Here is a 56,118-nt window from a genome sequence, read left to right as displayed (position 1 = left end):
TGGAACTTCACCAGCGTGGTTTTTCCCTCGGCATTGACGAAGCGGAAAGTGTGGACGCCGAAGCCTTCCATGGTGCGGAAGGAGCGCGGAATGCCGCGGTCGGACATGTTCCACATGGTGTGGGCCTGCGCCTCGGTATGCAGGGAGACGAAGTCCCAGAAGGTGTCGTGGGCGCTCTGGGCCTGCGGGATCTCCCGGTCCGGGTGGGGTTTTCCGGCGTGGATGATGTCCGGGAACTTGATGCCGTCCTGGATGAAGAAGACCGGGATGTTGTTGCCCACGAGGTCGTAGGTGCCTTCATCCGTGTAGAACTTGGTGGAGAACCCGCGGGTATCCCGGACGGTGTCCGCGGATCCGCGCGAACCCAGGACGGTTGAGAACCGAACGAACACCGGCGTTTCCACATCCTTGGCCAGGAAGCCCGCACGGGTGATGTTGGCCGCAGTCCCATAGGACCGGAAGACCCCGTGCGCGCCTGCGCCGCGGGCATGCACCACCCGCTCCGGGATGCGCTCGTGGTCGAAGTGGGTGATCTTTTCGCGGAGGTGGTGGTCCTGCAGCAGGATGGGGCCGCGCGAGCCGGCCTTCTGGGAATGGTCCGTGTCGCCCAGCCGCAGCCCCTGCGCTGTGGTCAGATACTGCCCGGACTGGGCCCGCGCCGTGAGGGGTGCTCCGGTGGGGCTTCCCGTGGGTGAGACCGCTTCCGGGCCCTGCTGGTCAGGCTTGGGCGGCAGCGGCTCACGCGGAGTGGTGGGCTCGTCGAGGCTAGCTGGTTCGCTGGCGGGAACACCGGGGATCTGGATGTTGCTTTCTTCAGGCACGGACTCTTCTCCTCTGGGTGGGCAACCTCAGCAGTCATCGGCAGCCGCCGAGATACTAAGTGTACTTAGCACCTTAGGCAAGGATGCCTGATGCCACAACCCGGGTGCGGGCATCAGACCAAGAATGTTGGCATTCGAACAACAAAAAATGCGGCGCTCCGGTTTCCCGGGGCGCCGCATTTTGGTTGTCGTCAGGCTCAGACAGCTCAGTTCAGGGTAGCGATGACCCTGTTCAGCGTGGCAGAGGGACGCATGACGGCGGAGGCCTTGGCGTCATCCGGGTGGTAGTAGCCGCCGATATCCACCGGGGAGCCCTGGACTGCGGCCAGTTCGCCCACGATGGTCTCCTCGTTCGAGGACAGCTCCTTGGCAATGGCGGAGAACGAAGCGGCGAGGTCTGCGTCCTCTGTCTGCTGGGCCAGTTCCTCTGCCCAGTAGCGGGCCAGGAAGTAGTGGCTGCCGCGGTTGTCCAGTTCCCCGGCCCGGCGGCTCGGCGACTTGTTCTCCAGCAGGAACGTGCCAGTGGCCTTGTCCAGGGTGTCGGCCAGGACCTGGGCACGTGCATTGCCCGTGCTGGTGGCCAGGTGCTCGAAGCTCACGGCCAGCGCGAGGAACTCGCCGAGGCTGTCCCACCGCAGGTGGTTCTCCTTGAGCAGCTGCTGGACGTGCTTCGGAGCCGATCCGCCGGCACCGGTCTCGAAGAGGCCGCCGCCGTTCATGAGCGGAACCACCGAAAGCATTTTGGCGCTGGTGCCCAGTTCGAGGATGGGGAAGAGGTCCGTGAGGTAGTCGCGGAGCACGTTGCCGGAAACCGAGATGGTGTCCTCGCCCTTGCGGATCCGCTCCAGGGTGAAGGCAGTGGCCTTCTCCGGGGACATGATTTCGATCTGCAGGCCCTCGGTGTCGTGCTCCTTGAGGTATTCGCGGACCTTGGCGATGAGGTTGGCGTCGTGCGCGCGGGTCTCGTCAAGCCAGAACACGGCGGGCGTCTTGGAGGCGCGGGCGCGGGTGACGGCCAGCTTGACCCAGTCGCGGATGGGCAGGTCCTTGGTCTGGCAGGCGCGCCAGATGTCGCCCGGGGCAACCTGGTGCTCAACCAGCACGGCACCGGAGCCGTCAACGATCTGGACCGTGCCGGCTTCCTGGATTTCGAAGGTCTTGTCGTGGCTGCCGTATTCCTCGGCGGCCTGGGCCATGAGGCCGACGTTCGGCACTGTGCCCATGGTGGTGGGATCGAAGGCGCCGTGGGCGCGGCAGTCGTCGAGCACTACCTGGTAGATGCCGGCGTAGGAGCTGTCCGGCAGGACTGCCAGGGTGTCTGCTTCCTTGCCGTCCGGGCCCCACATGTGGCCGGAGCTGCGGATCATGGCAGGCATGGAGGCGTCAACGATGACGTCGGACGGGACATTCAGCGTGGTGATGCCCTTGTCCGAGTCCACCATGGCCAGGGCGGGGCCGTCTTCGAGGCCCTTCTTAATCAGCGACTGGACGCCTTCGCGGACGTCCTCCGGCAGGTCCTCAAGGCTGCTCAGGATGGCAGCGAGTCCATTGTTGGGGCTGATCCCGGCGGCGGCGAGCTGCTTGCCGTAGGTTTCGAAGAGTTCGGAGAAGTAAGCCTTGACCACGTGGCCGAAGATGATGGGATCGGAAACCTTCATCATGGTGGCTTTGAGGTGTGCGGAGAAGAGGACGCCTTCTTCCTTGGCGCGGGCAACCTGGGCCTTCAGGAATTCGTCCAGGGCGGCGGCGCGCATGACGGTGCCGTCAATGACTTCACCGGCAAGAACGGGGAAGGCCTTCTTCAGGACCTTGACGGAGCCGTCCTCGCGGACCAGCTGGATGGCGATGGTGCCTTCAGCCTCGATCACCACGGACTTCTCGTTGGAGCGGAAGTCGTCGGAGGTCATGTGGGCCACGTTGGTCTTGGAGTCAGCGGACCAGGCGCCCATGGAGTGCGGGTTCTGGCGGGCGTAGTTCTTCACGGACAGCGGCGCGCGGCGGTCGGAGTTGCCTTCACGCAGGACCGGGTTCACGGCGGAGCCCTTGATCTTGTCGTAGCGGGAGCGGACGGCCGTCTCCTCATCCGAGGAAGGGTTGTCCGGGTAGTCCGGCAGGTTGTAGCCCTGGGCCTGAAGCTCGGCGATGGCGGCCTTCAGCTGCGGGATGGATGCGCTGATGTTGGGCAGCTTGATGATGTTCGCTTCCGGCTTCTTTGCCAGCGCACCGAGCTCAGCAAGGGCGTCGCCGATCTGCTGTTCCGGGGTGAGGTAGTCACCGAACACGGAGATGATGCGGCCTGCGAGCGAAATGTCACGGGTCTCCACCTCCACACCTGCGGTCGAAGCAAACGCTTCGATAATCGGCAAGAACGAATAAGTAGCCAGCATCGGCGCTTCGTCGGTGTGGGTATAGATAATCTTTGACATGCGAGGGCGTCTCCCTGAAGGTCGGCTGATTTTTTGAGAATCCGGCTATTTCACCATGGTTAACTTACCCGAGCAGACGGCTTTGAACCCTACCCGTGCACGGGGAGGGCGCTGCGTTACCGCCCCTGGAAGGCGACGCGGCGCAAGAGCTCCCGGAGCTGGTCGCGTTCAGCGGAGGTGAGGTCCGCCAGTGACTGCTCCTCTGCCTGCGCTGTTGCCACAGCCGCTTCGGCGAGCAGGCTGCGCCCCTTCGCGGTGCCCCGGATGACCTTGGAACGGCGGTCCTGGGGGTCCGTCTCACGCTTTACCAGGCCCCGCTGCTCAAGCCCGTCCAGCAGGGCGACGATCTGGCCCGGATCCAGCAGCAGGAATTCGGCCAGCTCCCGTTGCGAGGGAGCAGCGCCGCTGCAGGCCAGCGACAGGACAGCATAGGAACGGACCCGCAGGTCAAGCGGCTGCAGCAACGCGTTGGCCTTGGCACTGCCCAGCGCACGCGCCCGCGCGGTCAGGAATTCAATCTCGGCGGCAAGCGGCGCTTCCAGGAGTCGATCGGGCGCCGCGGAGGGCGCACTGTCCGTGGTGGGGAGCCGGTTCATTGCCCAATTCTATAGTTGAGGTCCACCGGCGGCCTTACAAACAAAAAGACACTATTGACATTTTCAATAGTAAGGGCTGACATTGATACATCGGTTGTGTGTGATATCTCACAGCAATTCCGGCAGACGACGGCGTTGCGGCACCCGCCGCCGTCGCGGCCTGTCCGCTTTACTGTTGCCTCGCCAGCCCGGGCCGCCACAGCGGCCACCAAGACCGTCACAGAACTCAAGGAAGAGTCACCACATGAAAAGGCACCTCGCTCAGCTGCTCGCCGCCGGCGCCATCGCCGCCCTTGCACTCACGGGCTGCGGTTCCGGGTCCCTCTCGGGCCCCGCCACCAGCGCCTCCCCCGGATCGGCTGCCGCAGGCGGCGACCTGAAGAAGATCTCCGTCGGCGTCCTGTCCATTGCACCCTCTGTTGCAGTCCAGTACGGAGTCGATGAAGGCATCTTCGCGCAGCACGGCCTCAATGTTGAACTCCAGACCGGTCAGGGCGGAGCGGCCATGCTGCCCGCCGTCTCGACGGGCACCATGAACTTCTCGGTCGGAAATCCGCTCTCCGTGATGCTGGCCGTTGACAAGGGCCTGGACATGAAAATCGTCACCGGCTTCAGCAACTCCAAGGCCGAGGGGGCAGACATCAACGGCGTGGTGGCCGCCAAAGCCTCCGGCATCTCCTCCTTCGGAAATTTGGAAGGCAAGACCGTGGCCGTCAACACCCTGAAGACACAGGGCGATCTCACCATCATGGAAAGCGCTGCGAAAGCGGGCGCCGACCCCTCGAAAATCAAGTTCGTGGAAATGCCGTTCCCTGACATGCAGGCCCAACTCGACCGCGGATCGGTGGAGGCCATCTGGCTTCCCGAGCCCTTCCTGACCAAGGCACTCGCCGATCCCAAGAACGTCCTCGTGGGAAGCCCCAACCAGGTAGCCCTGCCCGGACTGCCCACCATGGTCAGCTTTACCAGCGGCAACTTTGCCTCCCAGAACGCGGACACGGTGAAGTCGTTCAAGGAGGCCATGGCCGAAACCCTGGGGAAGGCCGAAAAGAATCCGGACGCACTGCGGGCGCTGCTGCCGAAGTTCATGAACATGGATGCCGGTGTGGCGAAGAACCTGAAGATGGAATCCTTCAACGCAGAGGTTCCCACCAAGGTGCTCTCGGACCTTGGATCCCTGATGGTCAAGTACAAGTACGTTGAGAAGCAGCCCGATGTTGCCGGCATGACAGTGAAGTAGCGTCAGGCAAGAGGGGTCGACGCTATTTACAAAGCTGTCATGCCCGGATAGGTTACTTTGGTTTCAGGGCGGGCCAACTGGGAGCGCGCCCTCCACCTTTGTTGACAGGAAAATAATGACGCGCACCCGGTCTCTCGCTGCAAGCTTCTTGAGTCTCTCCGCGGCCGCCGCGCTGGCCCTGGTCGGGGCCGGCGCCGCCGGCGCCGGCGCCGCCCCTTCTGCCTCTGATGAGAAGGCGAAGCCCTCCGTATTCAGTGCAAGGGTGGACAGCACCGGTGCGGCGGATTACTGGACCCGGGACCGCATGCTGGCCGCGCTTCCTGGCGACCTCCTGGCCGACAAGTCGCTGGAACGCGGCGACAGGTCCAGCGCAGTGTCGGTCGAGACAAGCGGGGCAGGCAAAGACAAGGGGACCAAGGGAAAGCCCACCATCGCGAAGCGGGCCAGTGGCATGGACCACATCGGCAAGGTCTTTTTCACCTTGGACGGCGCGGATTACGTGTGTTCGGGCAACGCCGTGACCTCGAGCAACAACAGCACCGTCGCCACTGCCGGGCACTGTCTTTTTGGCGGCGCAGAGCTGCCCAGCAGGTTCATCTTTGTGCCCGGCTACAACAACGGCACAGCGCCCTACGGTGCGTGGACCGGGGAGTCCTACCACGTCCCGACCGGGTGGAAGGACTCGGGGAACATGCAGTTCGACACCGGCTTCGCCGTCGTGAAGCAGGTCGAGACCGGAAAGCTCCTTTCCGACGTCGTGGACGAGTCGGATGTCCTGTTCAACGCGCCCCGCGGCCTCAGCTACACGGCCTTCGGCTACCCGGCGGACAAGCCCTTTGACGGCGGGTCGCTCATGAGCTGCACGGGAACAGCAACCGATGACTCCAAGAACACACAGTTCATGTCCCAGGGCATCCCCTGCGACATGACGGGCGGGTCCTCGGGCGGCCCGTGGCTGATCGGAACCAGCAACATCCAGAATTCCGTGAACAGCTACGGCTACAACCGCTTCCCGGTGATGTACGGCCCGTTCTGGGGTCCAGAGATCGAGGCAGCCTACATGACTGCCGAGACAGCCTAGAACTGGACAACGCGGGGTCACTAAACGCCCAAAAATAGGGCTCGAAAGGGCCAAAAGTGACCCCGCGTTGCAGGATTAACGCGTTAAACCACGACGGCGCCTGTCCCCTCAGCGGGGACAGGCGCCGTCGTTCGTGGTGGGGGTTAGTGGAAGAAGTGGCGGGCACCGGTGAAGTACATGGTGATGCCGGCAGCATTGGCTGCGGCGATGACTTCGTCGTCGCGGACTGAGCCGCCGGGCTGCACCACGGCGCGGACGCCGGCGCGGATCAGGATCTGCAGGCCGTCAGCGAACGGGAAGAACGCGTCCGATGCCGCAACGGCACCGCGTGCCCGCTCGGGAGCGCCGGACGCATCGGCGTTGGAGGCACCGCCGGCACCTTCGACGTCGGACTCCACCTTCACGCCGAGTGTGTTGGCCCGCTCCACGGCGAGACGGCAGGAGTCCAGGCGGTTGACCTGGCCCATGCCGATGCCCACGGCGGCGCCGTCGGCTGCAATCAGGATGGCGTTCGACTTGGCGGCACGGCACGCGGTCCAGGCGAAGGCCAGGTCCGCGAGGGTCTTCGCGTCTGCAGCTTCGCCGGCGGCAAGGGTCCAGTTGGCGGGGTTGTCGCCGTCGGCGTCCACCTTGTCGGTGACCTGGACCAGCACGCCGCCGGAGACCTGGCGGAACTCGGAGGGGTAGCGGCCGTAGCCTTCCGGAAGGGTCAGGAGGCGGATGTTCTTCTTCTTGGACAGGATCTCCACGGCTTCGGGTTCGAAGCCCGGAGCGATGACCACCTCGGTGAAGATGCCCGCGACGGTGGCAGCCATGGCGGCCGTGACCGGGCGGTTGGCTGCGATGACGCCGCCGAACGCGGAGACGGGATCGCAGGCGTGGGCCTTGGCATGCGCGTCGGCGATCGGGTCTTCAGCATCGGCCGAGCCGACGGCCACACCGCACGGGTTGGCGTGCTTGATGATGGCAACTGCCGGGTCTGCGAAGTCGAAAGCGGCGCGCAGGGCAGCGTCGGCGTCGACGAAGTTGTTGTAGCTCATGGCCTTGCCGTGCAGCTGGTCCGCCTGCGCGATGCCGGCCGGGGCGGCCTTGTCCACGTACAGCGCAGCCTGCTGGTGCGGGTTTTCGCCGTAGCGGAGGACCTCTGAGCGCTCCAGCGAAAGGCCTGCATAGGCAGGCCAGTCGATGATGCCGTCGCCGTCTTCATCCAGGAACTGGCTGGCCGTCCAGGTGGCCACGGCATTGTCGTACGAGGCCGTGTGGGCGAACGCCTTGGCGGCCAGCCGGCGCCGGGTCTTCAGGTCAAAGCCGCCCTCGGCAGCTGCGGCCACCACATCACCGTAGAAGCCGGGGTCAACAACAATGGCGACGGCGGCGTGGTTTTTCGCGGCCGAGCGCACCATGGCGGGGCCGCCGATGTCGATCTGCTCCACGACGTCGTCCTGCGGAGCGCCGGACTTGACCGTCTCGACGAAGGGGTACAGGTTGACCACCACGAGGTCGAATGTTTCGATCTCCATGCCGGCGAGCGTCTCCATGTGCGCCGGGACGCGGCGGTCCGCGAGGATGCCGCCGTGCACGCGGGGGTGGAGCGTCTTAACGCGACCGTCCAGCATTTCCGGGGAACCGGTGACTTCCTCGACCTCCTGGACCGGAATACCGGCTGCGGCGATCTTCTTGGCCGTGGAGCCGGTGGATACGATCTTCACGCCGGCTGCGTGCAGGCCCTTGGCGAGCTCCTCCAGACCGGTCTTGTCGTAAACCGAGATCAGTGCCCGGCGGATGGGAACTCGGTCGATGGATACACGGTCAGGCTGCGGCAAGCTCACAAAAGTCTCCGTCTTATCTCGCGGGCAATGGCCGCGGTTGGTGGGGATACGGCCAGTTTATCGTGTTGGCGCGCCCCGCTGTCGCCCGTCCCGCGTTGCGGGGTGCCTCTAAGATTTAGGCAGGAGGCCGAGATGAATACGTATACGACTGTGCCCAGTGGCGAACAGGTGGTCCAGGAACTGCCCTGGCGGTGGAAAGTCCAGGGCCGGATCTTCCTGATCGGCGGCCTCGGCTTTATGTTCGACGCCTGGGATGTGACCCTCAACGGCATCCTGATTCCGCTGCTTTCCACGCACTGGGCCCTGGCTCCGGGCGAGGTCGCCTGGGTGGGTACGGCCAACCTGATCGGCATGGCCCTGGGCGCCTTTGTCTGGGGCACCATTGCGGACACGATCGGCCGCAAGAAAGCCTTCACGGCAACACTGCTGATCTTCTCGCTCTTCACCGTCCTGGGCGCCTTCTCGCCCGACTTCGTCTGGTTCTGTGTGTTCCGGTTCATGGCAGGGTTCGGCCTGGGCGGCTGCATTCCCGTGGACTACGCGCTGGTGGGTGAGTTCACCCCCCGGAAGCAGCGGGGGAAGGTCCTGACGGCCATGGACGGCTGGTGGCCGGTCGGCGCTGCCCTTGCCGGTTTTGTGTCCGCCGCGCTGGTGGGCATCTTCGGCGACTGGCGCCTGACCATGCTGGTGATGGTCCTGCCCGCGCTCATGGTGTTCTGGATCCGGCGCAGCGTGCCCGAATCGCCCCTGTTCCTGATCCGCAAGGGCAGGCGCGAGGAAGCGGCGAAAGTCATCGACGGCCTGGTGGCAGCCACGGGCGCCGAGCCGCGCGCGTACAGCCTCCCGGACCCGCAGGACGTTCCGCGCCTCTCGGCCGGCAGTGCCTGGCATCAGCTGCGGCTGGTCTGGCAGTTCAACTGGAAGATCACGGCCACGGCCTGGGCACTTTTCTTCAGCATCCTGCTGGTCTACTACCTGTCGCTGACGTGGATGCCGCGGATTCTGATTGGCGCCGGTTTCGCGGAGTACAAGGCGTTCCTCACCACGGCGTCCATGGCTGCAGTGGGCCTGCTCGGCGTGATCGTGGCGGCGCTGCTGGTGGAGCGGGTCGGCCGCAAATGGCTCCTCGCCATCACCGGCCCGCTGTCCGCACTGACCCTGGTGATCGTGGCCTTCGTGGTGGATATCCCCACCGCTGCCGTGTTCTGGCTGCTGGTGTTCGGCTTCCTGGTGCAGGTGGCCATACCGGTCCTCTACACCTACGTGTCCGAGCTGTACCCCACCGAACTCCGCGGCACCGGGTTCGGCTGGGCCTCGACGTTCTCGCGCCTGGGCGCCGGTTTCGGGCCCCTCATCTTCGCCAACTACTTCTGGCCGGAACTTGGGCTGGCCACATCGTTTGCCCTGGCGGGCGGCCTGGTCCTGGTGGCAGTGCTGTGGATGGCGTTCTTCTCACCGGAGACCAGGCAGCGCCGGCTCGAGTAATGGTCAGGGCACTTGACTCCCCGCGTAAATAGCAGTCATCTCGTGATAATTGAAACCTTGCGGAACGGTAAGCATGCTGATTAACTTAGGAAATCGGCATGGGGGTTTGGCACTACTAACTGAGAAGGAAGTGGCAACATGGGATTTCTTGGATTTCTCCTTTTGGGCCTGATAGCGGGGGCTATTGCAAAACTCATCCTGCCAGGCAGGCAAGGCGGCGGCTGGCTGATCACGCTGGTCCTCGGCGTCGTTGGCGCCATCCTGGGCGGCTGGATCGGCTCCCTGATCTTCGGTGGCGGGCTGGGTGACTTCTTTGATCTCCGGACCTGGTTGCTCTCGATCCTGGGCGCCATCATCGTCCTGCTGATCTATGGCGCAGTGGCCGGACGCAGCCGCACCCGCGCCTAACCACTGAACAGTTTCACAGCAAAAGGCGCCGCCCCCACGCAGGGGGCGGCGCCTTTTTGCCATGCAGGATAAGAACTGCAGGATCAGAGATCTGCAGGATCAGTGCGGCAGGATCAGTTCGGCGCCGGACGGGACACATCGGCGGCGAGGGACGCGAGAGTGGAAACCAGGAGGCGCCGCTCCACCACCTTGATGCGTTCGTGCAGGGTTTCCTCGGTGTCGGAGTCCTCGATGGCCACCGCTTCCTGGGCGATGATGGGGCCGGTGTCCACACCGGCATCGGCCCAGTGCACCGTGCAGCCGGTGACCTTCACGCCGTAAGCCAGGGCGTCGCGGACGCCGTGGGCGCCGGGGAAGGCAGGCAACAGGGCCGGGTGGGTGTTCAGGTACTTGCCCTTGAACGCATCGATGAAGTCGGCGCTGACAATGCGCATGAAGCCTGAGGAGACCACCACGTCCGGGGCGTACGAAGCCACCCTCGCCGTCAGCGCAGCGTCCCACTCGGCCCGGGTGGGGAAGGAATTGAAGTTGACGACGAACGTCTCCAGCCCCTCCTCGGAGGAACGTTCGACGCCGTAGGTCCCCTCACGGTCCGCACCCACCGCAGCGATTTCCACGTCCAGCTCCCCTGCCTTGACGGCGTCGATAACTGCCTGGAGATTGGAGCCGGTTCCGGAAACGAGGACTACGATGCGCATGGGTCTAGCTTATGGGCAGGCTCGCGTAGGCTGGAAAACATGAACCCCTCCCCCGAACCGGCTGGACAGCAGCGGACCAAACCGCGGCTCAGCGAGGCCGCCAAGACCTCGCTTGGCAAAACCCACAACCTGTTCCGGATCTTCATTGTCACCGTCCTGGGTGCCTTCTTTATCTACCAGCTCGATGTCAGCTACCTCTGGCTCACCAGTATCCTGACCGTGGCGGGCCTGGTCATCGGAGTCCTTTTACTGATCCGGTCGGCGAAGCTCAAAGAGTCCAAGCTAGTCCTGGTGGGCACCATCTCCGGGCTCGTCGTCATGCTGATCATGGTCCTGGTCATTCTGGTGACGGCCGTATTTTTCGCCCAGATACAGGACTTCCAGGCATGCTCCCGGCAGGCCATTACCGGCCAGGCGCTCGCCAACTGCCGCATCCAGCTTGAAGGCTCCTTGCCGGGCCTCCGCTAGCCGGCGGCAAGGACTAGCGGACCAGCTCCGCTTCCTGTTCCACCTGCTGGCGGCGTTCCAGCCACGGGCCGGCGGCATACCCGATCACAACGCCGATGCCCACCTCCGCGGCAATCCAGATGCCGGTCCACAGCGGGTCAGGCCCGATGGAGGTGAGGCGTCCCAGTCCGGCTGAGCCGCGGGCCAGCCAGGCGAGCAGGGCGGCCAGCAGCCCGGACACAGCACCGATCAGCAGCCCGAGCGCCAGGGTGGACGCAGCGGCGGTGAACCACCGGAAGCGCACCTTGATGGACAGCCACTCGTCGAAATGGTTTTCCCCTTCGCGCAGGAACCACCATCCGGCCAGCACACCTGCCAGGACGGGCACCACCAGCGCCACGAACCCGTAGTCCAGCGTCCCTGACGGGATCGCCGCGAAGACGGGGATGGACGGCAGCGGCCCTGCGGCCGTCCCCAGCGGCCCCACCTGGGAGCCGACACCCATGGCGAAACCCGAGCCCGACACCCAGGCAAGGGCAAAGACCGCCAGGTTGGGGAGGTACCCGAGCTGGGCGACGGTGAGGGCCGCACCCCCGACAGCGCCGGCGTCGAGCGCTTCATAGACCGCAATCACCAGGTTCCAGTGGATGAAGAAGTCCACTGTAAGGAGTGCGCACGCGAGCGCAAGCGCCGCGGTGAGCGCCAGAAAACCCGCCTTCGCGGCGGACCCGAGGTAGGAGCCTGCCCAGCGGGAATGCTGGCTGGTGCGAGAGATCCAGTCGACGGCGTCGACGCCGATCAGCCGGCTCCACGAGCCTGCCTCGCGGCGGGCGCCGATCACCATACCCAGGGCGAACGGGACCAGCGGGATGACGGTGGCGTACCAGAGGTTGATGGCGACGTCGGGCGTGCGGCAGACGAAGCCGGTGGCCGCCCCGAACGCCGAGTAGACCAGCCACGAACCGAGCAGCGCCTGCCAAAGCTGGTCAGTGTAGGAAGCGCGGGCCAGGCGCCGTCCGGCGCGCCAGGCAAGCAGGAACGGAATAAGGGTCAGGCCCAGCGGCACCAGGGTCAGCATGCCGGAGCCCGGGCCGCCTGCGGTTCCAGAGCCGGCGTCCGCCAGCTGCAGGGGCACCCCGTGGATCAGCAGCCAGGCCTGGCCGGCCAGGGCCGCCAGGGTATCGAAACCCGTGTGCTGGAATCCGGCCGTCGCCCAGACCGCCACGATGGGTGCCACCACCAGCAGGACCGAGATGATGGCGGCCTGCGCCGTTTCGATTGCTCCCTGCAGCCACAAGGGCATGGGAAGGCCACGGTCTCCGGTCTGATCAGCGCGCAGTTTCATCGTTTTCCATGGTGTCACGGCCGGGCCGTCCCGCCCGTTTGCGACAGGCTCCTTCCGGCGAGGAGACGTAGCTCATCATGCGGCATTACGGCGCTTTTTCCACAGGTCCGCCGTAAAATTGGTATGTCCGCAATCAGTGGTTGGAGGCAGAAAATGACTACCGCATCCCCACACGCACATGGCGTACATTTTGGGCGCGCAGACGTCCAGAACGCCGGCATGGGTGTGGGTATTGTTATGTTGTTGGTCGGTATCCTGGGCTTTGTCCCCGGTATCACCACGCAGTACAGCGAATTGAGGTTCCTTGGGCCTGATTCCCACGCTATGTTCCTTAACCTGTTCCAGGTGTCCATGCTGCTGAATATCGTTCAGCTGGTCATCGGTGGAACCGGCTGGGCCATGTCCCGCAACGAACACGGCGCCCGGAACTTCCTCATCGGCGCCGGCGCACTGTACATCGTCCTGGCTATTTTCGGTCTCAGTGTCGGAGTGAACTCGGCGGCCAATTTCCTGGCGCTGAACATGACGGACAACTGGACCCACCTCGCCTTGGGCGTTCTGATGATTGGTGCCGGCTGGCTGTTCTCAAGGAATATGGCCAGCGAGAGGCGGTAAACCCGGAAATAACCAGCCGGGAAATAGGAGCCGCGAATGAAGAAGATCTGTAAGTTCTGAATATTCGTCCTACTGGCCGGTGCAGTTGACGCGATCCCGCGGACAGCTGTACCGGCTTTCTCCTGCGCGGCCCACCTGTTCACCAAACCTTTCCCTCGGCGTAACACCCCCTCCCCCGCCCCGTCAGCCTGCAGGCCCACCGTGGAGGGGTGAGGATCGCAATTATTGCCGAGTCATTCCTGCCGCTGATGAACGGGGTGACCCACTCGATCCTGCGGGTGCTGGAGCACCTGGAGGGTCAGGGTCACGACGTCCTGGTAATTGCGCCCTCAACCCATGCCGTCGCTGAGTTCGCGGGAACCGACGAGGTGGTCCACGGCGCGAAGGTGCACCGGCTCCCCGCGGTTCCGCTGGCCGGCTACACCAATGTGAGAGTGGCGATGGGCGGTGTGTACCGGGTCAAGCGAATCCTTGCCGACTACGCACCCGACATCGTCCACCTCGCCTCGCCGTTTGTCCTGGGCTGGCGGGCCGTCCAGGCCGCGCACCAGCTGGGCATCCCCTCGGTCGCGATCTACCAGACCGAGGTCCCCAGCTACGCCGCACGGTACGGAGTGCCGTTCCTGGAGAACTGGGCATGGAACCGGGTGGAGAACATCCATCTGCTGGCCACACGGACCCTGGTGCCGTCCACCTTTGCGCTGAACCAGTTGCGCGGCCGCGGGATTCCGCGGGTAGGCATGTGGCGCCGCGGCGTGGACACCGCGCGGTTTTCCCCGGACAAGCGCGACGCCGGGTGGCGGGCAGCCGTGGCCCCCGGCGGGGAGCGGATCATCGGATACGTCGGCCGCCTTGCGATCGAAAAGCAGGTGGAGGATCTGGCCGCGCTGGCCGACGTCCCGAATTCCAGGCTCGTGATCGTGGGTGACGGCCCGCAGCGGGCGGCCCTGGAGGAAGCCCTGCCACGCGCCGTCTTTACCGGTTTCCTCGGCGGGGAGGAACTGGCCAGGGCTGTGGCTTCCTTCGACCTGTTCGTCCACCCCGGGGAGTTCGAGACGTTCTGCCAGACCATCCAGGAGGCCATGGCATCGGGTGTACCCGTGGTGGCCACCGGACGCGGCGGGCCGCTGGACCTGGTGGAAAACTCACGCACCGGCTGGCTGTACCAGCCCGGGGACCTCGGCGGCTTCCGGGCGCACGTGATGGACCTGATGGGCGACGACGCCAAGCGCCGTGCGTTCGCCGCGGCAGCCCACGCCTCGGTCCAGGACAGGACGTGGCCTGCGCTGTGCGGCCTGCTTGAGGAGCATTACCGCTCGGTGATCGCCGGGGAACCGGTGGCCGGGCCAGTCCGCGGCCTTCCTGTGGTTGAGCCGGTCCAAACCAAGAGTGGAGTCTCCCTGTGAAAATTTCCGTGATCGGCTGCGGCTACCTCGGCGCTGTCCACGCCGCCACCCTCGCCTCGATGGGCCACACCGTGGTGGGCATCGACGTGGACGCCGCGAAGGTGGGGCAGCTCGGCCGCGGCCAGGCGCCCTTCTTCGAACCGGGCCTTGACGAGCTCCTCAAGGACGGGCACGGCACCGGCCGGCTGACCTTCTCCACCGACTTCGCCGATGCCGCGAACGCCCAGGTCCACTTCCTGTGTGTCGGGACGCCGCAGTCAAAGACGTCCGACGGCGCCGACCTCAGCTATCTCGTCTCCGCCACCCAGGCGCTGCTCCCGCACCTGGCGAGGGGCGCCGTCGTCGTCGGTAAATCAACAGTGCCGGTTGGCACAGTGGACATGCTCCAGGGAGTCCTGGCGGACCGCCCGGATGTGCAGCTCGGCTGGAACCCCGAGTTCCTGCGACAGGGCACCGCGGTCAAGGACTCGCTGGTCCCGGACCGGCTGGTGTACGGGGTGGCCGGCGGGCGTGCCTCGGCGTTCAACCCGCGTACCGGAGCGCCCCGTGCGGTGGCGGCAGCGTTGGATGCCGTCTATGAGCCGCTGCTGAACGCCGGCATTCCGCGGCTGGTCTGCAATTTCGCCACAGCGGAGCTGATCAAGTCCGCCGCCAATGCTTACCTGGCCACCAAGGTCAGTTTCATCAACGCGATCTCCGAACTGTGCGATGCCTCGGGCGCGGACGTTGCGGAACTCAGCGAGGCCATGGGGATGGACCCCAGGATCGGCAGCCGCTACATGCATGCCGGCCTGGGCTTCGGCGGCGGTTGCCTGCCCAAGGACATCAGAAGCCTGCGGACGCAGGCGGCGGCCCTGGGAGTGGATCCGGTGAATGACTGGATGGGCGTGGTGGATTCGATCAACCTGCGCCAGCGGACCCGGACCGTGGCCAGGGCCGCAGAACTGTGCGGCAACAAGCTTTCCGGACGGGCTGTCACCATCCTTGGCGCCTCCTTCAAGCCGGAGACCGATGACATCCGTGACTCCCCCGCCCTGGATGTCGCCGTCCAACTGGCGGCCGCCGGCGCGCACGTGACGGTGACCGATCCGAAGGCCATCAACCACGCATGGCTGCGCTTTCCGCAGCTGCGGTTTGAGGCCTCGACGGTGCGGGCGCTGGAGGGTGCGGAGCTGGTGTTGCTCCTGACGGAATGGGACGAATACCGCAGGCTTTCCCCTGCCGTTGTGGGCGGACTGGTGCGGCGCCGGGCGATTCTGGATGCGCGGAACGTGCTGGACGCGGCGGCCTGGCAGTCCGACGGCTGGGTGGTCAGCGGACTGGGCACCAACGCCGCCGCGGACCTCGTAACCGCTGATCAGGCGGATCTGGCTGCCGGCCTGACCGAAAAAGTTCGAAACTGACCCTTGTGCGTTCCGTCACCCCCCGCCGCACTTTATGATGTGCGTGGGGGTGGTTGCGCATGGGGGGATCCAGGCGGCAAAAAAACAAGCACGTAGCGGCACCGGCTTTCGGCGCGCTTCTGGATGCGAGCCCGGATGCGCTCCTGGCCGTCAGCTCCGAGGGCACCATCAAGCTCGCGAACGCGGCCGCGGCCAGGCTCTTCGGTTACACGCGCGATGAACTGATCGGAAGCAACCACTGGCTGCTCCTGTCTGAGGGCTTCCGGAACGAGACCGTCCATCTCCGGGAACACCTGCGCGCACAGCCTGGTGAACCGTTGCCGCCGCGCGAAGTCTATGGACTCCACCGTGACGGCACTGAGTTCCCGGCCGAAATGGCCGGCTCACTGCTCGACGACGGCGCCTTGCAGCTGCTGCTCGTTTCAGTCCGCAGTACCGGGCACCGCCGTGAAGCGGACGCAGACTTGCGCGAGGCCATGTCCCTGCTGACGGCCACTCTCGAATCGACGGCCGACGGAATCCTGGTCATCAGCTCAACAGGCAAGGTGGCCGGGCTCAATGACCAGTTCCTGAAGATGTGGGGCATACCGCCCGAACACATGGACGCAGCGTCGGAGGACCCCGCGATGAGTGTGGTGCTGTCCCAGGTCAATGATCCGGAGGCCTTCCTTGCCCGCATCGCCGAGGTGACGGACAACCCGGCAGCCGAGAGCCACGATGTGGTGGATCTGGCGGACGGCCGGACCTTTGAAAGGTACTCGCGTCCGCAGAAAGTGGGGAACCGGATCGTGGGCCGGGTGTGGAGTTTCCGTGACGTGACGCCGCGCCGCGAAGCCCAGGAGCAGGCCCAGCAGGCCATGCGCGATCTTGCGGCGCAGGCAGAACAGCTGAGGACACTGGCTTTCCAGGACCCGCTGACAGGACTGGCCAACCGGGCCGTCTTCAACGAAGCACTCGCAGGTGCCTTGCTCGAGCCCCGCCTCAAGTCCGTCGACGTCCTGCTGATCGACCTTGACGACTTCAAGGAAGTCAACGACGTCCTCGGACACCAGGCCGGCGACGACATGCTCGTGGAGGTGGCACGCCGGCTCCGCGGCTGCACCCCTACCGCCGACGTCGTGGCCCGGCTCGGCGGGGACGAGTTCGTGGTCCTGCTGACGGCCTGCCCGGACGTGGAAGCGACGGCGGCGTGCATTGTCCGCTGCCTGAATGTGCCCGTGTGGATTGAGGGAACCATGCTCCGTCCGAGCCTGAGCCTGGGGCTGGCCTCCATCGGCAAGGAAGCGCTTGTCCCCTCGGAACTGCTGCGTGAGGCTGACATCGCCATGTATGCGGCCAAGGCTGCCGGCAAGAACCGGTTCCTCAGGTTCCATCCGGACATGATGACGGCGCTGGTCCAGCGCACGGAACTGGAGGCGGCCCTGCAGCTGGCGGTTGCCCGGGGTGAGATTTCGGTGGACCTCCAGCCCATCGTGTCCCCGCGCATGGGCCGCGTGGTCAAGTTTGAAGCGCTGGCACGGTGGGACCGCGACGGCAGCCGGATCCCGCCCAGCGTTTTCATTCCGATGGCGGAACGCAGCGGCCTGATCAACGAGATCGGCACCGAGGTGATGGCTCAGGGCCTAACGAGGGTCGCCGCGTGGCTGAGCGAAGATCCGTCCCGGTCGCTGTCCGTGAACGTCTCCGGCGTGCAGCTGCAGGCACCGGACTTTGATGAACGGGTTCTGCAGCTGGCCGAGGCCAGCGGTGTGGCCGCCTATCAGCTGGTCCTGGAGGTCACTGAGAGTGTGTTCTTCGACGCCGACTGCCACGTGATCGGCCAGCTCGGCAGCCTGCGCAAAGCGGGTGCCAAGGTTGCCCTGGATGACTTCGGCACAGGCTATTCATCGCTGGGCCGGCTGCAGGACCTGCCCGTGGACATCGTGAAGATCGACAAGACGTTCGTGTCCATGGTGCGGACCGGAAGTGAACGGCTGCCCATCCTCAGCTCCATGATCAACATGGCGCACAGCCTCGGCCTGACTGTCACGGCCGAAGGAATCGAGACCCGGGAGCAGGCAAATTACCTCATCAGGCTCGAATGCGATTCGCTGCAGGGATACCTGTTCTCACACCCGGAGCCGGGCCACCGGTTCGAGCACGCCCTGACGAACGCCCGGCAAGCACTGGACACGCTGGCAGGCCCCTAAGCAGCTTTCTTCCGCTGCTTTGCCTGGGCCGGCTTCTTCAGGGCCTGGCTCTTTGGCTGGACTGGTGCCTGCGGTTTCGCTGCCTGCCGGTCTGTTCCCTGCCGGACTGCCGGGGGCTGCACCTCAGCGGCCGGCTCCTGCTCGGGCTGCAGCACCTCGGCGGCCGGCTCCGGCCCGGACGTAACCCAGGCTTCGTCGTCGTACGCGGCCGCGGCCTCCCGGTTACGGAGCCAGCGGCGGACCAGGTCCATGCCTGCCAGGACTCCGGCCAGCGGCGTCAGGACGGCTGCGGCGTAGACGAACAACATCCACGTGAGCGTCGCCATGGGGGGCTGGTTGTTGTTGAGGAGGGAAAGTCCGCCGAATGCGGCGATGACCCAGAAAAGAATCACTGCCACGAGCACCGCGGCAGCAGGAAAATACTGGTTCTTGACGATCTTTTTGAGGGGTTCCATGCACTTCCTCCTGCCTGGCCGGGGGCTGCGGCTGGTGGCCGCATCAAGACCAGTATGCGACCGACGGGGCACGGATTCGCGCAACACGCAGGAGGTGGTGACGAACCTAACTTTTGCGGTGCGGCCTTCCGCCCCGGCAGGCAGGGATCTACCGTGGAGTAACCGGCGCCACTGCCGGCCTGCACGTACCGTTGACACCTTTTGGAGGTCCCTATGCGCAAACTGACCGCTGGCCTGTTCCACTCCGTCGACGGGGTGGTGTCAGAGCCGAATCTCTGGCAGTTCGACAGTTTTGACGAGGATCTGGGCAAGGGCATGACCAGCATGATGGAGCGCGTGGACACGGTGCTGCTGGGCAGGGTCAGCTACCAGGAGTGGGCGGGCTACTGGCCCACCGCAACGGTGGATGATGACTTCGCCCGGTTCATCAACCCGATGGAGAAGTTCGTGGCCTCGCGGACGCTCAAGGAACCGCTGGAATGGCAGAACTCGCAGGTGATCGAGGGCCCACTGGAGGACTTCGTCAAAGAACTGAAAGCCCGCGACGGCGGCGAAATCGCCGTGATGGGCAGCATTTCAGTAACACGGCAGCTGCTGTTCGCAGGGCTGCTCGACGAGCTGACCCTGATGACCCATCCCGTGGTGGCGGGGAGCGGCCGGCACCTCTTCCTGCCGGACGACCCCACCACCCGTCTCAGCCTGAAGGACCTCTACAGGACCAGCAAAGGCAACGTCATCAGCACCTACGGGCTGTTGGGCGAATAAGGGCCCGCCAAGCTAAGGCGTGGGGGTTGCCGTTACGGTGACGGTGGGAGCGGGTGACATCCCGCTTCCGGTCTGGGTGGGTGTCGGTGACGGCGTGGCAGTTGAAGTGGGGCCGGCGGTCCTGGCGGACGTGCCGCTGGGTGACGCACTGGCTGTCGCGGAGCCGCCGTCGGCCTTGGCAAGTACCTCGTTCACCAGGTCTTCGAGCTCCTTCTGGTCGTCATCGGCCAGGTCCGATCCGCCCTTGGTGGCCACCACCAGGAGCCTGCCCTCGGCAGCGGAGACCTGCATCAGCATCTCTCCGGTGCTGCGCTTGCTCACCGTGGCGAAGGTTTCCTTTGCGTTGGTGTCAGCCTGCAGTTGCTTGCTTGAGACTTCATAGCGCTGGCCGATGGCCTCCACGCTGAAGTTGGCGCACTTATCCATCTTGCCGCTGATTTCCTTGAGCAGTCCGACGGCGTCCGGACCTTTGCTGCCGGACTGGGCGGACAGGGTGCGCGGCTGGGCGCTTTCGGACAGGGCAACGGCCACATCGCCGTCGTCGACCTTGTCCAGAAGCCCGGCAGTGGCGATCGACTTGCACTCCGCGGGCTCCACTTTCGCCGTCCTCATCAGGAGGTTGGCGATGCTGCTCCCCTGCGCCACCTGTTCCTGGGAGTAGAGCTTCAGTTCGTTGCCTTCCCCATCCTGCATGCCGGCGATGAGCTCGCGCAGCTCGTCCTGGGTGTAGACCTTGTCCGCTGCGGCGCTGGTGGTGGCGGTGGTCGACGGGCTCTGTCCCGTGCCGCCGCCCGTGCATGCGGCCAAGGCCAGGACACTCGCTGCGGCCAGCCCCAGTGCTGAAGTCTTGTGCATCGAAATCACTCCTCAAAGCGGATAGGAAGCATACTGATCATTTCCAAGGTTATGGTGATTTCGCTGTTTGTCCAGCCTTCCCGGGATAATCGTGTCGTCGGCGTGGAGGGGTATGCCCCACCACTGGAAGTTCTAAAGAATTGCGGTAGCTGTGGACGTACTGAGCGGGGTAAGCCTCGACTGGCTCAAATCCTTTACGTGGATTGCTGCCATCGCAGCCGGACTGCTGACGGTTTTCCTGAACCCGCGGCGATTCGATCTGGCTGCACTGCGTGCCGCGCTCGTCTTTATGGCTGCAAGCGCCGGGGCAGGGGTCTACATCCTGAATCATGTTGGCGACCCCCGCTGGAGCTCCAAAGCCGAGGACCGCCTTAATGCTCCTGCGCTGAAAGAGACCCCCATGGTCGGTCAGTTCATGGAGCCCCTGGACTCTTTCCTTGGCGGAGTTGTTGGCACCGTAAACCAGGTGGTGGACTTCCAGGCCGCCCTTCCCGTGGCCATGGAGTTCTTCGTGGCAGCCGGCTGGGCGTTGGCCATTTCCCTGCCGTTGGGGCTGGCCGCGCTGGTGGGGGGATATCTGGAAGCAAAACGGCGTAGGCGCGAATTCCGGAGATACAAGCTCCGGGTGGACGATCTCACGGAGGAACTCGAGGACATCAAGCGCCGCCTCGGGTACCCGGCGCGGGCAGAACCTGCCGGATTAGGCTAGTCCGCGGTCACCACGGCGCAGGATTCGGGACACTTTCGTGGGCTGGCGGTGCTGAGATCTGCAGCTGGTGGTCGGTGATGGAGCCAGAGCGGGTACGCCTGCCACGCTGCACTTCCTGGACTGCCTGCGCCAGTGTCAGGGCATTGCCGGCAGCCCAGGCGAGGCCAAAACGGATTGGGCCGGCTTCGGCACGCGCCTTGTCAATGATTGCGTCGATCCGCCGGCGTTCCGCCGCGGAGAGCGGAAAGCCCCGGTCCGTGCGGTAGGCGGCCGCTGCGGCCAACACACGGATGGCCCGTTCGACGCGGTGCTGGGCTGTGTAGACCCCGGCGAGGGACTCGAGGAAAGCCACGACGTTGCCCTGCCCGCCGAGCTCCAGCACCGCGCCGAGTGCCTCATACAGAAGCTGTTCTGCTTCGTCGTAATCGCCGTCGCGCTCTGTTGCGTCGGCCAGGTTGAGCAAGGTGTTCCCGAGGAGCGCCCGGTCGCCGAGCGGCCGGGCCCGCTCGACGCATTCGCGGTTCAGGTCCAGTGCCAGTGCGATGTCACCGCTGTAAAACGCCAACAAGCCCAGGATGATCAAAGCGGCCACGCGCGTGAGCGGACGTGCATGGGGCATCGACAAGGCTTCCACAGCCAGTTTCCGGGCTGTCACCGTGTCGTCTTGCTGGGCTGCCTGCGTCGCCAGGCACATGGTGCTCCAGGCTACGCCAGGACCGTTCCCGGCTGACTGGAACGCCTGGAGTGCCCGCCGGTGGAAGTGGGCGGCCTGGTCGTACCGGCCCACTGTCCAGCACAGAGTGGCTGTTCCGCTCAACGCCGGAGCCAACGTCGCAAGGGCAGCGTTCGGCATCTCCTCCATAAGGTCCACGGCGATCCGGTGCTGCTCGGCCAAGTCCCCGGTAAGTTCCCAGTAGTGCCACAGGCTCCCGACAAGGCGAAGCGCCACGTCCGTGGAGCCGTCCGGTCCGGTTGCCCACAGCAGTGCACCGCGCAGGTCCGGCGCTTCGGCGTGCAGTATCCGAAAGGCCTCCACCTGATCCTGCCCCCACAGCCGCGGGCCGATCCTCTCGGCCATGCCGAGGTAGTGAAGGGCGTGCCGGCGCCGGACAGCGGCCGGGTTCTCCAGTAGGCAGAGCCTCTCCCGGGCAAACTCGCGGATCGAATGCAGCATCGATACCCGGCGTTCCCCTGCGGCATCGGTGTAGCGCCGCAGCAGGCTGTGGCGCGCCAGCGCGGACAGTAGCTCGTCGGACACCAGCTCCCCGTGAGCCGGTCGTGTACCTGCCTTCCCTTCGCAGACCGCACCAACGGCGGTCTCGGTTGGATCGGCTGCGAAGACCCCGAGCTGGTCGAACAGCAGGCGCTCGGCCGGTTCCAGCAGGTCGTAGCTCCACGCAATCGTCGCCGTCAGCGTCCGCTGGCGGTCCGGCAGGTCCCGGAAGGCGGCGGGCAGTGCAGCCAGGCTGACCTCCAGATCGTCCAGGAGTGCAGCCTCACCACGGTCCCGCAACTGGGCGGCTGCCAGTTCGATGGCCAGCGGGAGGCCGTCCAGGAGGTGGCACAGCCGCGTGAGCACGCGGGCGTTGCCCTGGTCGACGTCGAAATGCGGACGGGCTGCCCGGCCGCGGGTGACGAGCAGCTTGACGGCGGGCACTTCCCGCAGTTGCTTCGGCGGCAGGGGCGGGTCAAGGGGCGGCAGGGCCAGCGGTGCGAGTTCATATTCGTACTCGGCACGGAGGCCGAGGCGTCTGCGGCTGGTGGTCAGGATCCGGAGTTCGGGGGCGGCGGTGAGCATGTCCAGCACTGTGGGCCAGGCGTCCTCCAGGTGCTCGAAGTTGTCCAGGACCAACAGGAGCCGGCGGGCACGCAGGAAGCGGGAGGCGGTCTTCAGCGGATCGTCACCGGCCCGGTCCTCCAGGCCGAGGGTGGCCGCTATGGCGCCTGGAACTTGCTGCGCCTGGGTGAGCGGGGCCAGATTAACCCAGCCCACGCCGTCGGCCATCCGCTCACCGAGCTGCGAGGCCGCCGCCATTGCCAGGCGGGTCTTGCCGGTCCCGCCCGGGCCCGTCACCGTGACCAGCCTGCAGCCCTCCGAGCGGTAGAGGGAGCACACCTCCCCCAGTTCGGTGTCCCGGCCGACCAGCGGAGTGAGCCCGGCCGGCAGGTTGTTCAGGCGCTGCCTGATCCGCCGGTGCCCGTCCGCCGCCGGGGCCGCGAGTGATGCATCCTGGCGCAGCACCAGCGTCTCAAGTTCGCGCAGACGGGCACCGGGATCAATCCCCAGTTCCGCCGCGAAGATGCTCCTTGCCTCGCGGCACGCGGCCAGGGCGTCGGCCTGCCTGTCAGAGCGGTAGAGGGCGAGCACGAGCGAAGCCCACAGCCGCTCGCGGTACGGGTGCTGCTGCACCAGCCGCTGCAGTTCGCCCACCACAGCGCCGTGCCGCCCCAGGGCAAGCTCGACGTCGATGAGGTCCTGGTGGGCGTCCAGCCGGGCTTCTTCCAGTGCGTCCAGGTCAGGGCCCAGGAGTTCGACGTCGGCAAGGTCCGGGAAGGCCGGCCCGGTGAAGAGCTCAACGGCCTGGCGCAAACGCTCCGCGCCTCCGGACAGGTCCCCCGCCTGCACCGCCGACTCTCCGGCAGCTACGTGCTCCCGGAATTGCAGCAGGTCAAGTTCATCTTCGGCAACTGTGAGGAGGTAACCGCCCGGCCGGCTCTCCAGCCGCCGGGAAGCAACGCCTTTGCGGCGGTCCGGTTCAAGCAGGCGTCTCAGGTTTGCCACGTAGACCTGCAGCTGGGGACCAGGCTGGGCCGGCGTGCGGCCGTCCCAGACTGCCTCTGCCAGGAAGTCAGCGGAAACCATCGAGTTCGCCCGCAGCGCAAGGGTCTCGAGGACGATGCGCAGCTTCCCGCTGCCCACCGGGACAGGCGCGCCGTCGGCTACCACCTCCAACGGACCCAGGGCCCTGATCCACAGTGCGCTCATAGCCGAGCAACCCCTCACCGACCGGCCGCAGATCCGGGCCTGCTTGCCCGAACCTGTGGAACTCATCGACCGGCGGCCCCACAGCGCCCGCCCTGACACCTGATGCAGCCCCGAGATCCGGCCACATCAACCCCATCATGCTCCCGGGGCAGGCGGAGGGTCCAGTGTTCCGCTGGAGATTAAGGACCGGTTAAGTCCACCGGGCCACTCTGAAGAAACCAACCCGCGTTACGTTCGAAAGGAAAGTCCCATGAAAACAAGCAGCATTACCCGTGTACTGGCGGCGTCGGCTCTTGCCGCCGCAGCTCTGGCTCCGGCTCAGCCAGTTCTGGCCGCCGACGCGAATCGCATTTTTCTGCCGGTCGGTTGGGCGTGCCCCGACTTCAACCTCGAATTCTCGTGGACGGGCACTATCACGCACACCAAGGAGTTCTACGACAAGAACGGCAACCTGGTCCGCCTCCTTTCTGCCGGCAAAGGCACCGTGAATACCTTCACGAACTACGGAACCAAGCCCAAGAAGCCGGTAGCAGGCGAGTCCATCACCATCAGGACCGACGGATCAGTCACAGAAACTGTTTACAACCCCGATGGCACACAGACCGTGACAGCCACCGGACACAACGGCCTGATCATGTTCCCCAACGACGTGCCCGCCGGACCTTCCACCATCCAGTACACGGGCAAGATCGTTTACACCATTGGCACCGACGGCGTTTTCACGCTGGTAAGCACCTCCGGTCCGTTCATTGACGTCTGCGCGGCGCTGGCTCCCTGAGCGCCGACCTCCTAAGCCCGGTTCCGTTCCGGCGACACAACTAAATTGGCACTGAATGGGCGGGCCACCACCCGCCCTTCACTGTGCCAAGGACGCCTCAAAAAGATCAGATAGTAGGCCGTTGACAAGAAAGTGATCGATAACCATAATTGTGTTACCGATCACTTTCTGGTCGGAAGCCGTCGCAGCGTCGGTCAGGAAGCACATGCACCCGCGTCCTTCGCAACATCGCCGTTGAAACCGGAAGAACGCCCACGTCGCCGTGGATCGTCCTGCCGAGTGAGGAACCAACATGCATTCAACTTCTACTCCAGGGGAGAACTGCGCCGTTTTCCGGCCCAGCATCCCACCGGCGGAGGCAGCGCCATGAGCGCCCTCTCCGAGCTGGGCAAGCTCAAGGGCAAGGGCATGGGCTCCGAGGCCCAGGACACCAAGGCTGCCCTGGTTTTCCTCGCCCCGTGGCTGGTGGGGCTTGTTGCCATCACCCTGGGTCCGATGCTGATCTCCCTGTATCTGTCCTTCACGGACTACAACCTCCTGCAGGAACCCAACCTCGTAGGCTTCGAGAACTTCACCCGGATGATGGAGGACTCGCGCCTCCAGAACTCGCTGAAAGTCACCTTCATCTATGTCCTCGTGGGAGTCCCGCTCCAGCTCGCCGTGGCCCTGTTCATCGCCATCATCCTGGACAAGGGCATCCGCGGCCTGCCGTTCTACCGGTCCGTGTTCTACCTGCCGTCCCTGCTGGGCGGCTCGGTGGCCGTCGCGATCCTGTGGAAGCAGATCTTCGGCACCACAGGCCTGGTGAACCAGTTCCTGGCGCTGGTGGGGATCGAGGGCCCGGGCTGGATTTCAGATCCCAGCACTGCTCTGAGCACCATCATCCTGCTGCACATCTGGACCTTCGGCAGCCCCATGATCATCTTCCTCGCCGGGCTCCGGCAGATCCCGGTCATGTACTACGAGGCCGCGCAGGTGGATGGCGCTTCCAAGGCAGCCCAGTTCTTCCGTATCACCCTGCCGCTGCTGAGCCCCATCATCTTCTTCAACCTGGTGCTGCAGATCGTGGGCGCATTCCAGTCCTTCACGCAGGCGTTCATCGTCTCAGGCGGCACCGGCGGGCCCTCGGATTCGACGATGTTCTTCACGCTGTACCTCTACCAGAAGGGCTTTGGCCAGTTCGACATGGGCTACGCCTCGGCCATGGCCTGGGTCCTGCTGCTGATCATCGGCGCCTTTACCGCCATCAACTTCTACGCCTCAAAGTTCTGGGTGTTCTATGACGACTGAAATCCAGCCACTGTCCCCCGCACCCACCAACCGCCGCCGGCCGGGCGCGGACGTGGACCCGCCCAAGGCCTCCCGGCGCCGGTCGAAGTCGCCGGCCGCGAAACGCCTCCGCGCTGTCGGTAAGCACCTGCTGCTGATCGTCGCGGCACTGGCCATGATCTACCCGCTGCTCTGGATGATCGCCTCCTCGCTCCGGCCCAACGATCTGATCTTCCGGGAACCCGGGCTGCTGCTCTCCACGTTCGAGGTGGGGAACTACAGCGAGGGCTGGAACGCCCTGGCCAGCCCGTTCTCCACGTACCTGCTGAACTCTGCGGTGGTGGTGCTGGGCTGCATCATCGGCAACCTGGTGTCCTGTTCCATGGCGGCCTATGCGTTCGCCCGCCTGAACTTCAAAGGCAAGAAGTGGCTTTTCGGGGCGATGCTGCTCACCATCATGCTGCCGTTCCATGTGGTGATCGTGCCGCAGTACATCCTGTTCTCCCAGATCGGCTGGGTGAACACGTTCTGGCCGATCATCGTCCCCAAGCTCCTCGCCACTGACGCGTTCTTCGTGTTCCTGATGGTCCAGTTCATCCGCGGCATCCCCAAGGACCTGGACGAGGCTGCCAGGATCGACGGCGCCGGCCACCCCCGCATCTTCCTCCAGGTCATCCTGCCGCTCATGGTCCCGGCCCTGGCCACCACCACCATCTTTACCTTCATCTGGACCTGGAACGACTTCTTCAGCCAGCTGATCTACCTGACCGACCCCAAGATGTTCACCGTCCCGGTGGCACTGCGGGCTTTCGTCGATGCCACCGCCTCCACCTCCTGGGGTTCATTGTTCGCCATGTCCATCGTGTCCCTGCTCCCCGTCTTCATCGCTTTCCTCCTCGGCCAGAAATTCTTGGTCAAGGGCATCGCCACCACTGGTATCAAGTAGCTCCCCACCACATCAGGCGCCGACGTCGACGCCGCTCCTGAAAGGAACCCCATGAACCACATTCCCACCCGCCGGACCTACCTGAAGCTTTCCGCCGCCGTTGCAGCCTCGGTCCTGGCACTGTCCGGCTGCGCCGCCGGCGGAACCACCCCCGCCGCGGAAGAAACCGGGCCGGTCACCATCCGGTTCACCTGGTGGGGCGGCGATGCCCGCCAGAAGGCCACCCAGAAAGTCATCGATGCTTTCCAGGCCGAAAACCCCAACATCAAGGTGGTGGGCGAATACAGCGACTGGAACGGATATTGGGACAAGCTCGCTACTCAGGTGGCGGCCAACGACGCGCCGGACGTCATCCAGATGGACGAGAAATACGTCCGTGAATACGGCGACCGCGGCGCACTCCTGGATATGAAGAAGCTCACCGGCCTGGACACCACCGGCATCGCACCGGACACCCTCAAGAGCGGTGAGGTGGACGGCAAACTCGTGGGCCTCGTGACCGGCGTTGCCACCTTCTGCATCGCGGCCAACCCCAGCGTCCTCGCCAAGGCGGGCGTAGCCATGCCCGATGACACCAAGTGGACCTGGGAGGACTACCGGAAGATCGGCCAGCAGGTCAGCGCCAGCGGCGCAGGCACCGGCGTCGGCGTCCAGTACGGTGACCAGGACATCTACATCTGGGCGCGCCAGAACGGGGACCGCCTCTACGACGACGCCGGCAAGGTGGTCATCAAGCCTGAAACTTTGGTCTCGTTCTGGAAGCACACCGTGGAGCTCTCTAAGTCCGGCGCCGGCCCCAAGCCCTCAGCCATCATCGAAAACGCCTCGGCGTCCCTGAACCAGACCGCCCTCGCCAAGAACCAGATGGGGTTTGCGGGTGTCTTCAGCACCCAGCTCACCGCCTACTCGGGCGCCGCCGGCCAGGAGCTGAAGCTGCTGCGCCTGCCCGGCGAATCAACGTCCAAGGAAGCCGGCGCCTACTACAAGCCCTCCATGTTCTGGTCCGTGTCCTCCCGCAGCAAGCACCAGAAAGCCGCGGAGAAGTTCCTGAACTACCTGACCAACAGCCAGACCGCAGCGGACATCATGCTCACCGAACGCGGCATTCCGGCCAACACCAAAATCCGTGAAGCCATCGCGCCCAAGCTCAGTGCCACTGACAAGGCAGCCATCGCATTCACCGATGCCATCGCCGACGAAGTCCGGCCCGCTCCGCCCATCACCCCGGCCGGCGGAAGCGCCATCACGGACATCCTTAGCCGCTACACCTCGGACATCCTGTTCGACCGCACCACCCCCGAAAAGGCCGCCCAGCCATTCATTGACGAACTCTCCTCCTCACTCCGGAAGTAAGCATGACTGACACCCAAGACACGAACACCCTAGGCACCAAACCAATCCGCGTCGCCTTCGTCGGCACCGGCGGCATCGCCAACGCCCACGCCGAAGCCCTGCGGCAGCAGCCGGGCGTGGAGCTGGCCGTGGCCATCGATATCGACGCCTCACGCTCGGAGGCTTTCGCGGCCAAATGGGGCATCACCCGCACCGCGGCCAGCCTGAAAGAAGCGGCCGACGGCGGCGGGCTGGATCTGGTGGCCATCTGCACCCCGCCGTCGAGCCACTTCCCCCTGGCGCTGGAGGCACTCTCCTACGGCTTGAATGCCGTCATCGAAAAGCCGCCGGCACTGTCCCTGAGCGAGATGCGGCAGCTCGAAGCGGCCGAAGCAGCCTCCACCGGAAACCTGAGCTGCATCTTCCAGCACCGGTTCGGCTCCGGCGCCCAACGGCTCCTGACGCTCCAGCGCTCCGGTGCACTGGGCAGGCAGCTGGTAGGAACGTGCAACACGCTCTGGTTCCGGGACCAGCCGTACTTCGATGTGCCCTGGCGCGGGCTGTGGGATGTGGAGGGCGGCGGTCCCACCATGGGCCACGGCATCCACCAGTTCGATCTGCTCCTGCACCTGTGGGGTCCCTGGGCCGAGGTCACTGCGTTTGCCGGCAAGCTCGCCCGCAAGACCGATACCGAGGATGCCTCAGCCGCTGTGGTCCGGTTCGAATCCGGAGCCATCGCCACCATCATCAACTCCGTGATTTCGCCGCGGGAGACCTCCTACCTGAGGCTGGACTACGAAAACGCGACAGTGGAACTTGACCATCTCTACGGCTACACCGACCACAACTGGACGGTGACCCCGGCACCCGGCCAGGACGCCGTCGTCGGACTCTGGGCCCAGGGTGAGGACCGGGAAAGCGGGCACGCGGCGCAGTATGCCGCCGTCGTCCGGAACCTGCAGGCCGGCGAGCCGGCTCCGGTCTCCATCAGTGACGCGTACGCCACCATGGAGCTTGCGGCCGCCATCTATGCGTCCAGCGTCAGCGGTACCACCGTTGCCCGCGGCCAGATCGACGAAGCCAGCCCGTTCTTCACCCGCATGGACGGCCACCTGGAACCCTGGAAACAAGAGGAAGCACTCAACGCATGAACACCTCAAACGCCCTGACCTGGCGCGATGACAACCAGTCCCTGACCGTTTCGCTCGGGGACCTGGAGATCGCCACCTACACCTACAGCGCCACCGACGAACAGCGCGAATCACCGCGGCCGTTCTTCCATCCGCTCCGCACCACCGCCGGGGAAACCGTCAGCGTCTACCGCCCCTGGGACCACGTCTGGCACAAGGGCATCGCCTGGTCACTGCCGCACTTCGGCGAGGACAACTTCTGGGGCGGCCCCAGCTTCCGCCGCGGCGAGGACTACCAGTGGCTGCCCAACAACGGCGCCATGCGGCATGAGCGGGTGATCGGTTCCGGGCTCGACGGCGGCGCGTTCAGTTTCACCCATGCGCTGAGCTGGTGGACCCAGGCCGGGAACCACGTGGTGGACGAAACCCGCACCATCCGGATCAGCCCGAACGCTGACGGCGACTCCTGGGTGCTGGTCTTCGAAACGGAGATGACCAACGTCTCCGGGGCCGACATCCAGATCGGCTCCCCCACCACCGAGGGCCGCGAGAACGCCGGCTACGGCGGACTGTTCTGGCGCGGCCCCCGCGAATTCGCCGGCGGCAGGATCGCCGGCCCGGGCGGAGCCACCGGCGAGGCACTGCGCGGCACCCGCGGACCATGGCTTGCCTTCGTGGGCCAGCACGATGACAGCTGCCGCTTCTCCACCGTGCTGATCGCCGATGACACCAACAACGCCCAGCACCCGCCGGAGTGGTTCGCCCGGTCCGAGCCTTTCGCCTGCTTCGGGCCCGCCCCGTTCTTCAGCGCCGAAGTCACCTTCGCCGCCGGCACCACCATGAAGAACCGGTACGCCGTGGTGATTGCCGACGGCGACTCCGACGCCGGGCGGCTGGAGAACCTCGCCGCCGCCGCGGGAGACGCCCTGCACCAGCACCCAGTGGAGGCAACCGCATGACCGTCACCCGGCAGGTTGCAGCGTTTCCCGGCGCGGTAGCGCTGACCCGGCTCGGCGTCTACGACTGGGAAGCGGCCGACGGCGCCTGCGGCGGCTCCCCGCACCTGCACACCGCCTCCACCGAGGCGTACCTGGTGCTGGGCGGAACCGGGCGGGTGGAATCCATCACCGCCTCCGGCTACGAATCCTACGGGCTGGCCCCCAACGACCTGCTCTGGTTCAGCCCGGGCACCATCCACCGGATCATCAACACCGGCGGCCTGGACATCCTGGCCATCATGCAGAACGGCGGCCTCCCTGAGGCCGGCGACGCCGTCCTGACCTTCGAGGCGGACATCGTGGCCGACCCGGAACGGTACGCCAGGGCAGCAAAGCTCGACGCCGGCCCTAACCCCGCCCCGGACGCGCTCGCCTCCGCCGCACTCACCCGGCGCGACGCCGCGCTGGCCGGCTACCACCGGCTGAAGGAGGCTGCGCAGGCGGGCGACTTCGCCGCCGTCGAACGTTTCCACCGCGACGCCGTCCGGCTCATCCAGCACCGGGTCCCGGGCTGGCAGGAACTCTGGAACGGGCGGATTGCGCCGGAAGCGGCACGGACTGGGCAGTGGCTGGCGGACCTGGCCGAGGGCAAGTACGGCCACTTCAAGGATGCGGGCGTGTGCCGGACAGCCCCGGCAGCTCAGGAACGGATCTTCGGCATGTGCGGCATGCTACAGAAATGGTACTCAGCGGGACCCGCCTGAGCCACGGACGCCCGCGCGGGCTGCGGTGATGCGGGAGGGATTAGGCTGGAGCCGGATCCCTCCCGCGACGGCCGCTGGAAGAACATCTGAAGGGACGCCATGGTGCAGTCAGCAGTAGGACCGGGCCGGTCGAAGGCACCCACCATTTACGATGTGGCGGAGCTGGCCGGCGTGTCCCACCAGACGGTGTCCCGTTATCTGAAGGACAAAGCCACGCTCAAACCCGCAACGCTGGAGCGGGTGGAAAAGGCGCTGGCGGAGCTCAACTACACACCGAATCTCGCCGCGCGGTCCCTCCGTTCCCGCGAGCTGTACCGTCTCGTGGTGATTGTGCCGGAAGCGTCCCTGTACTTCCCCCTCCGCATGCTCAACGGGGCCGCTGAGGTGGCGCACGCCGCGGGCTTCCGCATTGATGTGATGGCGATGGAGGGCACTGCCCAGGCCCGCGCGAGCCGGCTCCAGGGGCTGCTCTCGGGTGACGACATCGCCGGCATCCTGTCCTTCGTTCCGCGGCCGGCCAAGCTCGGTTCAACCCCGGACGAAGCTCCCAATGTTCCGATGGTGGTGGCCGGAGAGTATGACAACCGGATGCGTGCCCGCGGCAGCCTGGCGGACGGCACCGCAGCGGCCAAAATCGTGGAGCACCTGGCCTCCCTCGGCCACCGCAATTTCTTCCACGTGGCCGGTCCTTCAGCCTGGCCGTCCGCCCGGAACCGCCTGGCGGTCTATGAGGAAACCGTCGCCCAGCTGGGCCTGACCTCGCTGGGGGTCGCCGCCGGGGACTGGTCCTCGGCGTCCGGTTACGCCGCAGGCCAGGACATCGCCGCCCTGAAGGATGTCACCGCCGTGGTGGCCGCGAACGACACCATGGCCATGGGGGTGATCCGCGCACTGCACGAGCACGGCATCGCCGTTCCGGATCAGGTCAGCGTGTTCGGCTGGGATGACATGGCTGAATCCAAGTACTTCATCCCGTCAATTTCAACCGTCAACATGGACGTGGAGGCGTTGGGCGCCCGGAGCATGGGCGAACTGATCACCAGAATCCGCGGCGGGGAGCCCACCGACGACGGGCCGACGCTGGCCCCGATGAAACTCGTCTTCCGGGAGTCCACGGGCCGGGTCAGGGCCTCTTCCTAGTTTTCGGCTCAACGGCTCGTACCGCTTTCCGCCTAGGGGCTCCGGCGGCAACGCCCGACGGCGGCGGCGCTGGCTTCCAGCCCGCCGGCCAGCAGTCCCGCTGCCACCCCGGCGGCGTCGGCGTCGGAGCGGTTCTGGCTGTTTTTGTCCTTGGCTTCGATCCGCGTGATGACCAGTTCGATACCCACGATGGCGCGCAGCTGGCCGGCGATGAAGCGTTCCGGCGCGTCGTCCACAGTCCAGGGCTGCTCCCGGCCCGCCTCGTGCAGATCGGTCAACTGCCGGACGTGGCGTGCCAGCCAGCGGGCGTCATCATGGATGACCAGCCTGCCGTAGACGTGCGCCGTGGAGTAGTTCCAGGTGGGCACCGCGCGGCCGTGTTCGGCCTTGGACTGATACCAGGAAGGCGAGATGTAGGCATCCGGTCCCTGCACGATGACCATCGCCTCGCCGACCGGCGCACTGGACCACTGCGGGTTGTTCCGGGCCACGTGGGCGTGCAGCGCACCGTGCTCCCCCGCGGACGGATCGTAAACGAACGGCAGCAGCGTGGCCAGCAGGCCGTCAGCGGTCATGGTCACGAGGTTGGCCGCGGCGGGACGGGCCAGGAGCTCCTGGACGGCGGCGGGCGAGGCAGCGAAGTGGGATGGAATGTACATGGCAGAGTCCTGTCAGGGGGTGGGGATTGGTTCGCGGGGAACGTCAGCAGTTGGCGTGCGCGGGCGGAAAACCCGGACGCGGACGGCTGCGCCGGCACAGGCTATGACCGCCAGGCCGCCGATGACGGTGCTCCAGGTCAGGGCCTCCCCCAGCAGGACTGCCGCCCAGCAGATGCTCAGGACCGGCTGGATGAGCTGGATCTGGCTGACCTGGGCCATGGGGCCGATGGCGAGGCCGCGGTACCAGGCGAAGAAGCCCAGGAACATGCTCACCACGCCGAGGTAGGCGAAGGCCCCCCATTGAAGGGGTGAGGCGGTTGGCGGCTGGTCGGCGATGGCCAGCGCTGCCAGGAACACCATCAGCGGCGAGGCCAGGACCAGCGCCCAGGAGACGGTCTGCCACGCCCCCAGTTCCCGCGCCAGCAGCCCGCCTTCGGCGTATCCGATGGCCGCGGCAACCACTGCGGCCAGGAGCAGCAGGTCCGCCCACTGCAGCCGCCCGATTCCGCCTGCTTGTACAAAGGCGAAGGTGATGGCGGCCAGCGAACCGAGGGTCAGGACCGCCCAGAAGGCTGCGGGCGGACGTTCACGGGTGCGGAGCACCACTGCCGTGGCGGTGGCCGCGGGCAGCAGGGCTATGACAACGGCGCCGTGGCCGGCTTCCACTGAGGTGAGGGCGAAGGAGGTCAGCAGCGGAAAGCCGACGACGCCCGCGGCAACCAGCGCCAGCCGCGCCCGGATCCGGGGTGTAGGGAGCCGTTGCCGGGTCAGTGCCAGCGCCGTGGCGGCGAGCACCGCGGCCACCACTGCCCGGCCGGACCCGATGAACAGCGGCGACAGACCGGAAACCGCCAGCCGGGTGAACGGCACAGTGAACGAGAATGCGGCCACTCCCAGGAGTCCCCACCAGATCCCGGTGACGGTCCGGGGCAGTATCACTGGGCTAACCGGGAGAGTAGCGCTACTATTGGGTTTCATGAACAACGATAGCAGTTCACGGATTGTTCTGGCACTGGAGCAGTGGATGAATGCGGCAGCCCCCGGGTCCCGGTTGCCGTCCACCCGGTCGCTGGTGGCCGAGTACCAGGCCAGCCCGGTGACCGTGCAGAAAGCCCTCCAGACCCTGACAGCCCGGGGGCTGATCGAGAGCAGGCCCGGCGTCGGGACGTTCATGCGCGCCGTACGGACGGCGCGCCCTTCGGATTACGGCTGGCAGACTGCCGCGCTGCGTTCCCCGCAGTCGGTGCTGCCCTCGGCCTCGAATACAATGCGCGATGTTCCGAACAACGCCATCTCGTTCCATTCGGGGTATCCGGACCGTGAGCTCTTGCCGGAGCGGCTGGTACGGGCTGCCCTGACGCGTGCCGCCCGTGGCGATGCCGCCCTCTCCCGCCCTCCTGCGGCCGGGCTTCCAGAGCTGCAGTCCTGGTTCGCCCACGAGCTCGGTACTTCCACGCCGGTAGGGATAACGCCGCCGACGCCGAGCGACGTCATTGTGCTGCCGGGCAGCCAGAGCGGGCTCAGCTCCATCTTCCGGGCGCTGGTGGGCGCCGGCCAGCCGCTGCTGATGGAATCACCCACGTACTGGGGTGCCATCCTGGCGGCAGCCCAGACGGGGGTGCGGGTGGTTCCCGTGCCCAGCGGCCCGGAGGGTCCCGATCCGGCCGAGCTGGCCCGCGCGTTCGAGGAGACGGGGGCGCGAGTGTTCTATGCCCAGCCCAATTACGCCAACCCCACCGGCGCGCAGTGGGCTCCGGGGCGGGGCGAGGAGGTCCTGGAGCTGCTGCGCCTGCACGGAGCTTTTATGGTGGAGGACGACTGGGCGCATGATTTCGGCATCTCCACCAGTCCTGTGCCTGTTGCCTCGCGTGACGACTCCGGCCATGTGGTCTACATCCGGTCGCTGACCAAAAGCGTTTCCCCGGCGATCCGCATCGCCGCCGTCATCGCCCGGGGCCCGGCCCGGGAGCGGATCCTTGCCCAGCGCGCCGCCGAGTCCATGTACGTCAGCGGGCTCCTGCAGGCAGCGGCCCTGGATGTGGTGACGCAGCCCGGCTGGCAGACGCACCTGCGCAGCCTCCGCCAGCAGCTCCTCTCGCGCCGGGACCTTCTTGCCGCCAGCCTGCGCCAGCATGTCCCGCAGGCCCACCTTGAAGGCCTGCCCCACGGCGGGCTGAACCTGTGGCTGCGCCTGCCGGACGGGACCGACGCCGCGAGGTTGGCACGCCGCTGCGGGGATGCAGGGGTCATTATCGCCGCCGGAACGGAGTGGTTCCCGGCCGAACCCGCCGGACCGTACATCAGGCTGAACTATTCCGGCCCGAATCCGGGCGCGTTTCCCGAAGGCGCCCGGATCATCGGCGAGGCCATGGGCGACCTCGAGCGGGCCCGCTGACCGAACCGCCGGGGTCAGACGGCTACTCTGACCAGCTCTTCGCTGGCGTCCCAGAGCCCGCGCGCCAGCTCGGCGTCGTAGGCCTGGGCGTTCGCCTTGGCCAGGGCCCGCTTGTAGTAGTAGGCACCGGAGATCCAGTCGGTCCCGGCGGTGCCGTTGATCAGCCAGAGCAGGGTGTCGGCTCCCTGGTCCGGGCTGAGCATGAAACGGTTGAGCAGCGTCTTGTAGGCGTGCCGCCAGGGGCTGGTGGACTCTGCCGCGAAGTTGGTGCGGACCACACCGGGGTGGAACGCCGCCGTCGTGATTCCCTGGTCGCCGAAGCGGCGGTGCAGCTCGGAGGTGAAGAGGATGTTGGCGAGTTTGGCAGTGCCGTAGGCGCGGTGGGTGGAGTAGGTGTGCTCGGCGTTGAGGTCGAACAGGTCCAGTTTGCCGAAGCTGTTGGCGCCGCTGGCGGTGTTGATGACCTTGGCCTTGCTGGCCGTCAGGGTGTCCATCAGCAGCGTGGTGAGCAGGAACGGCGCCAGGTGGTTGATTTGGAACGTGGATTCGTTGCCGTCCATGGTGCGCAGGTGCTTGCCCATGATGCCGCCGGCGTTGTTGGCCAGCACGTCGATCAGCGGGTAGTTTTCCTTCAGCTGGGCGGCAAGGGTGCGGACCTGGGCCAGGTCGGCGAAGTCGCAGACGAAGTAGTCGGCGTCGAGTTCCTTGGCGAGGGCCTGCGTCTTCTCCGCGGAACGGCCGACGACGACCACCCGCTCCCCTGCCTTCGCCAGGGTCCGTGCGGCTGCCGCGCCGATGCCGTCGCTGGCGCCGGTGATCACAATGGTGCGAGGGGTCAAGGGGTGTCCTTTGATTGGTTCGTTCCCGAAAAAGGGTGCCGCTGGCACAACGACGGCGGGGCGGCCGGTGTTCCCACCGGCCGCCCCGCGCAGCACATCAGTCAGCCGCTGGCTGGGGTCAGGGCGTCAGCCCGCCACCCCGGCGAGCATGAACAGCACCGCCGCGATCGCAAAGCCCATGACGCCGATCAGGGTTTCCATCACGGTCCAGGTCTTCAGGGTGGTCTTGACGTCCATGCCGAAGAAGCGGCCCACCAGCCAGAAGCCGGAGTCGTTGACGTGGGAGACCACCACGGACCCGGCGGCCACGGCGATGACCAGTGCGGCGACCTGCATGCCGGTCAGCCCGGCCAGGGCAACCGCGGGGGCGATCAGGCCGGCGGTGGTGGTCAGCGCCACCGTGGCCGAGCCCTGGGCGATGCGCAGGATGGCGGAGATCAGGAAGCCGGCCAGGATCAGCGGGATGCCCAGGTTGCCCAGGACATCGGCCAGTGCGGCGCCGATGCCGGAGGAGCGGAGAACGCCGCCGAACATGCCGCCGGCGCCGGTGATCAGGATGACGGAGCAGACCGGGCCCAGTGAGGATTCGAGCAGCTTCTCGATGGCGCCCCCGTCCTTGCCGCGTCGGTTGCCCAGGACGTACACAGCCACCAGGACGGCGATCAGCAGTGCCACCGGGGTCTCACCGATGGTGCGCAGGATCTGGAACCACTGTTCCTTCTTGACCCCTTCGGACAGGACGCCGGAGGAGGCCAGGGTGTTCAGGCCGGTGTTGATGAAGATCAGGACGAGCGGCAGGAGCAGCAGGCCGATGATGGTGCGGAAGCGCGGCGGGTGGGACTCGGCCTCGGCGCTGGCGTGGCCCAGGATTTCCGGCACCGGCAGGACCAGCTTCTTGCCGGTCCACAGGCCGAACAGGTAGGCGGTGACGTACCAGGTGGGGATGGCGGTGATCAGGCCCGCGATCAGGACCAGGCCGATGTTCGCGTCGAAGAACGCGGCCGCGGAGACCGGACCCGGGTGCGGCGGCAGGAAGATGTGCATGACGGAGAACGCGCCGGCAGCCGGGAGGCCGTAGCGCAGCACTCCCCCGCCGAGGCGGTGTGCCACGGCGAAGACGACGGGAAGCATGACCACCAGGCCGGCGTCGAAGAAGATGGGGAAGCCGAAGATCAGGGACGCCAGGCCAAGGGCGAAGGGGGCACGCTTCTCGCCGAAGACGCCGATCAGGTAGTCGGCCAGGACTTTGGCGCCGCCGCTGGTTTCAACGATGCGGCCCAGCATCGCTCCCAGGCCCACGAGGAGTGCCACGGTGCCCAGGGTTGTGCCGAAGCCGTTGATCAGGACCGGCACCACCTGGTTGGCGGGGATGCCGGTGGCGAAGGCGGTAGCGAGGCTGATCAGGATCAGGGCAACCAGCGCGTGCATTTTCAACCGGATGATCAGGAACAGCAGCACAACAATCGATGCCGCGGCAATGAGGAGCAGGGGGCCTGCTCCCAGCGTTTGGGTCCATCCTTCGATGACCATGGTTCTCCTTTGAAACTGAACTGATTGGGGGGTGTAAAAAAAGTCAGGACGCGTGCGGGGCGGGGAGCTTCAGCGCGGCGATAACCGCCCTCACGAGCTCCTCCGGGGACTGCGAGATGTCCAGGCGCAGGCTGCCGGCGGCGAGTTCGCCCTCGGTGAGCGGCTCCAGGGTTGCGAGCTGGCTGGGCAGGAGCGCGGGCGGCATGAAGTGTCCTTCGCGGCCCTGCATCCGCTCGCCGATCAGCTCGGGTCCGCCGTCGAGGTGGATGAAGAGCACACGCCCGTCTGCCTGCGAAAGCAGCCGACGGTACCCCTGCTTGAGGGCGGAGCACGTGAGCACGGTACTCTCGCCGGCCTCGGCCCGCGCAGTCATCCACTCCTGGATCAGCTGCAGCCAGGGCCACCGGTCCTCGTCCTGCAGGGGAATGCCCTGGGACATCTTGTCGATGTTGGACTGCGGGTGGAACTCGTCCGCTTCGGCACATGCCCAGCCAAGCTGCCGGGACAGGGCTGCCGCGATGGTGGACTTGCCCGATCCGGCAACGCCCATCACCACCAGGTGGGTGGCTTGATTCTGCATGTTTTACCTCCGAAGAAGACGCCGTTGGCTTTGGGAAGAAGCTCGTAGCCCACCTCTTGGAAAGTGCGCCGGGAGATAAGGTATCACCATTTTCAACCACAGATACTATCTTTACGTGTCACAAGTCATACCTTTGGATTTTTTCGGTACGCTGGGAGGGCGCGCAGCGCAGAGGAAGGCAGGAAAGATGTCGACGGCGACACTCCAGGACGCGGACAACACGCACGACGGCGGGGCCTCCCCCGCCATGCACGAACGGGTCCTTGAGGCGGTTGGCTCAGCCATCGCCGGCGGCACCCTCGCTCCAGGCAGCCGGCTCACCCTGGATTTCCTTCAGCACGAGTACGGCATCTCCCGCACAGTGGCGCGGGACACCATGAAGGTGCTGGAGTCCATGAACCTGGTCTACTCCCGGAGGCGGGTGGGCATTGTTGTGCAGGAGCGCCGGCTCTGGAATGTGTTCGACCCCAAGCTGGTGCGGTGGCGGCTGGCCTCGGACCGGCGCGAGATCCAGTACAGCAGCCTCACCGAGTTGCGTATCGCCGTCGAACCCATCGCCGCTGCCGGAGCCGCACGCCGGGCCAGCGCCGCGGAACGCGCCAGGCTGGTTTCCCTTGCTGCCGACCTGCGCCGCCTGGGCGAAGCGGGCGAACTTGGAGCCTTCCTCGAGGCCGACATCGAGTTCCACCGCCTGCTGCTGGCGAGCTGCGGGAATGAGATGTTCATGGCGCTGGACGGCATGGTGGCCGAGGTGCTGACCAGCCGGACCCGGCAGGGACTCATGCCGTTCAAGCCACGGAGCGAGGCAATTCAGGCCCACGAGGACGTCGCCGCGGCGGTGGCAAGCGGGGACGCGATCACTGCCGAAAGCGCCATGCAGCACATCCTGAACGAGGTCCGGAACGCGATGGGGCTGCACTGACGGCGGCTGAGCTTGCCGAACCCCTTTCCGGGCGCCCCACATCCGAGTAGCCTGCAAAGTAAGGGCTCAGGAAAGCGGCCCCGCTTGCTCTGCAGAGGGATCTGTGAGGTAAAAAATGGCCATCACCGGACATACATCTGAAGGTCTCGCCGCCACCGCCGCGCCGGCCGTGGTTCCCCGGCGCAAAGGCAGCATCGTGGTCAAGTGGATCACCACCACGGACCACAAGACCATCGGGTACATGTACCTGATCACATCGTTCGTGTTCTTCCTGCTCGCCGGCGTGATGGCACTGCTGATCCGCGCGGAGCTTTTCCAGCCCGGGATGCAGATCCTGCAGACCAAGGAACAGTACAACCAGCTGTTCACCATGCACGGCATCGCGATGCTGCTGATGTTCGCCACGCCCCTTTTCGCAGGGTTCGCGAATTTCGTCATGCCGCTGCAGATCGGCGCCCCCGACGTAGCCTTCCCCCGGCTCAACGCGCTGGCGTTCTGGTTCTTCCTCTTTGGTTCCACCATCGCGATGTCCGGCTTCATCACGCCCCAGGGGGCCGCATCCTTCGGCTGGTTTGCCTACAATCCGCTCTCCAACACGCTCTTCAGCCCTGGCGTCGGCGGTGACCTGTGGGTCTTCGGCCTGGTCCTGTCCGGTTTCGGCACCATCCTGGGTGCGGTCAACTTCATCACCACCATCATCTGCATGCGCGCCCCGGGCATGACCATGTGGCGGATGCCGATCTTCACCTGGAACACCCTGGTCACGTCCATCCTGGTGATCATGGCCTTCCCGCCGCTGGCCGCAGCGCTGTTCGCGCTCGGTGCGGACCGCCGTTTCGGCGCCCATATCTACGATCCGGAAAACGGCGGCCCGATTCTTTACCAGCACTTGTTCTGGTTCTTCGGCCACCCCGAGGTGTACATCATCGCCCTGCCGTTCTTCGGCATCGTCTCGGAGATCTTCCCGGTCTTCAGCCGGAAACCGATCTTCGGCTACAAGGGCCTGATCTACGCCACCATTGCCATCGCCGCCCTGTCCATGACGGTGTGGGCCCACCACATGTACGTGACCGGCTCGGTCCTGCTGCCGTTCTTCGCCTTCATGACCATGCTCATCGCGGTGCCCACCGGCGTAAAGTTCTTCAACTGGATCGGCACCATGTGGGGCGGTTCGCTGACGTTCGAGACTCCCATGCTGTGGAGCCTGGGCTTTATCGTCACGTTCCTCTTCGGCGGGCTGACCGGCATCATCCTGGCATCACCTCCGCTGGACTTCCATGTCTCCGACACCTACTTCGTGGTGGCACACTTCCACTACGTGGTGTTCGGCACCGTGGTGTTCGCCATGTTCGCAGGCTTCTACTTCTGGTGGCCCAAGTTCACCGGCACCATGCTGAACGAACGCCTGGGCAAGATCCACTTCTGGATGCTGTTCCTGGGTTTCCACGGCACATTCCTCATCCAGCACTGGCTCGGCGTCATGGGCATGCCCCGCCGCTACGCCGACTACCTGGTCGAGGACAACTTCATCTGGATGAACCAGTTCTCCACCGTCTCGTCCTTCCTTCTGGGCGCTTCCATGATCCCGTTCCTGTTCAACGTGTACCTCACGTGGCGCCGCGGCCACGAGGTGGAAGTGGACGATCCCTGGGGCTTCGGCGCCTCGCTGGAATGGGCTACGTCATGCCCGCCGCCGCGCCACAACTTCACGTCCATTCCCCGGATCCGCTCCGAGCGTCCGGCCCTTGACCTGCACCATCCCGAGATCCGGGTCCGTGAACACGAGGCCGTCCACACAGCCGCGGCTGCCGCCCTGGGCGCTGCCGATATTGGCGACGAAGACGTGCGCAGTCCAAATCCGGACGAATAAGCGACGGATAAAGCACAGTTGGGTTAAGCGGACACAAAAAAGCAGGGCCGGTCACTGACCGGCCCTGCTTTTGAAAATGAAACCCTAAGGCCCCAGAATCTCTAATGAATTAGAGTGCCTGGATGTTGACGGCCTGGGGACCCTTGGGGCCCTGCTCGGTTTCGAAGGAAACCTTCTGGTTCTCTTCGAGTGAGCGGAAGCCGGAAGAGGCGATCGCGGAGTAGTGAGCGAAAACGTCCTGTGAGGAGTCATCGGGGGAAATGAAGCCGAAGCCCTTTTCAGCGTTAAACCATTTGACGGTACCAGTAGCCATTATTTTTGTCCTTCGTGAAGGTGGAGGAAAAGTCCCGACTTTCGGGTCCTCCGGTGTGGGGTGTTCAAAACCGCTACTTCAGAAGAACGCGGACTTTCGACCGCGCGTACTGCCTGAACTACCAACTGCATAAACACAACAACAAAATCAACTGTACAGGAGTTTCCGGGAAGTATTTACCACCGGCCTTTCGGGGGTCCTGTACCCCCCCTGTGTTGCGGGCATATCCTGCCAACAGGTCCACGCTGCACGAACCCCGGGAGGAACCATGGAAATGGCCAAAGCGTCTGATGCTGACAAGGAACGCTTCCGTTCGGTCGTTCCGGAACATCCGGAGGTGGTGGTGAAGCCGATGTTCGGCAACCTCGGGGCGTTTGTGAACGGCAATATGTTCGCCGGCCTGTTCGGGCCCACCATCGGCGTAAAGCTTGCCGAGGCAGACCGCGAAGTACTTGAAAGCACCGAGCGGACCGTCCCGTTCGGACCCGCCGAGCGGCCCATGGGCGGCTACACAGGCCTGCCGGAGGTCTGGAATGAAGAGGGCGACGGCGACGACGCCCGCGTGCGCGCCTGGATCAACAAGGCGTTCGAACACGTTGCCGGCCTGCCGCCGAAGGCGCCCAAGACTCCCAGAGCTCCCAAAGCCAAGACGCCATAGCAACGCGGGGTCAGATAAGGCCCCAAAACCGCGGTTTATTGGGCCGTATCTGACCCCGCGTTGCTTCAGTTCACACCGACAGGATGATCAGGCTACCCAGGGAACCCGAAGCAGGGGAAGAATCCCTCCACACCCGGGCGGGCAACCTCGATGCAGCGTGACTTCACCTGTTCCAGGAGCGCGTTGCTGTCTGTTCCCGCAGCTGTCAGCCCGTTGACCGTGACCGAAACAGTTGCAGTGGCGGCGCGCCTCAGGTTGTTGTCCGTTGAGTTGACGTTGCCCACCCCGGGGAAGTTCTCATGCGTGCTGACGGTGTCATGCTCGAGCGGGCCGGTCCCGGTCCACGACGCCGAGAGGCTGATAGTGACTGGGTTGCCGTTACCGTCGGTGCCCGGCATTTGTGTGGTGATGGATGCGGTGGTCAGTCTCGGATCCACAACCAAGGGTGCCATGTTCTGGCCGTCTGCTTGGAAGAGCACCAGCCCCGGGACAGCAGCCGCAGCCACCGCGCCGGGCGCCTGAGCGCAGATATCGGTAATGCGAACGAACACAGCGGTGAGGCCCTGTTTGTTGACGGGGCCGGGCTGGGCAGCGTACTGGGCCACACTCGAGGAAACGAAAATTTCGGTCTGCTCGCAGCCGACGGTTTCGACCACCGCTGCAGAGCCGTGGGTTGAGGAAATCGTGTGGTAAATGTTGGGAGCGGCTCCGGCCGGTGCTGCACTCAGGGCCATCATGGCCGCCGTCGACAGTCCTATGAGCAAGCGTTTCACGACGACTCCTTTGTCCTCTTTTCACAGAGTAAGCCCGCGGGATCTGTGCGTCCAGAGCCCGCGTGTGCAGCCCGTTTTTGGCTTCAGGATGGAGGGGGCGTGCAACCTGCCGCGTCCACCGCACGGCAGGCGTTCACCCGGCCATACTTCCAATAGGTTTCAGTGCCAGGCTTCCTATCTGTGGTGGACTCCACCTTGTAGCGGACGGACTTGTTGTCGGCAGCACCCTTGCTCCACACAAGCGCGGCGACAGCGGCGACAATCGGGGAAGCCATTGAGGTGCCGCTGCCCATGTCGTAGGTCAGGGAGCGGTTGTACTGAGTCATCAGGGTGAACTTGTAGTACGGGAACGTCGAATAAACGTTGACCCCCGGCGCCGCCACGTCCACCCATTTGCCGTAGCTCGAGAAGGATGCCTTGTTGTCAAAGTTGTCGGTTGCCGCCACGGCAATGACATTCGGATACGCGCCGGGATAGATCTGGGCCTGTGTACCGGCGTTACCGGCCGCGGCCACCAACACCACACCCTGGTTCCAGGCGTTATTGACGGCAGCTTCGAGGGTGCGCGATGAAACGCGCTGCCCGAGGCTCATGTTGATGACCTTGGCACCGTGCGCCACAGCCCAGTCGATGCCCTGGGCGATGGCCGAGCTGGAACCGGATCCGGAGTCGTTGAGCACCTTGACATCCAGAATGGTGCATTCCGGACACACACCCGCGACACCCTCCTTGTTATCGTGTTTGGCCGCAACGATGCCGGCCACGTGGGTACCGTGGCCGTACCTGTCGTAGTCCTCCTCTACGGCAATGGCCTTGCCGCTGAAGTTGATCCGGTCAACCACCCTCTCGGAAATGTCCGGGTGGTTGAACGCCACACCTGAATCGATGATCGCGACCTTCGTGCTGCCTCCCTTGGCCGAGGTCCACGCTTCCACGGCATCCACATCAGCGTCCGTTATCCCGCCAGGGACGAATATGTCGCCCTTGGTATTCCAGAACGACTGGCCCACGTTCTCCAGCGCATACTGGCGGCCAAAGAAAGGGTCATCGGTTGTGGCCGTCACAAGCTCATCCGGCTCGGCGTATTCCACGGCCCGGTTCCGGCTCAACGCGGCGATGAGTTGAGCTTCTTTTCCGGCCGGCACTTTGATGAGGAAAGCACCGGTGCTGCCGATACTGGAACCCTGGCTCAGGCCATACTGGCGAAGTATGGCGGGTGCCGCGACATTGTCGCGGAACTTGACCATGATTTGCCCCGCAATGGGGGACGACTCAGCCGCTGCGTTGCCGGGGGCTGCCAACGTAATTCCGCCAAGCGACATCATTGCCGCCGCGAGAGTAGCCACAACAAGTTTTTTCATTTGGTCATTTTGCGCTTAACTTCGTCAGCTGGATAGAGGCCCGGTACCGCGGAGTCGCTCCGCATTACTCCTGGCCGAACCTGTCCACCGCCGGCGAGTACGCAGTGAACCCGGGCCGAAGCCGCACGGACTCCGCCCCGATCCTGGCGATGTCCTCCCACAGCACCAGGAATGAGCCCCGGTGCCTCCACCGAAGCATCGCCGGCAGCGGCCACGGCTGGGTCAGCCCGGTCCGCTCATAGCCCAGGAACGAGGACGCGCTGTGCGGGCTGACCACCAGGCCAAGCAGGCGGGCGTCGGCCATCAACTGCCGCGGGGTACCGTCCAACACAAACCGGGCGTCGGCCACACGGCCCAGGCGCGCGCCGTCGTAGTCGTAAACGTGGACGCCCAGCAGGTCACCGAGGATCATGGCGGCCTCCCGGGATGCGGGCGATTATCTTGTCCCGGATCCAGCGTTCCACCCAGCCGGCGTCGAGGTTTTCGCCGCTGACGCCAAGGCGGATCACCACACCGACGTCGGCAACGTCCTTCCACGGGATTCGGATCAGCCGGGACGACGGCGGCCTGCCGCCAAAGATCCGGGTGCCCAGCACCGGGCCGGTCAGCAGCGCCGTGAGGACCGGCGCCGAAGTCCCAGGCTCCAGTTCCTCGCCCAAGGAAGGACCGCTTAGCTCGAGGTCGTCCACAGTGGTGACCGGGACGCCGTCGTTATCCAGAACCTGGCGGTCCATCAGGTGCAGCTGCGCATCCAGGGTACGTCCCGCCGTCGGGGGCACCGGCGCCAGCTTCCGCGCGGACTTCATGCTCCGGCTCCCGTCACGATCATCAGGGGGATGGCGGCCAGCGAGGCCACCAGGATGATAACCAGGTAGATCATGGCGAGGACGTTCACGGGCCGGCCGTTGACGTGCTCGCCCATGTATTGGGGATCGTTGGCCACGATCAGGATGGGCAGATAGGTCAGGGGAAGCGCGATGGCGGAAAATACCACGGAGTACTCGGTGACCAGCACCGGATCAACACCCGTGGCCAGGACCGCCAGTCCGACCACCAGGCAGATGATCATGGCCAGGTGGAAGCGGGCGGCCTGGGCGGGGCGGCGGAACTTGCCCCAGGACCAGCCGAAGAACTGGGCCAGGGTGTAGCCGCTGGACAGCGTGGTCTCCAGCGCCGCGCCGAATGTCGCCGCGACCAGCCCCACCAGCACAAACGCCAGTCCCACTTTCCCGGCGCCCTCGGCCACCGGGAGGATCACCTGGCTCAGGGATGTCACGGCGATCCCTGCGGGCAGGAGCACGACGGCGGCGCACCCCGCGATCGCCACAGACAGCAAGCCGCCCAGCGGGAAGCCCACCAAAACGTTGATCCGCGACTGGACCAGGTCCTTCACGGACCAGCCCTCCTCCACAGCCCCGGAGGAGAAGAAGAAGACCTCGTAAGGGGTCATGGCAGCGCCGAACAGCGCGATGGCGTAGTACCAGTAGGTGGGCGCGGTTTCCTCGGCCGGGACCGCGGGCGCCAGGGCCTGCCCGGCCAGGTTTCCCCAGTCCGGTTTGAGCAGGAAGAGTGCCACGGCGAACACGATCAGTGTCAGGCCCAGGAGGCCGGTAACGTTTTCCATGATGGAGAATTTCACCCGCCAGATGACCAGCCACACGGCGAGCGCTGCCACCGGAATCCAGAGCAGATAATGCACACTGCTGGCCAGCTGCAGGGCCAGGGCGACGCCGCCGATCTCGGCCGTCACGGTCATCAGATTGATCAGGAAAGACGCGGACAAGTTGGCCAGTCCGGCGCGCGGTCCCAGCCGCTCGCGGATTACCTCGAACGTTGCCCGGCCGGAGGCTGCGGCAACCCGCCCGGACATGTTGGCGAAGAGGCAGATGCCCAGCACCCCGACGCCCACCACCCACACGAGCGAGAGTCCAAAACGGGAGCCGACGACGGCGTTGGTCACCAGGTCGCCGATGTCCACGAACCCGCCGATCGCGGTCAGGACACCGAGGGCCACTCCCAGCAGGCGTTTCACTTGCCACCCTCTGTGGCTGTCAGTCCGGAGAGGCGGTCCGCAGCTGATGCGAGCTCCCGGCTGCCGTCTTCCCGGGAGGGGGCGCCGTCGTCGCTGGCCACGGAGTCCCGTGCGGTGGTGAGGCCGGCAGCGCAGGCGTCCAGGACGGTCAGCGTTTCCTGCACCGTGGCGCGGGCCTCGTCAGTGCCGGGCGAGAGCTTCAGCACGGTGTCCCTGCTGGCCAGGAGCTCCTTCAGGGCGTCGTCGAGTGCCGTGGAGGCCGCGGCGCGGGTAAGTTTCCCGTCCGTGTCCTGGCGGAGAGCCAGCCTGGCGGTGGCGATGGCGGATGAGCTGTCCTCCACAGCAGTGGACACCGCGCCCGTGACGCCGCCGCTGCAGGAGGTGAGGAAGGCGAGCGCGCCAAGGCACCCGGCGATCAGCCGTTTTCGAGGGGCGGCGTACTCGCTGACTGGACTGTCCCGCACCTCGCCTCCAGCCTCCGGGCAGGCCCGGGTCCGACCGAATCACTGTTATGCAGGCAGCCCATTTAGTTGCCTAAGGCTATATATAGCACTTTCCGGCGTATAAGGAACTGTTCCGGCGTCAGGTTTTCAGGACGCCCAGCCCGGCGTAGCATCCTGCCATGGGACCAATTCGCGCCATCCTTCTTCCCGGGAGCGTGCTCCCCGCCGAACCTGCCTATGGTGCGCTGATCAAGGCGCTCGGACCGGATGTCCAGGCCGTCGCCAAGGACCTGGAGCTGTACGCCGGCGATGCTCCCCCGCCGGACTGGAGCCTGGACACCGAGGTCGACGGCGTGCTGCGCGAGGCCGACGCCCGGGGGTGGGAGACATTCCATCTGGTGGGGTATTCAGGCGGCGGAGCGGCGGCGCTGGCGTTCACGGCCAAGCACCCGGACCGGCTGCTGAGCCTGGCGCTGCTGGAACCGGCGTGGGCCGGGGCCTGGGATTGGAGTCCCGCCCACACTGAGCTCTGGAAGCAGTACGAGCAGCTTGAGACCCTCCCGCCGGAGCAGTTCATGCGCGCCTTCATGAGGCTGGGAGTCAAGCCCGACGTCGTCCTGCCGCCGCCGCCGGATCCCCCGCCGCCGTGGATGGCCAAGCGTCCCGCGGGCATCAGGGCGTTCCTGAGGACCTTCAAGACCTATGAGCTGGACAGGGAGCGCCTGGCCGCCTTTCGGCAGCCGGTCTTCTTCGCCCTCGGCGGCCTAAGCAATCCCGATGACTACGGCGAAATTGCCAACCGGCTCTCACGGGTCTTCTTCCCGGATTTCCATCTGGAACTGTTCCCGAAGCGGCACCACTTCGACCCGCCACACCGGATCGAACCTGAGCGGCTGGCGGAGCTCCTCCGGCGGCACTGGGAGCAGGCGGAAGCAGGGTAGCCGCGGGGTACGGACCCGGAAGTAACCGTCAGCCTAAGCTTGGTGCCATGAAGACGGCCGCTGACGCCCCGCGTACCTTCGGCTCCCGCGCCTTCGACGCGGTGAGGACCCTCACCCCGGGGTATTTCGCGCTCACCATGGCCAGCGGGATCATTTCCGTAGGGCTTGAGCTGGAAGGCTTCCAGGCGTTTTCGGCGGTTCTCCTCGTGGTCTGTGTGGCCTCCTACGCCGTGATTCTGGTACTCAGTCTGGTGCGCCTTGCCAGGTTCCCCGCCGAGATGCGCCGGGACTTCCTGGACCCGGCCCGGGCGTTCGGCTTCTTCACCTTCATTGCGGGAACGAACGTCCTCGGCGTGCGGCTCGGGATGGCGGGGTGGCAGGGTACGACGGCGGCGCTGCTGGCCGTTGCGGTGCTCGCCTGGGTGCTGCTCGGCTACGTTGTGCCGTGGACTGCGGTACTTGGCCGGGAGGAGCGGCCCGTGGTCAAGGACGCCAACGGCACCTGGTTCATCTGGTGTGTGGCAAGCCAGTCCGTGGCAGTCGCGGCAGCCTCCATCGAGCCCCTCGCGGCTGCGGAGTGGCGCGCGGCCCTGGCGCTCGTCGCCGTCGTGTCCTGGTCGGTGGGGCTTATCCTGTACGCCGCGGTGGGGATCTTCGTCTCGCTCAGGCTCATGACCTACCCCATCCGGCCCGAGGACCTCCGCCCGCAGTACTTCGTGGCCATGGGCGCCCTGGCCATCAGCGTCCTGGCCGGTGCGCGGATCGTCGAGATGGCCGGTGCTCCCATGGTGGATGCAACGCGGGGACTCGTGGCGGGCTCCTCCGTGGTGTTCTGGTCCTTCGCCTCGTGGCTCTTCCCGGTGCTGCTCGCGGCCGGGTGGTGGCGGCACATCATCCACCGCGTGCCGCTTTCCTACGAGCCCGGCCTCTGGAGCGTCATCTTCCCCTTGGGGATGTACGCCGTGGCCGGCATCTACCTGGGGCGGGCCGACCATCTCCCCCTGGTCGCCGCGATCGGCCGCGCCGAGCTGTGGGTGGCCGTCGCAGCGTTCCTCGCCACCTTCGCCGGGATGCTCTGGCATCTATGGACCACGCTGGTGCGCCCGCCGCGCTGAGCGGGCACTGGTACCCGCTGGGACCTTCTCCTCTGGTTCCAAAACGCCCCCGGGAATGCACTTGTACCAGCAGGTGCCGAGAGGACGCGCCTGCCCGAGAGGAGACAGCCACATGACCAGGAACGTTGTTCAGAGCACAAAGATCGATGCCCCGGTGGAGAAGGTATTCGCCTTCCTGAGCGACCCGACAAACTGGATGACCGCTTTCCCCGGTGACAGCGAAGTCACACACCTCGAGGTCAAGCCCGACGGCGTGGGAACGTCCGCACGCTGGGCCGCCAAGATGTGGGGCGTCCCCATGCACGTGACCCACGAGTACCAGGAGGTGGATCCCAATAAGCGCATAGTGTCCAAGGCCTCCGTGGGACCTGTGATCACGTTCTCCCTGGAACCGGTCGACGGCGGCACGGAACTGACCGTTGAGTCGGTCTTGGATATCCACGCGCCCCTGGTCCGGGTGCCGGTTCAAGCGCTCTTTGTCCGCTGGACCGAAGACGACATCCACGGCATGGTTGCCAATGTCAAGAGCCTCATGGAGACCGGGAAGAAGGCCGTCCCTGAACCAGACGGGAAAGGCGAAAAAACGTTCACCCAGACGCTGACGTGGGCGGACGGGATCACCATCGCCGCACCGGTGCAGCAGGTCTTCGATCTCGTCAAGGATCCCGGAGTCTGGCTGGGACCGGACGTCCGGATCTCCGACCTGAAAACCACGGCAGAGGGCGCCGGGACTACGTTCCAGGCCGAGTGGAAGGTCCTGGGGATCCCGCTCAAGACGACGCATGAGTACACGGAATTCGTCCCGAACGAGCACTTCACGTCAAAAGCGGCATTGGGTCCCGTCTTCAGGGTCGAGGTGGCTCCCGAGGACGGCGGCACCCGGCTCAGCATGCGGTCCGATGTGGTCCCGCGGAACATGGCGGAGGCAGCTGTTGACTCGCTGGCCATCAAGATGTCCGAGCGCAGCCAGGCCGAACTCCTGGCAAACATCAAGGCAACCGCGGAAGCCGGCACGGGGGCGCGGTGAGCGGCCCGGCGCGACGCGCGGCGGCTGGCCGCACCAAATTGCTGTTGCTTGAAGCGTCACTGGCCGTCCAGATGGCGGCATATCTGCTTTGGCGTCCGGCCATGCTGCGGTGGGGAACCCAGGATGCGGAAGCTGTTGAAACGCTGCCCGGTGATAATAACCTGGCGAATCCGACGTTCCAGAGCACCCGGGCCATCACCATTGACGCGCCGCCGGAGCGCGTGTGGCCCTGGATAGTGCAGATGGGGATCCATCGTGCCGGGTTCTATACCCACGACCGCCTGGAACGGGCAATGTTCCACGCCCGGTACGTGGAGGGAAAGCACTCGGCGACGCGCATCCACCCGGAGCTGCAGGATCTCAAGGTCGGCGACCAGGTGCCCTACGGCGGCGGTGTCTACGCGACGGTGACCGCGATCGAGCCCAACCGGCACCTCGTGGCTGGAGAGGCGTTCGTGCTGCGGCCGATCCCGGGAAACCGGACCCGGTTGATCATCAGATACCGGGGGATGGGCTATATCAGTGAGGCTGTCCAAGGCACCGCCGCGGACGCCCCGGCGTTGACCAAGGCCATCGCCAACACCGTCAGAAAAGTGCCCGGCGCACTGCTGCTGGCCCGGGGCATCGACATCCTTATCGGCGATCCATTGCACCATTACATGGAAGTCGGCATGCTCCGCGGCATCAAGGAACGCGCGGAAGGGAACACGGGGAAAGGCACCCCGGCTGAGGTGAACTCCTAGCGCAGCACCCGGGGCCGGCGCCTGTGCCGCGGCGCAACCACCGGAACCGGGGCGCTGAAGCGGAAGGCACGGCGGGCAATGTGATGGTTCTCGGGCCGGCGGCGGACCAGGATGGGCCCGGCGGGCAGCTGCTGGGCGTCGCGGGCGAAGAACCAGGCCTTGGCCAGTTCCACCAGGACCAGGTAAACCACGATCATGCCCAGCAGTGCCAAGAAGAAGGGAACAGGCAGGGGGTCGAAGCCCAGCACTGCGGCCACGGGTGAGAGCGGCAGGAAGATTCCCAGCGCCACCACACCCAGTGAAGCCTCGATCAGTCCGGCGGACGGCCGGCTGCGCAGGAAGGGCACGCGCCGGGTCCGGATGGCGAAGATGATCAGTGTTTGGGTGGCGATGGATTCGATGAACCAGCCGGCGCGGAACTCCCCCGGCACGGCGTCGAAAACAAACAGCATCAGCGCAAACGTGGCGAAGTCGAAGACCGAACTGATGGGCCCGAACAGGAACATGAACCGGCGGATGAAGGCGATGTTCCAATGTGACGGGGCCCGGAGCTGTTCCTTGTCCACGCGGTCGCCCGGGATAGCCAGCTGGCCGGAGTCGTAGAGCACGTTGTTGAGCAGGATCTGGCCCGGCAGCATGGGCAGGAAGCTCAGCACCACGGACGCGGTGGCCGCGCTGAACATGTTGCCGAAGTTGCTGGAAGTGCCCATCAGCACGTACTTGATGGTGTTGGCGAAGATCCGCCGGCCTTCCCGCACGCCCTCGGCCAGGACGGCAAGGTCCTTGTCCAGCAGGACGACGTCGGCGGCGTCCTTGGCCACGTCCGTTGCGCTGTCCACGGAGATGCCGATGTCGGCCTTGTGCAGGGCTAGGGCGTCGTTGACGCCGTCGCCCATGAAGCCCACGGATCCGCCGCTGCGGCGCAGCAGGGCGATGATCCGGGCCTTCTGCTCGGGCGAGACCCGGGCGAAAATGGTGGCGGTCCGGGCCGAGAGGGCGAGTTCGTCGTCGGACAGGGCGTCGATGTCCGCCCCGGTCAGCGTCCCGCCGGAGATCACGCCGACCTCCGCGCAGACCCGTTCGGCGACCTTGGCGTTGTCCCCGGTGGCTATTTTGACCGAGATCCCCAGCGCCTCGAGTTCGTCCAGGGAGACCCTCGCGTTCGCCTTTGGCCGGTCCAGGAAGATCAGGAAACCCGCCAGGACCAGATCGCGCTCGTCGTCGGGGGTCAGCTTGTCCAGCCCCGCCGCAGGACGGGTGGCCACGGCAACCACCCGCGAGCCGGCGTCGAACTGTTCATCCAGCATCGCCTGCACCGCGGGCGGGGTGGGCCCGCACAGGGCCAGGACGTCCTCCGGGGCGCCCTTGGTAACCAGGCGCGCCGGGCCGCCGGCCTCGCGGACCAGCACGGTGGTGCGGCGCCGCTGGTGGTCGAAGTCGATCAGGTCCAGCCGCTCGAAGCGGGCCGGGTCGAAGCCGGCCGCGCCGGGACTCTCCCAGAGCGCGGCGTCCAGCGGGTTCTGTCCGGCGGAGGAGAGCCTGGCCTCCGTGTAATCGGCTTCGGTGGCCAGCAGCCCCAAGGTGAGCAGGCCGCCGTCGGACGTTTCCGGGGTTGCCGGAAGCGCGGCGGTGAAGCTGATCCGCCCCTCCGTGAGGGTGCCTGTTTTGTCGGTGACCAGGATGTCCATGTCGCCCAGGTCCTCGATGCAGACGAGCCGTTTGACCAGCACCTTCCGCCTGGCCAGCTGGCGGGTACCGGTGGCCAGGGAGGTGCTGACGACGGCGGGGAGCAGCTGCGGCGTGATGCCCACGGCGATGGCCAGGGAGAACATGAGGGATTCCAGGAGCGGGCGCTGCAGCACCAGGTTGGCGATGAAGATCAGCGTGGTGAGCACCACGGCCACCTGCAGCAGCAGGAAGCTGAACCGCTTGAGGCCGAGCTGGAATTCGGTCTGCGGCTGCCGCTCACCCAGGCCCAGGGCGATCCGGCCGAATTCGGCCCGGCCGCCGGTGGCCACCACCACGCCGGTGCAGCCGCCGGACTGGATGACGGTGCCCATGAACACGCAGGAGCCGAGGTCGCCCAGCGAGGCTCCGGCCGGGACCGGCGCGGGATCCTTAGCTGCCGGCAGCGACTCCCCCGTGAGGATGCTTTCGTCGCAGAGAAGGTTCTTGGTGCTCAGTAGCCGCATGTCGGCGGGGATGATGGCGCCGAGGGAGAGATGGACGACGTCGCCGGGTACCAGGGCGGTGACGTCCACTTCCCTGGTGGTTCCGTCGGTGGTTCCGCCGCGGAGCACCACGGCACGGTGGGTGACGCGGGAGTGCAGGGCCTCGGAGGCGCGCTCGGCGCGGAACTCGTTGGTGAAGCCCAGGCCAACGCTGGCCAGCAGGATCACGCCGATCACGATCGAGTTGGTGGCATCGCCCAGGAACAGGGACAGCCCGGCCGTGATGAGCAGCAGGATGAGGATGGGGCTGGCGAACTGCCGGCCCAGGACCGCCCAGCCGTTGGCCCGGTGGGTCCGGACGGCGTTCGGGCCGAAGTCCGCGAGGCGGCGTGCGGCTTCCTCCTCGGACAGGCCTTCGGGGCCCGAGCCCAGCCGGGCCAGCACCTGTTCCGCAGACAGGCTCGCGGCCTCGGCGATGGGCAGCTGGAGGGAGGTCCGCTCCTGGAGGTTCAGCTCTGGCATGGGGATCCGTTCGGACACGTCGGTCTTCAAAATGCCGGTTTACGGCTAAGGGTACGGCTTGAAGCTGGGAGGCGGGGCTGGTTTTTGGTGGGCCAACGCACCCGGTCCGGAAGCCGGCTGCTGGCGTGGCCAATGGCCCGCCCGTAGGCTGGCCGGATGGCGCGAACAGCAAGAGAACGCATCGAAGGCGACCCGGCATCAGCGGTGATCTACAAGGCACTCATGGACCACCTTTCCCCGCTCGAAGGGTGGGAGGTCCAGGAGAACGCCTCGTCCTTCCACGTGGCGCGCGGGCGTGCGTTCCTGGGCATCCATCCGCGCCGCGGCGGCATTCTGGTCAACATCGTCCTGAACCGGCAGCTCGAGTCCGAACGATTGCACCGTTCCGATCGCGTCTCTGCAAACCGGTGGCACAACGAGTTCATCCTGCTGGGCCCGGAAGCGATCGATGCTGAGCTTCTCGCCTGGATCCACGAGGGCTATGACCTGACGGCCTAGGCCTGGGGCCCAGGTTCCCGCCCGCGTGGGGACTTCCGCTCCTGTCCCCCGGTCCGCGCCTTCCTCCGAAGCACGTACCGCCCGGCGAGGGCGGCAAGGAGACCCGCCAGCATCATCATCAGCAGCACTTCATCGAAGGACAGCCCGTCAATGTTCGGTTGCAGCTCTTCTTCGGTGGCCCATCCGAACCAGACTTCACTGACCAGGATCCCGGCGACGAAATAGACCACCGCGGAGAAAAGCCACAGCCACCGCGTCAGCCCCTTCCCCACAATCAGGTGGGTGATCAGCCCGAATCCCAGCGCCATGGCTGTCAGAAGAGCCAAGCCGCCGATTCCCAGATCCCACCGCATCGCAACCCGTTCCCTCCTTGCTTACCCGTGCTTCATTCACTATTTGAGGCTCAGCACCTCGTCGATCGGGCGGCCGTCGATAAACACCTGCGCGCTCGTGGCCCCGGACGCTGCCATGGCGGTGTACTCCAGCTGTGCCTTCGCCCGCGGGATGTCGCACACGCCGCCGAGCATGAACTGCCCGGAAAGGTAGATGTTGATGGTGCTGCCCTCCAGTTCTCCGCTGACGTACATCAGGTTCGACTGGTACAGGACGTTCACCAGCCCGGACAGGCCGACGTCGCGGCTCCTGTTCACGAGCAGGGTCCCGATGCTGGGGCCCACCTGGTCCGTGAAGCGGACCGGCGCCGTGGTGGTGGCCACGATGCTGTCGCCGCAGCCGATCATCGGCCCGGATACGCCGTTGTCGCCGATGGCGACGTAGTAGATCGTCAGCGGGGCGGTCTGCTCCGGGAACCCCGTAAAGGTGGGTTCCGCCGTCGGGCCCGCGGGGGCGGACGACGGCGGCGCGGACGACGGCGGGACAGTCGCCGTCGGGCTCGGGGTCACCGCCGGGCTGGTCGGCGCTGTGGCTGTCGGGGAAGGGCTGACGGTCGCCGCCGCGGAGGCGGAGCTGGTGGTGGGCGCGGGGGCCGGAGGCCCAAAACAACCTGCGAGAGTCAACAGGGCGCCTGCCCCGAGAACGCCGACTGCCGAAAACCTGGGCCTGGTCATGATGCCCCCCTTGAGTGCGGGCCCGGAATATTCGGGACCCGCCTTCAACCTACGCCGGAGCCGTCCTTCCGGAACAGGGACTTAAGTCCGCCGACGGGGCGCTGCCTAGCGGCAGGAGTAGTTGTAATCGAGTCCCGCCGACACATACTGCGTCACTGACACCGGGCTGCCCGGCGTCAGGCCAGGCAATGAGCAGTTCGACTTCGCTCCCCGCAGGGTCTTGGCACCTGCAAGCCAGCTTGGCAGCCCCGTGAGGGAGCTGCCGGAGGGCACGGTCCCGGCGATGGTGCCCCACTGGGAGCCCGTCGAGTAGATCCCGACTCCGGCGCCCGCAACGCTGGCGGTGATGCTCTTGAAGTAGGCCACCATCCCTTCAAGGTCCGCCCGGTTCAGGGCCGTGCCGCCTGTGCCGGTCTGCCAGCTGTTGCCGGTCTCCACGTCCAGCCACCAGAAATACGTGCCGGGGTTCGCCACGCCTCGTTTATTGGCATCGTCATATGCCTTTGCGTAGCCATACATGTATGAGCAGGCGAGGTCGACTGCGCCTGCGCATGTCCCATAGGGGTTGGTAACCTTCACGTCGGGGTAGACGTTGGAGGAGGGCCACCAGGAGCCGGTATGTCCTGGATTGGCAGTGTTCACGTACAAGGCAACCTTGGGCTGCGCTGTTCCCCCGGTGGAGCGGGCGGCCCAAGTGAGTTGCTCAGAGAGGCAAGGGTTGGTGTTGTTGGCCAGTCCGCCGGTCACGCCCACGATCGCGAACGCCTGCCCGCTGGGAAGGGTCTTGCCGCACTGGGGCCAAGAAACATCGTTGCCCACCAGGTCCGTAGTCCCGGGCGGTGTGGCCGCTGTCACCGGGGCCATTCCCGTGACCGCCAGTCCACAAAGGGCCAGGAACGTGCATGCAATCTTCATCCCAAATCGAGCCATGCCCAACATGGTACGTCTGCTTCCGGAATGAAACGCCGATGAAACCCCGGCGTTTTAAGCGCGTGCCGGCTCAGGTGCGTTTGTGAATGTTCCGCTTTGGAGTCTTGCCATCCGGCGGGCAACGCCGGCCACCCTGGTCAGGCGGGAGGACGGCCGTGCATGCTCAACCCGCAGACCATGAAGAGTAACGACGTGGTGCCACATTCCAACCGGTTCGCTGACATCTCCGCCGCCGGTGAGCCCGTTCTGGCGAGGTACGGCTTCCCTGCCTTCGGGCGGAACGGATCCAGTTCCAGGGGGCCGGGTGGTTGCCCGGAGCACTTTCTAAGGTTCCAAGCTCCGCGGTGCACTATCAAACAGTGGTGCGAAAAGCTCTAAGTCGGTTCGAGGTATCCGGCAGGCATCCGCGGCCTCCCGCCAAGCGCCCAACGCCTTGCGCACTGAGTCGAGGATCGCATCCCGTTGAGCGGGTGTCACGAAGTAATCCGCCGAAGCCAAGAGGGCAGCCATGGCGTCATCCCTGGTGGTCGCTCCGTCAACGGCGGTGCTTCGCTCCGCAGCCATGTCGGGATTCGGGTTTACGTCGAACGCCGGCGAAAAACGCCAGCCACTGCGTCCACGGAGAAAGCCATGGTTCCGGAGATGGTCATCTGTATTGTTCACTGCAATGTTG

Annotated in this window: 54 protein-coding genes (2 of these 54 only partly in view); 28 read left to right on the top strand and 26 right to left on the bottom strand. The window is 65.7% G+C overall.

What is annotated here, in order from left to right:
* From ABIA70_RS07600 to ABIA70_RS07590, 3 genes are all read right to left on the bottom strand, one after another.
* Positions 1-821, bottom strand: partial view of a catalase gene (locus ABIA70_RS07600; protein ID WP_354146984.1) — the start only. The gene continues 1,393 nt to the left of window position 1, outside the view; the window shows 821 of its 2,214 coding nt (coding positions 1-821); the start codon lies at positions 819-821; its stop codon lies beyond the left edge, outside the window.
* A gap of 206 nt (positions 822-1,027) precedes the next feature.
* On the bottom strand, positions 1,028-3,247 hold the full coding sequence (locus ABIA70_RS07595; protein WP_354146983.1) for an NADP-dependent isocitrate dehydrogenase: 2,220 nt from the start codon (positions 3,245-3,247) through the stop codon (positions 1,028-1,030).
* A 116-nt stretch (positions 3,248-3,363) separates the two neighbouring features.
* Entirely contained in the window at positions 3,364-3,843 is a 480-nt protein-coding gene (locus ABIA70_RS07590) for a MarR family winged helix-turn-helix transcriptional regulator (RefSeq protein WP_354146982.1), read from the bottom strand.
* A 244-nt stretch (positions 3,844-4,087) separates the two neighbouring features.
* Between ABIA70_RS07590 and ABIA70_RS07585 the strand changes: the two genes are divergently transcribed.
* Together ABIA70_RS07585 and ABIA70_RS07580 are read left to right on the top strand one after the other, a co-directional pair.
* Complete coding sequence (locus tag ABIA70_RS07585; RefSeq protein WP_354146981.1) at positions 4,088-5,083, top strand: ABC transporter substrate-binding protein; 996 nt, start codon at positions 4,088-4,090, stop codon at positions 5,081-5,083.
* 115 nt (positions 5,084-5,198) lie between these two features.
* On the top strand, positions 5,199-6,164 hold the full coding sequence (locus tag ABIA70_RS07580; protein ID WP_354146980.1) for a trypsin-like serine peptidase: 966 nt from the start codon (positions 5,199-5,201) through the stop codon (positions 6,162-6,164).
* Positions 6,165-6,307: 143 nt separating this feature from the next.
* On the opposite strand, the gene purH is transcribed toward ABIA70_RS07580, so the two are convergent.
* Positions 6,308-7,993 (bottom strand): bifunctional phosphoribosylaminoimidazolecarboxamide formyltransferase/IMP cyclohydrolase, encoded by a 1,686-nt coding sequence (gene purH / locus ABIA70_RS07575; protein ID WP_354146979.1) that lies wholly within the window; start codon positions 7,991-7,993, stop codon positions 6,308-6,310.
* A 132-nt stretch (positions 7,994-8,125) separates the two neighbouring features.
* Here purH and ABIA70_RS07570 point away from each other — a divergent pair, with 132 nt between their 5' ends.
* Together ABIA70_RS07570 and ABIA70_RS07565 are read left to right on the top strand one after the other, a co-directional pair.
* The gene (locus ABIA70_RS07570; protein ID WP_354146978.1) at positions 8,126-9,478 is read left to right on the top strand and encodes an MFS transporter; all 1,353 of its coding nucleotides are present in this window, start codon (positions 8,126-8,128) and stop codon (positions 9,476-9,478) included.
* A gap of 138 nt (positions 9,479-9,616) precedes the next feature.
* Complete coding sequence (locus ABIA70_RS07565; RefSeq protein WP_354146977.1) at positions 9,617-9,886, top strand: GlsB/YeaQ/YmgE family stress response membrane protein; 270 nt, start codon at positions 9,617-9,619, stop codon at positions 9,884-9,886.
* A gap of 113 nt (positions 9,887-9,999) precedes the next feature.
* Here ABIA70_RS07565 and purN read toward each other — a convergent pair whose 3' ends face one another.
* A complete protein-coding gene (gene purN, locus ABIA70_RS07560; RefSeq protein WP_354146976.1) occupies positions 10,000-10,584 on the bottom strand; it encodes a phosphoribosylglycinamide formyltransferase in 585 nt (194 codons plus the stop codon).
* Positions 10,585-10,623: 39 nt separating this feature from the next.
* On the opposite strand from purN, the gene ABIA70_RS07555 reads away from it, so the two are divergent.
* Positions 10,624-11,052 (top strand): hypothetical protein, encoded by a 429-nt coding sequence (locus ABIA70_RS07555; protein ID WP_354146975.1) that lies wholly within the window; start codon positions 10,624-10,626, stop codon positions 11,050-11,052.
* 13 nt (positions 11,053-11,065) lie between these two features.
* Here ABIA70_RS07555 and ABIA70_RS07550 read toward each other — a convergent pair whose 3' ends face one another.
* Entirely contained in the window at positions 11,066-12,376 is a 1,311-nt protein-coding gene (locus ABIA70_RS07550; RefSeq protein WP_354146974.1) for a cell division protein PerM, read from the bottom strand.
* Positions 12,377-12,529: 153 nt separating this feature from the next.
* Here ABIA70_RS07550 and ABIA70_RS07545 point away from each other — a divergent pair, with 153 nt between their 5' ends.
* From ABIA70_RS07545 to ABIA70_RS07530, 4 genes are all read left to right on the top strand, one after another.
* A complete protein-coding gene (locus ABIA70_RS07545; RefSeq protein WP_354146973.1) occupies positions 12,530-12,991 on the top strand; it encodes a DUF4383 domain-containing protein in 462 nt (153 codons plus the stop codon).
* A 209-nt stretch (positions 12,992-13,200) separates the two neighbouring features.
* Positions 13,201-14,397 (top strand): glycosyltransferase family 4 protein, encoded by a 1,197-nt coding sequence (locus tag ABIA70_RS07540; RefSeq protein ID WP_354146972.1) that lies wholly within the window; start codon positions 13,201-13,203, stop codon positions 14,395-14,397.
* The gene (locus tag ABIA70_RS07535) at positions 14,394-15,800 is read left to right on the top strand and encodes a UDP-glucose dehydrogenase family protein (protein ID WP_354146971.1); all 1,407 of its coding nucleotides are present in this window, start codon (positions 14,394-14,396) and stop codon (positions 15,798-15,800) included. The genes ABIA70_RS07540 and ABIA70_RS07535 overlap by 4 nt, the downstream gene beginning before the upstream one ends.
* Positions 15,801-15,859: 59 nt before the next feature.
* Entirely contained in the window at positions 15,860-17,989 is a 2,130-nt protein-coding gene (locus ABIA70_RS07530) for a putative bifunctional diguanylate cyclase/phosphodiesterase (protein WP_354146970.1), read from the top strand.
* Here ABIA70_RS07530 and ABIA70_RS07525 read toward each other — a convergent pair.
* The gene (locus tag ABIA70_RS07525) at positions 17,986-18,444 is read right to left on the bottom strand and encodes a hypothetical protein (protein ID WP_354146969.1); all 459 of its coding nucleotides are present in this window, start codon (positions 18,442-18,444) and stop codon (positions 17,986-17,988) included. The genes ABIA70_RS07530 and ABIA70_RS07525 overlap by 4 nt on opposite strands.
* Positions 18,445-18,657: 213 nt before the next feature.
* On the opposite strand from ABIA70_RS07525, the gene ABIA70_RS07520 reads away from it, so the two are divergent.
* Entirely contained in the window at positions 18,658-19,209 is a 552-nt protein-coding gene (locus ABIA70_RS07520) for a dihydrofolate reductase family protein (RefSeq protein WP_354146968.1), read from the top strand.
* Positions 19,210-19,221: 12 nt separating this feature from the next.
* Here the strand turns inward: ABIA70_RS07520 and ABIA70_RS07515 are convergent, their stop codons facing one another.
* On the bottom strand, positions 19,222-20,064 hold the full coding sequence (locus ABIA70_RS07515; RefSeq protein WP_354146967.1) for a hypothetical protein: 843 nt from the start codon (positions 20,062-20,064) through the stop codon (positions 19,222-19,224).
* 151 nt (positions 20,065-20,215) lie between these two features.
* Between ABIA70_RS07515 and ABIA70_RS07510 the strand changes: the two genes are divergently transcribed.
* Positions 20,216-20,773, top strand: a complete 558-nt coding sequence (locus ABIA70_RS07510; protein WP_354146966.1) for a hypothetical protein — start codon at positions 20,216-20,218, stop codon at positions 20,771-20,773.
* A gap of 7 nt (positions 20,774-20,780) precedes the next feature.
* On the opposite strand, the gene ABIA70_RS07505 is transcribed toward ABIA70_RS07510, so the two are convergent.
* Entirely contained in the window at positions 20,781-23,759 is a 2,979-nt protein-coding gene (locus ABIA70_RS07505; protein ID WP_354146965.1) for an AfsR/SARP family transcriptional regulator, read from the bottom strand.
* 250 nt (positions 23,760-24,009) lie between these two features.
* Between ABIA70_RS07505 and ABIA70_RS07500 the strand changes: the two genes are divergently transcribed.
* The 8 genes from ABIA70_RS07500 to ABIA70_RS07465 all read left to right on the top strand — a co-directional run bounded on the left by ABIA70_RS07500 (position 24,010) and on the right by ABIA70_RS07465 (position 32,056).
* A complete protein-coding gene (locus tag ABIA70_RS07500; protein ID WP_354146964.1) occupies positions 24,010-24,537 on the top strand; it encodes a hypothetical protein in 528 nt (175 codons plus the stop codon).
* Between the two features lie 366 nt (positions 24,538-24,903).
* Positions 24,904-25,827 (top strand): carbohydrate ABC transporter permease, encoded by a 924-nt coding sequence (locus tag ABIA70_RS07495; protein ID WP_354147334.1) that lies wholly within the window; start codon positions 24,904-24,906, stop codon positions 25,825-25,827.
* Positions 25,817-26,752: a carbohydrate ABC transporter permease gene (locus ABIA70_RS07490; protein WP_354146963.1), complete on the top strand. Its 936-nt coding sequence runs from the start codon at positions 25,817-25,819 to the stop codon at positions 26,750-26,752. The genes ABIA70_RS07495 and ABIA70_RS07490 overlap by 11 nt, the downstream gene beginning before the upstream one ends.
* A 51-nt stretch (positions 26,753-26,803) precedes the next feature.
* Positions 26,804-28,105, top strand: a complete 1,302-nt coding sequence (locus ABIA70_RS07485) for an ABC transporter substrate-binding protein (RefSeq protein ID WP_354146962.1) — start codon at positions 26,804-26,806, stop codon at positions 28,103-28,105.
* 2 nt (positions 28,106-28,107) lie between these two features.
* Positions 28,108-29,235 (top strand): Gfo/Idh/MocA family protein, encoded by a 1,128-nt coding sequence (locus ABIA70_RS07480; protein WP_354146961.1) that lies wholly within the window; start codon positions 28,108-28,110, stop codon positions 29,233-29,235.
* Positions 29,232-30,173 carry a DUF6807 domain-containing protein gene (locus tag ABIA70_RS07475; protein WP_354146960.1) on the top strand — a complete coding sequence of 314 codons (942 nt, stop codon included), beginning with the start codon at positions 29,232-29,234 and terminating at the stop codon, positions 30,171-30,173. Before ABIA70_RS07480 ends, ABIA70_RS07475 begins: the two co-directional genes overlap by 4 nt.
* The gene (locus tag ABIA70_RS07470; protein ID WP_354146959.1) at positions 30,170-30,916 is read left to right on the top strand and encodes a cupin domain-containing protein; all 747 of its coding nucleotides are present in this window, start codon (positions 30,170-30,172) and stop codon (positions 30,914-30,916) included. Before ABIA70_RS07475 ends, ABIA70_RS07470 begins: the two co-directional genes overlap by 4 nt.
* A 99-nt stretch (positions 30,917-31,015) precedes the next feature.
* Positions 31,016-32,056 carry a LacI family DNA-binding transcriptional regulator gene (locus tag ABIA70_RS07465; protein WP_354146958.1) on the top strand — a complete coding sequence of 347 codons (1,041 nt, stop codon included), beginning with the start codon at positions 31,016-31,018 and terminating at the stop codon, positions 32,054-32,056.
* A gap of 32 nt (positions 32,057-32,088) precedes the next feature.
* Here the strand turns inward: ABIA70_RS07465 and ABIA70_RS07460 are convergent, their stop codons facing one another.
* Together ABIA70_RS07460 and ABIA70_RS07455 are read right to left on the bottom strand one after the other, a co-directional pair.
* Positions 32,089-32,715, bottom strand: coding sequence for an FMN-binding negative transcriptional regulator (locus ABIA70_RS07460; RefSeq protein ID WP_354146957.1), 627 nt, complete (start codon positions 32,713-32,715; stop codon positions 32,089-32,091).
* 12 nt (positions 32,716-32,727) lie between these two features.
* Complete coding sequence (locus ABIA70_RS07455) at positions 32,728-33,693, bottom strand: DMT family transporter (protein ID WP_354146956.1); 966 nt, start codon at positions 33,691-33,693, stop codon at positions 32,728-32,730.
* Between ABIA70_RS07455 and ABIA70_RS07450 the strand changes: the two genes are divergently transcribed.
* Positions 33,692-35,110, top strand: a complete 1,419-nt coding sequence (locus ABIA70_RS07450) for an aminotransferase-like domain-containing protein (RefSeq protein WP_354146955.1) — start codon at positions 33,692-33,694, stop codon at positions 35,108-35,110. The two genes, ABIA70_RS07455 and ABIA70_RS07450, sit on opposite strands and share 2 nt — an antisense overlap.
* Before the next feature lie 14 nt (positions 35,111-35,124).
* Here ABIA70_RS07450 and ABIA70_RS07445 read toward each other — a convergent pair whose 3' ends face one another.
* The 3 genes from ABIA70_RS07445 to ABIA70_RS07435 form a co-directional block, all read right to left on the bottom strand.
* Entirely contained in the window at positions 35,125-35,949 is an 825-nt protein-coding gene (locus tag ABIA70_RS07445) for an SDR family NAD(P)-dependent oxidoreductase (RefSeq protein WP_354146954.1), read from the bottom strand.
* 126 nt (positions 35,950-36,075) lie between these two features.
* Positions 36,076-37,479: a GntP family permease gene (locus tag ABIA70_RS07440; protein WP_354146953.1), complete on the bottom strand. Its 1,404-nt coding sequence runs from the start codon at positions 37,477-37,479 to the stop codon at positions 36,076-36,078.
* A gap of 43 nt (positions 37,480-37,522) precedes the next feature.
* Positions 37,523-38,059: a gluconokinase gene (locus ABIA70_RS07435; RefSeq protein ID WP_354146952.1), complete on the bottom strand. Its 537-nt coding sequence runs from the start codon at positions 38,057-38,059 to the stop codon at positions 37,523-37,525.
* Positions 38,060-38,246: 187 nt separating this feature from the next.
* Here ABIA70_RS07435 and ABIA70_RS07430 point away from each other — a divergent pair, with 187 nt between their 5' ends.
* Positions 38,247-38,981 carry a FadR/GntR family transcriptional regulator gene (locus ABIA70_RS07430; RefSeq protein ID WP_354146951.1) on the top strand — a complete coding sequence of 245 codons (735 nt, stop codon included), beginning with the start codon at positions 38,247-38,249 and terminating at the stop codon, positions 38,979-38,981.
* Positions 38,982-39,096: 115 nt separating this feature from the next.
* On the top strand, positions 39,097-40,851 hold the full coding sequence (gene ctaD / locus ABIA70_RS07425; protein ID WP_354146950.1) for an aa3-type cytochrome oxidase subunit I: 1,755 nt from the start codon (positions 39,097-39,099) through the stop codon (positions 40,849-40,851).
* A gap of 109 nt (positions 40,852-40,960) precedes the next feature.
* On the opposite strand, the gene ABIA70_RS07420 is transcribed toward ctaD, so the two are convergent.
* Positions 40,961-41,164 carry a cold-shock protein gene (locus ABIA70_RS07420; protein WP_024365339.1) on the bottom strand — a complete coding sequence of 68 codons (204 nt, stop codon included), beginning with the start codon at positions 41,162-41,164 and terminating at the stop codon, positions 40,961-40,963.
* Positions 41,165-41,432: 268 nt separating this feature from the next.
* Between ABIA70_RS07420 and ABIA70_RS07415 the strand changes: the two genes are divergently transcribed.
* The gene (locus tag ABIA70_RS07415; RefSeq protein WP_354146949.1) at positions 41,433-41,822 is read left to right on the top strand and encodes a TfoX/Sxy family protein; all 390 of its coding nucleotides are present in this window, start codon (positions 41,433-41,435) and stop codon (positions 41,820-41,822) included.
* Positions 41,823-41,914: 92 nt separating this feature from the next.
* On the opposite strand, the gene ABIA70_RS07410 is transcribed toward ABIA70_RS07415, so the two are convergent.
* The 6 genes from ABIA70_RS07410 to ABIA70_RS07385 form a co-directional block, all read right to left on the bottom strand.
* Positions 41,915-42,595 (bottom strand): hypothetical protein, encoded by a 681-nt coding sequence (locus ABIA70_RS07410; protein WP_354146948.1) that lies wholly within the window; start codon positions 42,593-42,595, stop codon positions 41,915-41,917.
* Positions 42,596-42,678: 83 nt separating this feature from the next.
* The gene (locus ABIA70_RS07405; protein ID WP_354146947.1) at positions 42,679-43,956 is read right to left on the bottom strand and encodes a S8 family serine peptidase; all 1,278 of its coding nucleotides are present in this window, start codon (positions 43,954-43,956) and stop codon (positions 42,679-42,681) included.
* 64 nt (positions 43,957-44,020) lie between these two features.
* A complete protein-coding gene (locus ABIA70_RS07400; protein ID WP_354146946.1) occupies positions 44,021-44,368 on the bottom strand; it encodes a PRC-barrel domain-containing protein in 348 nt (115 codons plus the stop codon).
* A complete protein-coding gene (locus tag ABIA70_RS07395; RefSeq protein WP_354146945.1) occupies positions 44,355-44,762 on the bottom strand; it encodes a hypothetical protein in 408 nt (135 codons plus the stop codon). The genes ABIA70_RS07400 and ABIA70_RS07395 overlap by 14 nt, the downstream gene beginning before the upstream one ends.
* Positions 44,759-45,988 (bottom strand): Nramp family divalent metal transporter, encoded by a 1,230-nt coding sequence (locus ABIA70_RS07390; RefSeq protein ID WP_354146944.1) that lies wholly within the window; start codon positions 45,986-45,988, stop codon positions 44,759-44,761. Before ABIA70_RS07390 ends, ABIA70_RS07395 begins: the two co-directional genes overlap by 4 nt.
* Positions 45,985-46,452, bottom strand: coding sequence for a hypothetical protein (locus ABIA70_RS07385; protein ID WP_354146943.1), 468 nt, complete (start codon positions 46,450-46,452; stop codon positions 45,985-45,987). Before ABIA70_RS07385 ends, ABIA70_RS07390 begins: the two co-directional genes overlap by 4 nt.
* 158 nt (positions 46,453-46,610) lie before the next feature.
* Between ABIA70_RS07385 and ABIA70_RS07380 the strand changes: the two genes are divergently transcribed.
* From ABIA70_RS07380 to ABIA70_RS07365, 4 genes are all read left to right on the top strand, one after another.
* Positions 46,611-47,372, top strand: a complete 762-nt coding sequence (locus ABIA70_RS07380; protein WP_354146942.1) for an alpha/beta fold hydrolase — start codon at positions 46,611-46,613, stop codon at positions 47,370-47,372.
* A gap of 47 nt (positions 47,373-47,419) precedes the next feature.
* Positions 47,420-48,487 (top strand): tellurite resistance/C4-dicarboxylate transporter family protein, encoded by a 1,068-nt coding sequence (locus ABIA70_RS07375; protein WP_354146941.1) that lies wholly within the window; start codon positions 47,420-47,422, stop codon positions 48,485-48,487.
* A gap of 112 nt (positions 48,488-48,599) precedes the next feature.
* Positions 48,600-49,514 carry an SRPBCC family protein gene (locus tag ABIA70_RS07370; protein WP_354146940.1) on the top strand — a complete coding sequence of 305 codons (915 nt, stop codon included), beginning with the start codon at positions 48,600-48,602 and terminating at the stop codon, positions 49,512-49,514.
* Between the two features lie 44 nt (positions 49,515-49,558).
* On the top strand, positions 49,559-50,257 hold the full coding sequence (locus ABIA70_RS07365; protein WP_354146939.1) for an SRPBCC family protein: 699 nt from the start codon (positions 49,559-49,561) through the stop codon (positions 50,255-50,257).
* Here ABIA70_RS07365 and mgtA read toward each other — a convergent pair.
* A complete protein-coding gene (gene mgtA, locus ABIA70_RS07360) occupies positions 50,254-52,950 on the bottom strand; it encodes a magnesium-translocating P-type ATPase (protein ID WP_354146938.1) in 2,697 nt (898 codons plus the stop codon). The genes ABIA70_RS07365 and mgtA overlap by 4 nt on opposite strands.
* A gap of 156 nt (positions 52,951-53,106) precedes the next feature.
* Here mgtA and ABIA70_RS07355 point away from each other — a divergent pair, with 156 nt between their 5' ends.
* On the top strand, positions 53,107-53,448 hold the full coding sequence (locus tag ABIA70_RS07355) for a DUF5655 domain-containing protein (protein WP_354146937.1): 342 nt from the start codon (positions 53,107-53,109) through the stop codon (positions 53,446-53,448).
* On the opposite strand, the gene ABIA70_RS07350 is transcribed toward ABIA70_RS07355, so the two are convergent.
* From ABIA70_RS07350 to ABIA70_RS07335, 4 genes are all read right to left on the bottom strand, one after another.
* A complete protein-coding gene (locus ABIA70_RS07350) occupies positions 53,445-53,774 on the bottom strand; it encodes a hypothetical protein (protein WP_354146936.1) in 330 nt (109 codons plus the stop codon). The two genes, ABIA70_RS07355 and ABIA70_RS07350, sit on opposite strands and share 4 nt — an antisense overlap.
* 66 nt (positions 53,775-53,840) lie before the next feature.
* On the bottom strand, positions 53,841-54,515 hold the full coding sequence (locus tag ABIA70_RS07345) for a hypothetical protein (RefSeq protein ID WP_354146935.1): 675 nt from the start codon (positions 54,513-54,515) through the stop codon (positions 53,841-53,843).
* Between the two features lie 105 nt (positions 54,516-54,620).
* Entirely contained in the window at positions 54,621-55,445 is an 825-nt protein-coding gene (locus ABIA70_RS07340) for a glycoside hydrolase family 25 domain-containing protein (protein ID WP_354146934.1), read from the bottom strand.
* 324 nt (positions 55,446-55,769) lie between these two features.
* On the bottom strand, positions 55,770-56,118 hold the 3' end of the coding sequence (locus tag ABIA70_RS07335) for a type II toxin-antitoxin system HipA family toxin (protein WP_354146933.1). Its footprint extends 875 nt past the window's final position; the window shows 349 of its 1,224 coding nt (coding positions 876-1,224); the start codon falls outside the window, past its right edge — the gene reads right to left on this strand; it ends in the stop codon at positions 55,770-55,772.

It is taken from the genome of Arthrobacter sp. 754 (assembly GCF_040548695.1).
GTDB lineage: Bacteria > Actinomycetota > Actinomycetes > Actinomycetales > Micrococcaceae > Arthrobacter.
The sequence above is the reverse complement of the archived record's forward strand: the minus strand, read 5'-3'. Positions and strand labels throughout refer to the sequence as shown.

Bases quoted from the DNA above. Each gene is read 5' to 3' on its own strand.
- ABIA70_RS07595 (WP_354146983.1), bottom strand. From the start codon at position 3,247: ATGTCAAAGATTATCTATACCCACACCGACGAAGCGCCGATGCTGGCT.
- ABIA70_RS07590 (WP_354146982.1), bottom strand. From the start codon at position 3,843: ATGAACCGGCTCCCCACCACGGACAGTGCGCCCTCCGCGGCGCCCGAT.
- ABIA70_RS07585 (WP_354146981.1), top strand. From the start codon at position 4,088: ATGAAAAGGCACCTCGCTCAGCTGCTCGCCGCCGGCGCCATCGCCGCC.
- ABIA70_RS07580 (WP_354146980.1), top strand. From the start codon at position 5,199: ATGACGCGCACCCGGTCTCTCGCTGCAAGCTTCTTGAGTCTCTCCGCG.
- ABIA70_RS07570 (WP_354146978.1), top strand. From the start codon at position 8,126: ATGAATACGTATACGACTGTGCCCAGTGGCGAACAGGTGGTCCAGGAA.
- ABIA70_RS07565 (WP_354146977.1), top strand. From the start codon at position 9,617: ATGGGATTTCTTGGATTTCTCCTTTTGGGCCTGATAGCGGGGGCTATT.
- purN (WP_354146976.1), bottom strand. From the start codon at position 10,584: ATGCGCATCGTAGTCCTCGTTTCCGGAACCGGCTCCAATCTCCAGGCA.
- ABIA70_RS07555 (WP_354146975.1), top strand. From the start codon at position 10,624: ATGAACCCCTCCCCCGAACCGGCTGGACAGCAGCGGACCAAACCGCGG.
- ABIA70_RS07550 (WP_354146974.1), bottom strand. From the start codon at position 12,376: ATGAAACTGCGCGCTGATCAGACCGGAGACCGTGGCCTTCCCATGCCC.
- ABIA70_RS07545 (WP_354146973.1), top strand. From the start codon at position 12,530: ATGACTACCGCATCCCCACACGCACATGGCGTACATTTTGGGCGCGCA.
- ABIA70_RS07530 (WP_354146970.1), top strand. From the start codon at position 15,860: ATGGGGGGATCCAGGCGGCAAAAAAACAAGCACGTAGCGGCACCGGCT.
- ABIA70_RS07525 (WP_354146969.1), bottom strand. From the start codon at position 18,444: ATGGAACCCCTCAAAAAGATCGTCAAGAACCAGTATTTTCCTGCTGCC.
- ABIA70_RS07520 (WP_354146968.1), top strand. From the start codon at position 18,658: ATGCGCAAACTGACCGCTGGCCTGTTCCACTCCGTCGACGGGGTGGTG.
- ABIA70_RS07515 (WP_354146967.1), bottom strand. From the start codon at position 20,064: ATGCACAAGACTTCAGCACTGGGGCTGGCCGCAGCGAGTGTCCTGGCC.
- ABIA70_RS07505 (WP_354146965.1), bottom strand. From the start codon at position 23,759: ATGAGCGCACTGTGGATCAGGGCCCTGGGTCCGTTGGAGGTGGTAGCC.
- ABIA70_RS07500 (WP_354146964.1), top strand. From the start codon at position 24,010: ATGAAAACAAGCAGCATTACCCGTGTACTGGCGGCGTCGGCTCTTGCC.
- ABIA70_RS07495 (WP_354147334.1), top strand. From the start codon at position 24,904: ATGAGCGCCCTCTCCGAGCTGGGCAAGCTCAAGGGCAAGGGCATGGGC.
- ABIA70_RS07490 (WP_354146963.1), top strand. From the start codon at position 25,817: ATGACGACTGAAATCCAGCCACTGTCCCCCGCACCCACCAACCGCCGC.
- ABIA70_RS07485 (WP_354146962.1), top strand. From the start codon at position 26,804: ATGAACCACATTCCCACCCGCCGGACCTACCTGAAGCTTTCCGCCGCC.
- ABIA70_RS07480 (WP_354146961.1), top strand. From the start codon at position 28,108: ATGACTGACACCCAAGACACGAACACCCTAGGCACCAAACCAATCCGC.
- ABIA70_RS07475 (WP_354146960.1), top strand. From the start codon at position 29,232: ATGAACACCTCAAACGCCCTGACCTGGCGCGATGACAACCAGTCCCTG.
- ABIA70_RS07470 (WP_354146959.1), top strand. From the start codon at position 30,170: ATGACCGTCACCCGGCAGGTTGCAGCGTTTCCCGGCGCGGTAGCGCTG.
- ABIA70_RS07465 (WP_354146958.1), top strand. From the start codon at position 31,016: ATGGTGCAGTCAGCAGTAGGACCGGGCCGGTCGAAGGCACCCACCATT.
- ABIA70_RS07460 (WP_354146957.1), bottom strand. From the start codon at position 32,715: ATGTACATTCCATCCCACTTCGCTGCCTCGCCCGCCGCCGTCCAGGAG.
- ABIA70_RS07450 (WP_354146955.1), top strand. From the start codon at position 33,692: ATGAACAACGATAGCAGTTCACGGATTGTTCTGGCACTGGAGCAGTGG.
- ABIA70_RS07455 (WP_354146956.1), bottom strand. From the start codon at position 33,693: ATGAAACCCAATAGTAGCGCTACTCTCCCGGTTAGCCCAGTGATACTG.
- ABIA70_RS07440 (WP_354146953.1), bottom strand. From the start codon at position 37,479: ATGGTCATCGAAGGATGGACCCAAACGCTGGGAGCAGGCCCCCTGCTC.
- ABIA70_RS07435 (WP_354146952.1), bottom strand. From the start codon at position 38,059: ATGCAGAATCAAGCCACCCACCTGGTGGTGATGGGCGTTGCCGGATCG.
- ABIA70_RS07430 (WP_354146951.1), top strand. From the start codon at position 38,247: ATGTCGACGGCGACACTCCAGGACGCGGACAACACGCACGACGGCGGG.
- ctaD (WP_354146950.1), top strand. From the start codon at position 39,097: ATGGCCATCACCGGACATACATCTGAAGGTCTCGCCGCCACCGCCGCG.
- ABIA70_RS07420 (WP_024365339.1), bottom strand. From the start codon at position 41,164: ATGGCTACTGGTACCGTCAAATGGTTTAACGCTGAAAAGGGCTTCGGC.
- ABIA70_RS07415 (WP_354146949.1), top strand. From the start codon at position 41,433: ATGGAAATGGCCAAAGCGTCTGATGCTGACAAGGAACGCTTCCGTTCG.
- ABIA70_RS07405 (WP_354146947.1), bottom strand. From the start codon at position 43,956: ATGAAAAAACTTGTTGTGGCTACTCTCGCGGCGGCAATGATGTCGCTT.
- ABIA70_RS07400 (WP_354146946.1), bottom strand. From the start codon at position 44,368: ATGATCCTCGGTGACCTGCTGGGCGTCCACGTTTACGACTACGACGGC.
- ABIA70_RS07395 (WP_354146945.1), bottom strand. From the start codon at position 44,762: ATGAAGTCCGCGCGGAAGCTGGCGCCGGTGCCCCCGACGGCGGGACGT.
- ABIA70_RS07380 (WP_354146942.1), top strand. From the start codon at position 46,611: ATGGGACCAATTCGCGCCATCCTTCTTCCCGGGAGCGTGCTCCCCGCC.
- ABIA70_RS07375 (WP_354146941.1), top strand. From the start codon at position 47,420: ATGAAGACGGCCGCTGACGCCCCGCGTACCTTCGGCTCCCGCGCCTTC.
- ABIA70_RS07370 (WP_354146940.1), top strand. From the start codon at position 48,600: ATGACCAGGAACGTTGTTCAGAGCACAAAGATCGATGCCCCGGTGGAG.
- mgtA (WP_354146938.1), bottom strand. From the start codon at position 52,950: ATGCCAGAGCTGAACCTCCAGGAGCGGACCTCCCTCCAGCTGCCCATC.
- ABIA70_RS07355 (WP_354146937.1), top strand. From the start codon at position 53,107: ATGGCGCGAACAGCAAGAGAACGCATCGAAGGCGACCCGGCATCAGCG.
- ABIA70_RS07345 (WP_354146935.1), bottom strand. From the start codon at position 54,515: ATGACCAGGCCCAGGTTTTCGGCAGTCGGCGTTCTCGGGGCAGGCGCC.
- ABIA70_RS07340 (WP_354146934.1), bottom strand. From the start codon at position 55,445: ATGGCTCGATTTGGGATGAAGATTGCATGCACGTTCCTGGCCCTTTGT.